52 protein-coding genes and 1 tRNA gene are annotated in these 49,626 nt (G+C 69.3%); 35 read left to right on the top strand and 18 right to left on the bottom strand.

Annotated features, from left to right (window positions below; translation table 11 throughout):
* The first annotated feature begins 255 nt into the window (after positions 1-255).
* Together V5E28_RS45370 and V5E28_RS45365 are read left to right on the top strand one after the other, a co-directional pair.
* A tRNA-Phe gene (locus V5E28_RS45370) sits at positions 256-324 on the top strand.
* Between the two features lie 912 nt (positions 325-1,236).
* Complete coding sequence (locus V5E28_RS45365) at positions 1,237-1,776, top strand: Imm21 family immunity protein (RefSeq protein WP_336216445.1); 540 nt, start codon at positions 1,237-1,239, stop codon at positions 1,774-1,776.
* Positions 1,777-1,825: 49 nt separating this feature from the next.
* On the opposite strand, the gene V5E28_RS45360 is transcribed toward V5E28_RS45365, so the two are convergent.
* The 3 genes from V5E28_RS45360 to V5E28_RS45350 form a co-directional block, all read right to left on the bottom strand.
* Entirely contained in the window at positions 1,826-2,203 is a 378-nt protein-coding gene (locus V5E28_RS45360; protein ID WP_336216444.1) for a hypothetical protein, read from the bottom strand.
* Positions 2,204-2,822: 619 nt separating this feature from the next.
* Positions 2,823-3,233 carry a type II toxin-antitoxin system VapC family toxin gene (locus V5E28_RS45355; RefSeq protein WP_336216443.1) on the bottom strand — a complete coding sequence of 137 codons (411 nt, stop codon included), beginning with the start codon at positions 3,231-3,233 and terminating at the stop codon, positions 2,823-2,825.
* Positions 3,233-3,469, bottom strand: a complete 237-nt coding sequence (locus V5E28_RS45350; RefSeq protein WP_336216441.1) for a hypothetical protein — start codon at positions 3,467-3,469, stop codon at positions 3,233-3,235. The genes V5E28_RS45355 and V5E28_RS45350 overlap by 1 nt, the downstream gene beginning before the upstream one ends.
* 579 nt (positions 3,470-4,048) lie before the next feature.
* On the opposite strand from V5E28_RS45350, the gene V5E28_RS45345 reads away from it, so the two are divergent.
* A complete protein-coding gene (locus V5E28_RS45345) occupies positions 4,049-4,312 on the top strand; it encodes a hypothetical protein (protein WP_336216440.1) in 264 nt (87 codons plus the stop codon).
* Between the two features lie 521 nt (positions 4,313-4,833).
* Here the strand turns inward: V5E28_RS45345 and V5E28_RS45340 are convergent.
* The 3 genes from V5E28_RS45340 to V5E28_RS45330 form a co-directional block, all read right to left on the bottom strand.
* Positions 4,834-5,130 carry a DUF4287 domain-containing protein gene (locus V5E28_RS45340; protein ID WP_336216438.1) on the bottom strand — a complete coding sequence of 99 codons (297 nt, stop codon included), beginning with the start codon at positions 5,128-5,130 and terminating at the stop codon, positions 4,834-4,836.
* 66 nt (positions 5,131-5,196) lie between these two features.
* Entirely contained in the window at positions 5,197-5,667 is a 471-nt protein-coding gene (locus V5E28_RS45335) for a pyridoxamine 5'-phosphate oxidase family protein (protein ID WP_336216437.1), read from the bottom strand.
* Between the two features lie 135 nt (positions 5,668-5,802).
* Positions 5,803-6,684: a LysR family transcriptional regulator gene (locus tag V5E28_RS45330; protein WP_336216436.1), complete on the bottom strand. Its 882-nt coding sequence runs from the start codon at positions 6,682-6,684 to the stop codon at positions 5,803-5,805.
* Positions 6,685-6,904: 220 nt separating this feature from the next.
* Between V5E28_RS45330 and V5E28_RS45325 the strand changes: the two genes are divergently transcribed.
* From V5E28_RS45325 to V5E28_RS45295, 7 genes are read left to right on the top strand one after another with little or no spacing between them, the layout of a single operon-like run.
* The gene (locus tag V5E28_RS45325) at positions 6,905-7,828 is read left to right on the top strand and encodes a threonine ammonia-lyase (RefSeq protein ID WP_336216434.1); all 924 of its coding nucleotides are present in this window, start codon (positions 6,905-6,907) and stop codon (positions 7,826-7,828) included.
* Positions 7,812-8,816 (top strand): ornithine cyclodeaminase family protein, encoded by a 1,005-nt coding sequence (locus tag V5E28_RS45320; RefSeq protein ID WP_336216433.1) that lies wholly within the window; start codon positions 7,812-7,814, stop codon positions 8,814-8,816. The genes V5E28_RS45325 and V5E28_RS45320 overlap by 17 nt, the downstream gene beginning before the upstream one ends.
* Positions 8,813-9,748 (top strand): amino acid ABC transporter permease, encoded by a 936-nt coding sequence (locus V5E28_RS45315; RefSeq protein ID WP_336216432.1) that lies wholly within the window; start codon positions 8,813-8,815, stop codon positions 9,746-9,748. The genes V5E28_RS45320 and V5E28_RS45315 overlap by 4 nt, the downstream gene beginning before the upstream one ends.
* Positions 9,741-10,514, top strand: a complete 774-nt coding sequence (locus tag V5E28_RS45310; RefSeq protein WP_336216431.1) for an amino acid ABC transporter ATP-binding protein — start codon at positions 9,741-9,743, stop codon at positions 10,512-10,514. Before V5E28_RS45315 ends, V5E28_RS45310 begins: the two co-directional genes overlap by 8 nt.
* 31 nt (positions 10,515-10,545) lie before the next feature.
* Complete coding sequence (locus tag V5E28_RS45305) at positions 10,546-11,472, top strand: ABC transporter substrate-binding protein (protein ID WP_336216430.1); 927 nt, start codon at positions 10,546-10,548, stop codon at positions 11,470-11,472.
* On the top strand, positions 11,469-12,458 hold the full coding sequence (locus tag V5E28_RS45300; RefSeq protein WP_336216429.1) for an alpha/beta hydrolase: 990 nt from the start codon (positions 11,469-11,471) through the stop codon (positions 12,456-12,458). Before V5E28_RS45305 ends, V5E28_RS45300 begins: the two co-directional genes overlap by 4 nt.
* A complete protein-coding gene (locus tag V5E28_RS45295) occupies positions 12,455-13,888 on the top strand; it encodes an NAD(P)/FAD-dependent oxidoreductase (RefSeq protein ID WP_336216428.1) in 1,434 nt (477 codons plus the stop codon). Before V5E28_RS45300 ends, V5E28_RS45295 begins: the two co-directional genes overlap by 4 nt.
* Positions 13,889-14,302: 414 nt before the next feature.
* Here the strand turns inward: V5E28_RS45295 and V5E28_RS45290 are convergent, their stop codons facing one another.
* On the bottom strand, positions 14,303-15,295 hold the full coding sequence (locus tag V5E28_RS45290; protein WP_336216427.1) for a DMT family transporter: 993 nt from the start codon (positions 15,293-15,295) through the stop codon (positions 14,303-14,305).
* A gap of 50 nt (positions 15,296-15,345) precedes the next feature.
* Positions 15,346-16,101 (bottom strand): class I SAM-dependent methyltransferase, encoded by a 756-nt coding sequence (locus V5E28_RS45285; RefSeq protein WP_336216426.1) that lies wholly within the window; start codon positions 16,099-16,101, stop codon positions 15,346-15,348.
* A gap of 72 nt (positions 16,102-16,173) precedes the next feature.
* Between V5E28_RS45285 and V5E28_RS45280 the strand changes: the two genes are divergently transcribed.
* Together V5E28_RS45280 and V5E28_RS45275 are read left to right on the top strand one after the other, a co-directional pair.
* On the top strand, positions 16,174-16,740 hold the full coding sequence (locus V5E28_RS45280) for a CGNR zinc finger domain-containing protein (protein ID WP_336216425.1): 567 nt from the start codon (positions 16,174-16,176) through the stop codon (positions 16,738-16,740).
* Positions 16,741-16,874: 134 nt separating this feature from the next.
* Positions 16,875-17,012, top strand: coding sequence for a hypothetical protein (locus tag V5E28_RS45275; RefSeq protein ID WP_336216423.1), 138 nt, complete (start codon positions 16,875-16,877; stop codon positions 17,010-17,012).
* 7 nt (positions 17,013-17,019) lie between these two features.
* Here V5E28_RS45275 and V5E28_RS45270 read toward each other — a convergent pair whose 3' ends face one another.
* Together V5E28_RS45270 and V5E28_RS45265 are read right to left on the bottom strand one after the other, a co-directional pair.
* Positions 17,020-17,964 (bottom strand): D-2-hydroxyacid dehydrogenase family protein, encoded by a 945-nt coding sequence (locus V5E28_RS45270; protein ID WP_336216422.1) that lies wholly within the window; start codon positions 17,962-17,964, stop codon positions 17,020-17,022.
* A 235-nt stretch (positions 17,965-18,199) separates the two neighbouring features.
* Positions 18,200-18,517: a hypothetical protein gene (locus tag V5E28_RS45265; RefSeq protein ID WP_336216420.1), complete on the bottom strand. Its 318-nt coding sequence runs from the start codon at positions 18,515-18,517 to the stop codon at positions 18,200-18,202.
* Between the two features lie 447 nt (positions 18,518-18,964).
* Here V5E28_RS45265 and V5E28_RS45260 point away from each other — a divergent pair, with 447 nt between their 5' ends.
* The 4 genes from V5E28_RS45260 (at position 18,965) to V5E28_RS45245 (ending at position 23,359) form a co-directional block, all read left to right on the top strand.
* The gene (locus tag V5E28_RS45260; RefSeq protein ID WP_336216419.1) at positions 18,965-20,740 is read left to right on the top strand and encodes a glycosyltransferase family 2 protein; all 1,776 of its coding nucleotides are present in this window, start codon (positions 18,965-18,967) and stop codon (positions 20,738-20,740) included.
* Positions 20,741-20,812: 72 nt separating this feature from the next.
* Complete coding sequence (locus tag V5E28_RS45255) at positions 20,813-21,826, top strand: energy-coupling factor ABC transporter permease (protein ID WP_336216417.1); 1,014 nt, start codon at positions 20,813-20,815, stop codon at positions 21,824-21,826.
* 25 nt (positions 21,827-21,851) lie between these two features.
* Complete coding sequence (gene cbiQ, locus V5E28_RS45250) at positions 21,852-22,607, top strand: cobalt ECF transporter T component CbiQ (protein ID WP_336216416.1); 756 nt, start codon at positions 21,852-21,854, stop codon at positions 22,605-22,607.
* A complete protein-coding gene (locus tag V5E28_RS45245; protein ID WP_336216414.1) occupies positions 22,604-23,359 on the top strand; it encodes an energy-coupling factor ABC transporter ATP-binding protein in 756 nt (251 codons plus the stop codon). The genes cbiQ and V5E28_RS45245 overlap by 4 nt, the downstream gene beginning before the upstream one ends.
* Here V5E28_RS45245 and V5E28_RS45240 read toward each other — a convergent pair.
* Positions 23,331-24,353, bottom strand: coding sequence for a potassium channel family protein (locus tag V5E28_RS45240; protein ID WP_336216413.1), 1,023 nt, complete (start codon positions 24,351-24,353; stop codon positions 23,331-23,333). The two genes, V5E28_RS45245 and V5E28_RS45240, sit on opposite strands and share 29 nt — an antisense overlap.
* A gap of 72 nt (positions 24,354-24,425) precedes the next feature.
* Here V5E28_RS45240 and V5E28_RS45235 point away from each other — a divergent pair, with 72 nt between their 5' ends.
* From V5E28_RS45235 to V5E28_RS45215, 5 genes are all read left to right on the top strand, one after another.
* A complete protein-coding gene (locus tag V5E28_RS45235; protein ID WP_336216412.1) occupies positions 24,426-24,764 on the top strand; it encodes an STAS domain-containing protein in 339 nt (112 codons plus the stop codon).
* A gap of 49 nt (positions 24,765-24,813) precedes the next feature.
* Positions 24,814-25,587 (top strand): SDR family NAD(P)-dependent oxidoreductase, encoded by a 774-nt coding sequence (locus V5E28_RS45230; RefSeq protein WP_336216411.1) that lies wholly within the window; start codon positions 24,814-24,816, stop codon positions 25,585-25,587.
* A 21-nt stretch (positions 25,588-25,608) separates the two neighbouring features.
* On the top strand, positions 25,609-26,373 hold the full coding sequence (locus V5E28_RS45225; RefSeq protein WP_336216410.1) for a crotonase/enoyl-CoA hydratase family protein: 765 nt from the start codon (positions 25,609-25,611) through the stop codon (positions 26,371-26,373).
* A 105-nt stretch (positions 26,374-26,478) separates the two neighbouring features.
* Positions 26,479-27,096, top strand: a complete 618-nt coding sequence (locus V5E28_RS45220) for a rhomboid family intramembrane serine protease (protein WP_336216408.1) — start codon at positions 26,479-26,481, stop codon at positions 27,094-27,096.
* A gap of 102 nt (positions 27,097-27,198) precedes the next feature.
* The gene (locus tag V5E28_RS45215) at positions 27,199-27,573 is read left to right on the top strand and encodes a BlaI/MecI/CopY family transcriptional regulator (protein WP_336216407.1); all 375 of its coding nucleotides are present in this window, start codon (positions 27,199-27,201) and stop codon (positions 27,571-27,573) included.
* Here V5E28_RS45215 and serC read toward each other — a convergent pair.
* Complete coding sequence (serC, locus tag V5E28_RS45210; protein ID WP_336216405.1) at positions 27,552-28,661, bottom strand: phosphoserine transaminase; 1,110 nt, start codon at positions 28,659-28,661, stop codon at positions 27,552-27,554. The genes V5E28_RS45215 and serC overlap by 22 nt on opposite strands.
* A 123-nt stretch (positions 28,662-28,784) precedes the next feature.
* On the opposite strand from serC, the gene V5E28_RS45205 reads away from it, so the two are divergent.
* Together V5E28_RS45205 and V5E28_RS45200 are read left to right on the top strand one after the other, a co-directional pair.
* Positions 28,785-31,427 carry an ABC transporter substrate-binding protein gene (locus V5E28_RS45205; protein ID WP_336216403.1) on the top strand — a complete coding sequence of 881 codons (2,643 nt, stop codon included), beginning with the start codon at positions 28,785-28,787 and terminating at the stop codon, positions 31,425-31,427.
* An 85-nt stretch (positions 31,428-31,512) separates the two neighbouring features.
* A complete protein-coding gene (locus V5E28_RS45200) occupies positions 31,513-34,104 on the top strand; it encodes an ABC transporter substrate-binding protein (protein ID WP_336216402.1) in 2,592 nt (863 codons plus the stop codon).
* Between the two features lie 76 nt (positions 34,105-34,180).
* On the opposite strand, the gene V5E28_RS45195 is transcribed toward V5E28_RS45200, so the two are convergent.
* On the bottom strand, positions 34,181-35,287 hold the full coding sequence (locus tag V5E28_RS45195; RefSeq protein WP_336216401.1) for a citrate synthase 2: 1,107 nt from the start codon (positions 35,285-35,287) through the stop codon (positions 34,181-34,183).
* Between the two features lie 176 nt (positions 35,288-35,463).
* On the opposite strand from V5E28_RS45195, the gene pdxH reads away from it, so the two are divergent.
* Together pdxH and V5E28_RS45185 are read left to right on the top strand one after the other, a co-directional pair.
* A complete protein-coding gene (gene pdxH, locus V5E28_RS45190) occupies positions 35,464-36,117 on the top strand; it encodes a pyridoxamine 5'-phosphate oxidase (protein ID WP_336216400.1) in 654 nt (217 codons plus the stop codon).
* Between the two features lie 10 nt (positions 36,118-36,127).
* Positions 36,128-37,363, top strand: coding sequence for an MFS transporter (locus tag V5E28_RS45185; RefSeq protein WP_336216398.1), 1,236 nt, complete (start codon positions 36,128-36,130; stop codon positions 37,361-37,363).
* A gap of 8 nt (positions 37,364-37,371) precedes the next feature.
* On the opposite strand, the gene V5E28_RS45180 is transcribed toward V5E28_RS45185, so the two are convergent.
* A complete protein-coding gene (locus V5E28_RS45180) occupies positions 37,372-37,515 on the bottom strand; it encodes a hypothetical protein (RefSeq protein ID WP_336216397.1) in 144 nt (47 codons plus the stop codon).
* 103 nt (positions 37,516-37,618) lie between these two features.
* Between V5E28_RS45180 and V5E28_RS45175 the strand changes: the two genes are divergently transcribed.
* From V5E28_RS45175 to V5E28_RS45165, 3 genes are all read left to right on the top strand, one after another.
* Complete coding sequence (locus V5E28_RS45175) at positions 37,619-38,323, top strand: metal-dependent transcriptional regulator (RefSeq protein WP_336216396.1); 705 nt, start codon at positions 37,619-37,621, stop codon at positions 38,321-38,323.
* Positions 38,324-38,446: 123 nt separating this feature from the next.
* Positions 38,447-40,666, top strand: coding sequence for a SpoIIE family protein phosphatase (locus V5E28_RS45170; RefSeq protein ID WP_336216395.1), 2,220 nt, complete (start codon positions 38,447-38,449; stop codon positions 40,664-40,666).
* The gene (locus V5E28_RS45165) at positions 40,663-41,460 is read left to right on the top strand and encodes an alpha/beta fold hydrolase (protein ID WP_336216393.1); all 798 of its coding nucleotides are present in this window, start codon (positions 40,663-40,665) and stop codon (positions 41,458-41,460) included. The genes V5E28_RS45170 and V5E28_RS45165 overlap by 4 nt, the downstream gene beginning before the upstream one ends.
* On the opposite strand, the gene V5E28_RS45160 is transcribed toward V5E28_RS45165, so the two are convergent.
* Positions 41,457-41,828, bottom strand: coding sequence for a MarR family winged helix-turn-helix transcriptional regulator (locus V5E28_RS45160; RefSeq protein WP_336216391.1), 372 nt, complete (start codon positions 41,826-41,828; stop codon positions 41,457-41,459). The two genes, V5E28_RS45165 and V5E28_RS45160, sit on opposite strands and share 4 nt — an antisense overlap.
* Before the next feature lie 20 nt (positions 41,829-41,848).
* Here V5E28_RS45160 and V5E28_RS45155 point away from each other — a divergent pair, with 20 nt between their 5' ends.
* The gene (locus V5E28_RS45155; RefSeq protein ID WP_336216389.1) at positions 41,849-42,277 is read left to right on the top strand and encodes a MarR family winged helix-turn-helix transcriptional regulator; all 429 of its coding nucleotides are present in this window, start codon (positions 41,849-41,851) and stop codon (positions 42,275-42,277) included.
* On the opposite strand, the gene V5E28_RS45150 is transcribed toward V5E28_RS45155, so the two are convergent.
* Together V5E28_RS45150 and V5E28_RS45145 are read right to left on the bottom strand one after the other, a co-directional pair.
* Entirely contained in the window at positions 42,274-42,435 is a 162-nt protein-coding gene (locus tag V5E28_RS45150) for a hypothetical protein (RefSeq protein WP_336216388.1), read from the bottom strand. The two genes, V5E28_RS45155 and V5E28_RS45150, sit on opposite strands and share 4 nt — an antisense overlap.
* Positions 42,436-42,477: 42 nt before the next feature.
* On the bottom strand, positions 42,478-43,623 hold the full coding sequence (locus V5E28_RS45145; RefSeq protein ID WP_336216386.1) for an acyl-CoA dehydrogenase family protein: 1,146 nt from the start codon (positions 43,621-43,623) through the stop codon (positions 42,478-42,480).
* A 251-nt stretch (positions 43,624-43,874) separates the two neighbouring features.
* Here V5E28_RS45145 and V5E28_RS45140 point away from each other — a divergent pair, with 251 nt between their 5' ends.
* Together V5E28_RS45140 and V5E28_RS45135 are read left to right on the top strand one after the other, a co-directional pair.
* Positions 43,875-45,155, top strand: a complete 1,281-nt coding sequence (locus V5E28_RS45140) for a hypothetical protein (RefSeq protein WP_336216384.1) — start codon at positions 43,875-43,877, stop codon at positions 45,153-45,155.
* Positions 45,155-45,940 carry a class F sortase gene (locus V5E28_RS45135; protein WP_336216383.1) on the top strand — a complete coding sequence of 262 codons (786 nt, stop codon included), beginning with the start codon at positions 45,155-45,157 and terminating at the stop codon, positions 45,938-45,940. The genes V5E28_RS45140 and V5E28_RS45135 overlap by 1 nt, the downstream gene beginning before the upstream one ends.
* A gap of 294 nt (positions 45,941-46,234) precedes the next feature.
* Here the strand turns inward: V5E28_RS45135 and V5E28_RS45130 are convergent, their stop codons facing one another.
* Positions 46,235-46,735 (bottom strand): hypothetical protein, encoded by a 501-nt coding sequence (locus V5E28_RS45130; protein WP_336216382.1) that lies wholly within the window; start codon positions 46,733-46,735, stop codon positions 46,235-46,237.
* Between V5E28_RS45130 and V5E28_RS45125 the strand changes: the two genes are divergently transcribed.
* From V5E28_RS45125 to V5E28_RS45110, 4 genes are all read left to right on the top strand, one after another.
* Positions 46,725-46,922, top strand: coding sequence for a hypothetical protein (locus V5E28_RS45125; protein WP_336216380.1), 198 nt, complete (start codon positions 46,725-46,727; stop codon positions 46,920-46,922). The genes V5E28_RS45130 and V5E28_RS45125 overlap by 11 nt on opposite strands.
* Before the next feature lie 5 nt (positions 46,923-46,927).
* The gene (locus V5E28_RS45120; RefSeq protein WP_336216378.1) at positions 46,928-47,689 is read left to right on the top strand and encodes a class F sortase; all 762 of its coding nucleotides are present in this window, start codon (positions 46,928-46,930) and stop codon (positions 47,687-47,689) included.
* 24 nt (positions 47,690-47,713) lie between these two features.
* Positions 47,714-48,376 carry a hypothetical protein gene (locus V5E28_RS45115; protein WP_336216377.1) on the top strand — a complete coding sequence of 221 codons (663 nt, stop codon included), beginning with the start codon at positions 47,714-47,716 and terminating at the stop codon, positions 48,374-48,376.
* A 73-nt stretch (positions 48,377-48,449) separates the two neighbouring features.
* On the top strand, positions 48,450-49,595 hold the full coding sequence (locus tag V5E28_RS45110) for an acetyl-CoA C-acetyltransferase (RefSeq protein WP_336216376.1): 1,146 nt from the start codon (positions 48,450-48,452) through the stop codon (positions 49,593-49,595).
* Positions 49,596-49,626: the final 31 nt, after the last annotated feature.

The following is a 49,626-nucleotide window of genomic DNA, read 5'->3' as shown; positions in this document are numbered from 1 at the left end:
GAGCTTGTGACGGCGGTGGATGCTGGCGGACGATCGCGAGCTGGCTACGGATCAGAAGGCGGCACATTGGCTGAGGCCGTGACGATCGCGGACTTCGGTACCCGTCGTACGGCTGGGGCGATCGCCGGCAAGGCCCTCCTCCGTCGGGCCTTGCCACCGGGGCGACCATGGCTGAGGTGACAGCATCGCTGACAACAACGTCCCCACACATCGGCTCATCCCCGCCACCGTCCACACGTCCCTCACCACGGTCTCGGTCAGCCGGGCAGGATGATTGCTTCGCCTGAAAAGCGGAGGTCGGCAGTTCGACTCTGCCCCTGACTACAGCTTGAACAGCCAAGATGCCCCGAAGCGATCACTGCTCCGGGGCGTTTTCGTTGTTCTGACGACAACGCTGACGACAGTTGCGTAGAAGAAGAGGCCGTGGCTGTCTGCAAGATCTTGTGTGAAGACCCGGTTCATGCAAAAGATCAGCTGTCAGGATGTACATGTGGGAGGTCGTGCGCGTCGTCGTAGAGATCGGCGGCCAGGCAACGTACGGCTCCTTGACGTCTTCATGGCAGGGCTGTCGAATGCCATGGCTGCCGCAGCTGGCTTTGATGAGGTTCCTACCCTGTCTCAGGTTGCCTGCATGCTGCTTGCCGCAGCGGGGACGAGCTGGCTGATGTGGCGCGCTGCCCGCGGATATGTGGGCGATAAATCGCCACCGAAGCGTGGTGTTGCCCTAAAAAGAATTAGCTATATATGCTTCGCCGCGCCCAAAAACTTGAGGTTGGTAGCTCCGGTAGCCTAACTCTCTTGGTTTTGACTGAGGCATATGGCCAGGTCGGAGCACTGAAGGGCCCTCTCGTGTCGAGAGGGCCCTTTTGTTTTATCGACTTATTGCTGCAAAGGGTCTCGAGCCGCTTTGGCGCTCTTCTTTTATTTTCTAAAGACGTGTGTGCCTAGATGGTTATGGCAATTTCAATGCACGTGGTGATGAGGCGGCGGGTTGGTCGAAGGTTGTACAGCTCCAGGTTGTCCAGGGGGTTGATGCGGCGTGAGACGCGATGCGAGGAGGCCATAGGTGTAGCCCCTGTCCAATGGCATGATCGGACTGTTTCCGCGAATGAACGGAACCGGTGTCGGAGATCACCCAGATCTACGAGGGCAGGACGGATCCCTACGCGGATGCCTTCCGTGGCAAGGCACCGTGTGACCATGGCTGAGTAGCTATGCCTGGACTCAGGCTTTTCCATGCCTACACGGATGAAAGAGAGGTCATCAGTGCTTCACACCTGGGTTCGCACCGCAGGAGGACCACTGATCGCTGTCCCGAAATCGGAGCTGAACAATTGGGCGGGTGTGGGCGACAACGAAGGCCCCGTAGAGACCTGGGGTGACTACGGTCGGGCCTGTGCCGTTGAGGGCTACATCGGCCTCGTTACCGTCGGTGCACAGCAGGCCCTCGTTCTCGGCGACGAACCCGCCATGACGACCTACCTGACCGGCGAACGCCTCTTCGTGCGCTGGGCTGCCGCATACTCCGAAGCCGATCTGGTCGCGGCGGCCAAGCGAGCCCTCGCAGACCAGCCGGATTGGGATCATGACGAAGACCTGAATTGGGAAGTACAGGAGAGTGTCGTGCTCTTCGACTCTGCGATTCCCGGCGCGGAGTTGGAGCTTGACGACAGGCTCATCATTGATCTCAAACCTGGCCAGTACAGGGTTCGAGCCACCTACGCGGAGGACGAGGACAGCTGGATGATCCTCGTGCAACTTCAGCCGACAATTTAGGCGTTGAGCGCACTCCGCAAGCGCTCTGCCTTTCGTACGGATCAAGCGGTCAGGTGTCGTAAGAGCCGTCCCAGGGTTCGTAGAAGCCGATGTTGTCCGGGTAGAGCTCGGCGTGTTCATCGCCTTCGAAGGTCTCGATGACGAGACCGAACAGCACGTCGTCGAACTCGCGACGGAAAGGGCGGACAGCGATGTCACCGAAGCGACGGCCGGGGAGCGCGTTGAGCCACTGGTTCAGCAGGTCCTGGGCGGTGTCGACGGACGCCCGGCGATCGGCGTCCGTTCCGGTGCGCTCGATGCGGGAGCCGAGGTAGTGGCCGGTAGCGTCGAAGGTGTGCAGGACGGCGTACCAACGTTTGCGCGCCAGCCAGTCGTCGGTGTGGTAGTCGGGTTCGTATCCAATGGGGATGGTCTCGGGTACCGCCATGCCCGGGCGCGTAGCCACCAGGTACGACAAGACCTCGGCACTGAGCTCGATCTTGCTAACAGCAGTGCTAACACCGTCCCTGGACAAGCGTGGACGGCCGTAGAAGACGATCAAGAGGCAGGGGCCTGTAAGCAGGTCTTGTGGATGCCGGTGGACACCAGTGGATCATCTCGAAATGGCTTGTAAACAGAAGGTTTGGGGTTCGATTCCCCACGTCGGCTCTGTGCGTCTGAAGGCCCTTCCGGGAGATCTAGGAGGGGCCTTTTGGCATGCTTGGGCCTCGCTTGTGGGCGCGCTTCGCGCGTTTGGGTGCTCGGGCTGTGACGTTTGGGGGGCGCGGCCCCCCAAACCCCCGCCTACAAGCCGAGGCGTTGAGCGCATTGGAGAACGAGGGCAGGGCGTGGCCGGTCGGGTGGCGTTGCTGGAGCGGTAGGATGCTCCGCCCTGTTGGCATACGGCGGTGATTGTCGGGCTGGTTTCGAGGTTGTACAGCAGCTCCGTACAGCAACGGGCACCGAGCGGGAGCCTCATGGAGATGCCACATGATCGTCCGCATACTCAGCCTGGTGCAGATTCCGAGAGACTCCACCGGCGACTGCGGTTGATCAACATGAGGGAGCTACGGCAACAGAGTGAAAGCGCTGGGGTGCTTGGGCTTCACCGCGTGGAAGTGCCGACGGTCCAGGGTGGCGATCTCATGGGCGTTGAGGCGTTCGGCTACCGCGATCACAGAGGCGTCTGCTGCACCCAGTGGGAAGTCCGCGTAGGTCCGGACAAGGTCGATCATACGGGCGACGTCTTCCGTGGTCAGCGCTTCAAGGATGAGTTCTCCAGTGACGATCGACTGAAGGAACTGAGCCTCGGCTTCTGGGCCGACACGGGATTCGAGAAGCCAGCAGACCTCGGTGAGCACAGGGCCGGGGACGATGAGCGGACCTGGATGGGTCTCCAAGAGGGCCAGACACCGACTGTGTTCTTGATCCTTGCGATTCAGCACGGCGTACAAGGGGCCGGTGTCGCAGATCAGCATCAGCTCTGCCGTGACAGGTCGCGAATGATCTCCTCTGAGCGCCGCGCCGCATCGGGATCGTCCGAGATGAGCCCGGCGAAGGAGAGCGTTCGCCGTCGCTCGGCGTCAGGGACTTCAGGATCAACGTGGTCGTCAACGAGCTCCAGCGCGACCGCACGCAAAGCTCGCACCTGGGTCGAGGTCAAGCGGTCGACCAAGCGGTGAAGGTCTTCGTACTCCTCATGTGCCGCGCTCATGCCGTTGAGTCTACGCCGCCAGGGAAGATCGATATCTGTTCATCGGCTCTGGACGAAGGCTTCTGCCTTCATGGCAAGGATCACTTCTGCCGTGCGGGGGGTAGAGCCGATCTTGCTAACGCATTTGCATCAACGGTTGTGGACGATCATGGGCGGGCGAGGACTGAGCGTGTGGCGCGCTAGGCCGTGAACTGTAGAGGATGTCGGCGATGGACACCCGTGGACGAGTCGAATCGTTCTTGTAAACAGAAGGTTTGGGGTTCGATTCCCCACGTCGGCTCTGTGCGTCTGAAGGCCCTTCCGGGAGATCTAGGAGGGGCCTTTTGGCATGCTTAGGCCTCGCTTGTGGGCGCGCTTCGCGCGTTTGGGTGCTCGGGCTGTGACGTTTGGGGGGCGCGGCCCCCCAAACCTCCGCCTACAAGCCGAGGCGTCCATGTCCTCCTCAGCGATCCAGCAGCGCTCAAGGCGGTTCTGGCCACCACCACGGACAGACGGCCCGCGGGCGTCTACGACGGTGTGCGCACCACCCTTTACCAGGGCACGATCACCTTCGCTCAGCTCCGTAAGGTGAACCCGGCCATGAGCATCGGCTTCCGCAGCAAGCCCACCGGTAAGTACGCCACCTGGAAAGTGTCCTGGCGGTTGTGGCTCGGCCCCGACCAACTCGTCCGCAGGGCGTGGACTTCGTGGCGTCAGCCGAATGACAGCCCCTACCGATCCGCCGCCGATGACCCGTACTACGCGTTCGTTGATGACGTCCGCCTGTCGGACTGGGGGATGAAGGTGCACATCAAGCCGCCGCCCGCCGATGAGACGGTGCCGTCGGAAGTGTGGGACGACTGACCCGAGCGTGCGGGATCCTCGTGCCCGGCTGGTCACGACGACCGTCTCCCCGATCCGTCCGCAGGCCGGCCTCCCTCGACAGTCCGAGGTGCGCGGTGGCGGCGGTGTGCGGGGAGGCGACCGCCTCGTGCTCGACTCCGGCACGGGGCTGCCGGTGCTTCGGGGACTGAACAGGCACAGAGGGCCGGCGATCCCACGATCGCCACGTGAGCGGGACGGTTGCGCGTGGGCCGGCCCGACCTTGAGCATGCGGATTGTCGCTTCCTGTAACTCTTTCCGTGCTCACGGCCATCTCACCTGTGGCCGCGTACCGAATCGCCTACGTCACTGCCCTTCTGAGCGAGTTCCTGATCGCCACCGAGGTCGCCGGGCCTTCCGGAACCCTGCTCCGCCTTCGCCAAGAAGTTCCCCCTCGATGAGGCTCTCTGCGGCGAAGGCGATTCCTGCCTCCTCCTGGTCGGCCCGGAACGCACTGCCCTCGTCAACGTCAGCGGCTGATCGCCGCCGGCGCACGTCGTCTGTCAGCTCGCCTCGGGTCGGTTCTTCTTGCCGTCCAGCCACAGCGTGTCGGACTCGTCGCGGTGGGAGCCGGAGCCGCCGACGTGCTTCGCGTCGATCTTCGGGCCCTTCTTGATGACGTGGACCAGTGCCATCGCGTGCCCACGCCCAAGCTCATAGTCCTGCTTCAGCCAGTCGATGATCGTCCCCGCCTTCGTGGACGGGTCGTCGAAGCCGCGCTCCTCCGCCAATGCGATGAACTCCCGCGGCGTCAGTCCGGTCTTGTCCTCGATGTTGTCCAAGTACGCCTGGAACGACATGGCGCTCTCCGCTCGTCATGGGATGTTAGAGGCACAGTGTCCCATTGGTGAGGGTTCGCGGGTCGCTCACCGTCCGTCTTCCACATCCGCCAGGTACGTAAGCGCCCATGCCCGCCTGAGATCGTCCTCGTCGGCGTCGCCGAAGGTGTAGGCCGGAGACAGGATCGGCAGCGCCCGCTCCACGTGCACCAGGATCACGTGATTGGCGGGGTAGCCGGGACCGTTCAGGTTGAGCAGCCAGGCGTGCAGCCACTCGTACACGGGATCGCCCGGCTCGCGGAACTCCGCGGTGCCCTTGAAGCGGTAGCCCCGCCTGCGGAAGAAGTCGATCGAGTTGATCTCGATACGCGGATCGCGTACGAGGTTGGCCACCGTGTTGGGGGACGCGATGTCCATGAAGGCGATGTGCTCGTCGTCGTATACCCGCATCGAGCCCTTGGGCGACAGGTTGGGCGAGCCGTCGGGGCACACGGTGGCCACGAAGGACAGCCGCGCGCTGTCCACGATCAGGCGCATGTCGTCGTCGATCGTCTTCATCGTCTCTCTCCTTCGCTGGGGCCGGCTTCGGCCTTGGGAGGAGGTGGAGGTCTCCGCAGCCACGTACTCACAAGTGTGCACAGACCGGCGTCCGGATCCGCGACGCCGTGCCGAGGTCGCTCTGAACAGGGGTGATCAGGGGAGTGCCGAGAGGGCGCTCTGGCGCAGTAGCGTCACCATGGCGCGGACGGCGGGGTTGGCGTCGGAGGCGCGGGAGGTCACGAAGATCTCCCGCACGAGCTCACGAGGTTCCTCGATGGGCAGGAAGCGGATCACGTCCTCGCGCTGGACGGCGAGTTGCGGCACCAGGGCGACGCCGAACCCGCTCGCGACGAGCCCCAGGACGGTGCGGTAGCTGACGGCCTTGTACGGGACCCTGGGCTCGAAGCCGCCGGCGCGGCAGGCCAGCTCGGTGAGGGGGTAGTACCCCTCCGGGACCATGTCGCCCACCCATTCGGCGTCGGCGTAGTCGGCCAGGCGGACGCTCGAGGGCGTGGCGAGCGAGTCGTTGCGCTGGACGGCGAGGAGCATCGGCTCCCTGCCCAGCAGGATCTGCTTGAACCCGTGCCCCTCCGGGTGCGGTGAGTGGGAGTACTGGTACGTGATCGCGAGATCGATGTCTCCCAGGAGGACGGCCTCGTGGGCCAGCTCCGTCTCCATCTCGGTGAGGGTCATGGAGATGTGCGGGTACTTGTACCGGAAGAGCCGCATGGCGGAGGGCACGAGCTCGTTCGCCGCCGTCGCGAACGTGGCCATGCGCAGGAGCCCGGCGCGGAGGTTCTCGACGTCGCGCACGGCGTGCTCGGCCGTCTCGAGTTCTTCCAGCACCCGGTTCGCGTGTTCGGCGAGCACGCGCCCGGCGAGCGTGAGCTGGACCCTGCGGGCGTGGCGTTCGAGCAGGGCCACGCCGACCTCGCGTTCCAGCTGGGAGAGCTGCTGGGAGACGGCGGAGGGGGTGTAGCGGAGCTCCTCGGCGACGCGGGCGATGGTGCCGCGCTTGGCGAGTTCGGCGAGCATCCGGAGACGTTTGACATCGAGCATGGCGCGGCGGACCCGTCTTCTCCCGGCCCGCTCAGCCAGGGCCGTACGGCGAGCGCTTGCCGGCCGCGCACGTGCTGAGCATTAGCTGAGCTTAACCTCATCGGCGATTTTCGGTGATTGACCACAATCTATGGCCTTCTCAATACTTTGCTGCATGCCCCCCAAAGCACGCAATTCAGTCAAATCACCTGATTTGGTGGATCTTGCGGCAGCGCGCTCCGTTGTGGCCGAAGCTCTCGTGCCCACGCCGCTGTGGCCGGTTACCGCGCTGGCCCCGGGAGCGTCGCTGAAGCTGGAGAACCACCAGCCGACCGGCTCCTTCAAGGTGCGGGGGGCGCTCGCCGCGGTGGCCGCCGCGCCTCCGACCGGCCCGATCATCACCGCGTCGGCGGGGAACCACGGTATCGCCATCGCCTGGGCGGCCAGACGGCTGGGGCGCCGGGCCACCGTCGTCATCCCGAAGACGGCCTCCCGGGCCAAGGTCGACGCGCTGCGCTCGATGGACTGCGAACTCGAGTACGCCGACGGCGGCTACGACGAGGCGGAAGCCCACGCGATCGCGCGGGCGGAGTCCGGATTCACCTACATCTCCGCCTACAACGACACGCACGTCATCGCCGGCCAGAGCACGATCGGCGCCGAACTCGAGGAGATCGGCGAGCCCGTCACGCTCTTCGTCCCTGTCGGCGGCGGCGGGCTGATCTCCGGCATCTGCCTCTGGGCGATGCGCCGGCCAGAGGTGCGGATCGTCGGCGTCGAGACCGCGGCCTCGCCCGGGATGAGCACCGCGATCAGGGCGGGCCGGGTGGAACGCGTCGACGTGGGACCGACGCTGGCGGACGGTCTCGCGGGGAACCTCGAGGAGGGATCCGTCACCGTGGAGATCACCGCGAGCAGGGTGGACGAGATGGTGGCGGTTACGGAGGAGGAGATCCGCGCGGCCATGAGGTTCCTCGCCGCCCAGCACGGACAGGTCGTCGAGGGCTCGGGCGCCGCCGGGGTCGCCGCGCTCCTCGCCTCGCGAGCCGCCCGCCGCGGCAGGCCCGTCGCCCTGGTCACGGGCAGGAACGTCGCCCTTTCCACGTTCTCGGAGGTAATGGCAGATGCTCCTGCTGAGTGAGACCGAGATCCACACGCTCCTGACCCCCGCCGACGCCCTGGAGGCGATGCGGGCGGGGTTCGCGGCCCACCACGCCGGCCGTGTGGAGAAACCCGACATCATCGCGCTGGCCTTCCCCGGCGAGGACGGGGAGGTGCACGCGAAGGCCTCCTACATCCACGGCACGCCCGACTGGGCCGTGAAGGTCGCGTCCCTGTTCCCCGGGAACATCGAGGCGGGCCTGGCCACCCACGGCGGCCTCAGCCTGGTCTTCAGCGCCACCACCGGCTACCTGGAGGCCATGCTGCTCGACAACGGCTATCTCACCGAGCTCAGGACGGGAGCCGCGGGAGCGCTGGCCGCCGACCTGATGGCGCGCCCCGACGCGTCATCGGTGGCGGTGATCGGAGCCGGGAGCCAGGCGCTGTTCCAGCTCGAAGCCCTGCTCAACGTGCGCAGGGTCACCTCTGTCAGGGTGTTCGCCAGGCGTGCGGCGCACGTCGAGCGGTTCGCGCTCGACATCCGGACCCGCTTCGGCGTGACGGCAGAGGTATGCCGGTCCGCCCGGGACGCCGTGACGGACGCGGACATCGTGGTCACCGCGACCTCCTCGTGCGAGCCGGTGGTCCATGGAGAGTGGCTCGCCCCAGGCACCCATGTGACGGCCGTCGGAGCGGACACGCCGGGCAAGCGAGAGCTGGACAGGGACTGCTTGGCGCGGGCCGCGACGATCGCCGTGGACGATCTCGGCCAGGCCAGGACGGTCGGCGAGCTGCAGTACGCGGCAGTGGAGGCGACCTGGGATCCGGCGAAGGTGGTCACGCTCGGGGCCGTCCAGTCAGCCGAAAGGTCCGGCCGCGCCCGCGACAGCGACATCACGGTCGCCGACCTCACCGGAGTCGGCTTCCAGGACGCGGCGATCGCCTCGCTCGCGTACGCCAGAGCCCGCGGCAAGAAGCTCGGCAAGGAGATCCGCGTGGCAGGGCTGCCCGACGAGGTGATGACATGACGGCGGATCGGGGCCCCGGCACCGGGATGCCCCCGCCGCTACGCGTCCTTCCGCGCAGGGGAGCGCGCCGGTGGAGGACGGCCGGCGCCGTCGTGGTGGCGGTGCTCGTCGCGGCGATCCTCCACTCCCTCTGGGTCAACCCCCGCCTCGACAAGCAGGTGGTGCTGAACTACCTGTTCCGGGACCTCACGCTGAGCGGTCTCGCCGTGACCCTCTATCTGACCGTGCTCGCCATGCTCTTCGGCATCGTCGGCGGAACCCTGCTGGCCGTGATGCGGATCTCGAAGAACAGGGTGCTCTCGACGTGCGCGAACCTCTACCTGTGGGTCTTCAGGGGGACGCCGGTCCTCATCCAGATCATCTTCTGGGGATACCTCGGCGCTCTCTATCCTCGGTTCGACCTCGGCATCCCGTTCACCGACGTGGTGTTCGCCTCCGTCAGCACCGACATCCTGATGACGCCGATGGTGGCCGCGCTCCTCGCGCTGGGCCTCAACGAGGCGGCGTACGCATCGGAGATCGTCCGGGCCGGAATCCTCGGCGTCGATCGCGGCCAGATCGAGGCGGCCTCCTCGCTGGGGATGAACACCGGCCAGACCCTGCGGCGGGTCATCCTGCCCCAGGCGATGCGCAGCATCATCCCTCCCATGGGGAACGAGGCGATCACCATGCTGAAGACGACCGCGCTGGTCTCGGTGATCGCGGGCAAGGACCTGCTGACCAACCTCCAGCAGGTCTACTCGCAGAACTTCCAGGTCATCCCGCTGCTCATCGTGGCGAGCATCTGGTACATGGCCGTCACTTCGGTGCTCACGCTGTTCCAGGCGTTCCTCGAACGGCGGTACGGGCGCGGGACGGCCGACGTGGGATCGCGTGGAACGGCCGGACGGCTGTTCGGCATCGCCCGATGGAAGGGCCTCAAGAATGCCTGACACCACGCCCGCCATGCGGGCAGAAGGCGTGCACAAGTCGTACGGCGATCTGCATGTGCTGCGGGGCGTGGACATGGACGTCCACGCCGGCCAGGTGGTGTGCCTGATCGGACCCAGCGGCTCGGGCAAGAGCACGTTTCTCCGCTGCGTCAACCATCTGGAGACCGTGGACGCCGGACGGCTGCTCGTCTTCGGCGAGCCCGTCGGCTACCGGGAGGAGCGCGGCGTGCTGCGCGAGCTGCCGAACCGCGAGATCTGCCGCAGGCGCAGCGAGATCGGCATGGTCTTCCAGCGCTTCAACCTGTTCAGCCACATGACGGCCATCGAGAACCTCGTCGAGGCTCCCATCAGGGTGCTCAAACGCGATAAGGAGCAGGCGTTCGAGGAGGCGAGGGAGCTCCTGGACCGGGTGGGGCTCTCCGGCAAGGAGCACTGCTACCCGTCGGCCCTGTCCGGAGGCCAGCAGCAGCGCGTGGCCATCGCCAGGTCCCTCGCCATGCGGCCGAAGCTCATGCTGTTCGACGAGCCCACCTCGGCGCTCGACCCTGAGCTGGTCGGTGAGGTGCTGGCGGTGATGCGGGACCTCGCGGAGTCGGGGATGACCATGATCGTCGTCACCCACGAGATCGGCTTCGCCCGTGAGGTCGCCGACGTCGTGTCGTTCATGGACCACGGTCTGATCGTCGAATCGGGCCCGGGGGAGCAGGTACTCGGAAATCCCGAACACGCCAGAACGCGGGAGTTCATCTCGAAGGTTCTGGCCTGACCCCATCCTTCCAGCGCGATCTAGGAAGCACATGATGAAAGTGAAGATGGCGGCCGTTGCCGCATGCCTGGCCCTCGGCAGCGTAGCCGCCTGCGGGAACGGTGCCACTACCGAGCCCGGCGCCCCGAAGACCATCGCCGGCGTCACGATCAAGGCCGACCCGGACCTGAGCAAGAAGGTGCCGGAAAGCCTCGGCGGCGTCCTGAAGATCGCCACCGCGGCGCCGTACCCGCCGTTCGAGTACTTCGACGACGACCAGAAGCTCATCGGGCTGGACATCGACCTCGGCGACGCCGTCGCGGCGAAGCTGGGCCTGCGCAGCGAATGGACCAACGTCAGCTTCGACGGCGTGATCCCCGGCATCAAGGCGAACAAGTTCGACCTCATCATCTCGGACATGGGAGACAACGCCGAGCGCGAGAAGGAGATCGACTTCGTCGACTACGCCGTCGCCGGGATCGGCATGGTGATCCCCAAGGGCAATCCCCAGGGCGTCAAGACCCTGTCCGACTTCTGCGGCAAGACCGTCTCGATGGAGCAGGGCGCGATCCAGGTCACCTTCATCAAGGAGTTCAACGCCTCGACCTGCGCCGCGTCCGGCAAGCCCATCACGATCGAGCAGTTCCCCAAGAGCTCCGACGCCCTCCTGTCCCTGCGGACCGGCAAGTCCGCGGGCTTCTTCGTGGACCTGGCGAGCGGCGTTCACATCGCCCGCAACAGCGACGGCGGCAACGCGTTCGAGGTGCTGGACGACCCCAGCGCGCCGCCGAACGGCTACAACCCCATCAAGATCGGCATCGGGATCGGCAAGGAGGACCAGGCCCTGCGCGACGCGATCAAGTCCGCGCTGGACGGCTTCGTCCAGGACGGCACGTACGCGGCGATCTTCAAGAAGTACGGCCTGGAGAAGTCGGCCATCAAGGCCATCGAGATCAACGGAGCGAAGTCCCCTCTATGACCACCAACCGTACGCCGGAAATCGACCCCTGCACGGAGTCCTACCTGCGAGCCCAAGCCGCCGCCGACCTCACCAGCGAGCAGGAGATGGGCGCTGCCGAGGCGCGGGAGCTCAACCGGACCGTGCTGTCGGCCGAGTTCGGCCCGGTCCCCGCCGTCGGCGAGGTGCGTGACCACCTCGCCGGCGAGGTGCCGGTCCGCGTCTTCCGCCCCAGCAGGCCCGCCCAGGCGGGCCCCGCGGTCCTGTACGTGCACGGAGGCGGCTGGACCGTCGGGGACCTGGACACGCACGCCGGGGTGAGCCGGGCCCTGTGCGCGATGGCGGGCGTGACCGTGGTCGCCGTGGACTACCGGCTCGCCCCCGATCACCGCTATCCGGCGGCGCTCGACGACTGCGAGACCGCTCTTGCCTGGCTCGTCTCCCACGCGGCCGAGCTGGACGTCGACCCGGACCGCATCGGGATCGTCGGGGACAGTGCGGGCGGGAACCTCGTCGCCGCGATGACGCTCCGCGCGCGGGACGGAGGGCCGGGAGCACGCTGCCAGGTGCTGGTCTACCCTCCGGTCGACAGCACCTGCGGGAGCGAGTCGTACGTCACCGTCGGGACGGGCTACGGCCTCGACGCCGAGGGCATGCGCTGGTACTGGGCCAACTACCTCGGCGAGAACCCCGACCAGGAGGACACCGGGCACTCCCCGGCGAGGGCGCGGGATCTCGGCGGCCTGCCTCCCACGTTCGTCATCACCGCGGAGCTCGATCCGCTGAGAGACGAAGGCGAGAGCTACGGCCGCAAGCTCGCCGAGGCGGGGAACCTCGTCACGATGAAGCGCTTCAAGGGAACGATCCACGGCTTCTTCCGCATGCCGGGCACCATCCGGCTCGGGCAGGTCGCTCTGACGGACGCGGCCGCGTACCTGCACGCTTGCCTGCGGCCCGAAGGACCGCTGCGCGACTGGAGCGAACTCACCTTCGAGGAGACCCGGTGAAGCGGTCGATGGACGAACTCGTCGCCACGGCCGCCAACCCCTGGTGGATCGAAGACGCGCTCCGCTGGGAGGGCGGCGTGCCCGGCAGCCCGCCGCTCGCCGGCGATCTCGACGTGGACGTGGTCATCATCGGCGGCGGCTACACCGGGATGTGGACCGCGTGGCATTTGAAGAGGGAGTCGCCCGGCCTGCGCGTCGCGCTGCTGGAGCGTGACCGGTGCGGGCTGGGGCCCAGCGGCCGCAACGGCGGGTTCGTCCACGGCTACTGGGGGCAGCTCGGCCAGTTGCGGGATCTCTTCGGCGCTGACGGCGCTCTGGAGGTCGCCCGTGCCGCGGACGAGGCTCAGCGGGGAATCCTCGCGTTCTGCGACCAGGCGGAGCCGGACCTGTGGCTGAACCAGGCGGGCATCGCCATGGTGTCGGCGACGCCCGAGCAGGATCTCGCGGTCGAGCAGTCGGTCGCCGTGGCCAGGGAACTGGGCGTCTCCGAAGAGGTCACGGCCGTCGACGGCGCGGACGCCCGCGGCCTGTGCGCCTCGCGGCGCTTCAGGAAGGGCGTCTTCTACCGGCACGGAGCCACCGTGCAGCCCGCCCGCCTCGGCCGCATGCTGCGACGCCGCGTCATCGACGCCGGTGTGGACGTGCACGAGGAGTCGGCGGTCGACGCGATCCGCGAACTGGACGGCCGGGTCGAGGTCCAGACGGCCCGGGGCAGGGTGACGGCCGGGCGCGCGATCGTCACGACCGGAGCCTCCCACCTCCAACGGAGCGGGGCGGAAAGCCGGACCGTCAACTTCAGCAGCCACATGATCATCACCGAGCCGGTGCCGGACGTGCTGGACGAGCTCGGCTGGCGCGACGGCCCCGGCATCTTTGACGCCCGCATGTTCGTCCACTACCTGCGGACGACGCCGGACGGCCGCATCGCGATCGGCAGCGGGTCGGGCCACATCGCGTACGGCGGCCGCCTGCCGGCCCGCCTCTACGCCGACAGGGAGGCCATCGACCGGGCCAGGCGCGGCCTCGAGTTCCTGATCCCCGAGCTCAAGGGCGTCCGGGTCGAGGGAGCCTGGGGCGGCCCCATCGATGTCAGCGGCGACGGCCTGCCGTTCTTCCGCCGCAGCAAGGCCGGCCGGATCCTGCGCGCCGGAGGATTCTCCGGGCACGGCGTCAACCCGTCGTACCTGATCGGGCGCATCCTGACGTCGTTGACGGCGGAGCGGGACGACGAGTGGGCGCGGCTGCCCCTGGTCACGCGTAAGGTGCCGAGGTTTCCTCCCGAGCCCTTCCGCTGGGCCGGCGGCAACGCGATCCGCGCGTCCATCGCCCGCGTGGAGGACAGCCACCAGGGGGACGTGTCGGTGAACGTGGCGCAGCGGTTCGTCGCAGGGCTGCCGAAGCTCCTCAACATGAAGATCGGCACGCGCTGACCCGCGGCGCGACCTGGGCCGCCGACCACGCCGGCCGCCTTCGCTGAGGCAGCTGAGACAGAAGAGCGGTCGGCGCCGCACCTCGCAGTGTCGGAAATCACGGATGTCCAGTGCCTCGGTGTCGGATTCCCGCGATTCGGGGGCGGCCGGCTGGATTCGGGCGTTGGACTTGGCGCAAAGTAGCGCGTCTGCCATCGACCGCGCCGCGCCGCGCGACAAGGGGGATTTCCTTGAACGTTTCGAGTTCGGGGACGGAGGCCGCCCGCACGAGGAGAGCCACTGTCGCGCTGGCCTGCGCGGGAGTGTTCGTCGCCTATCTGCCGGTGACCACCGTCGTGGTGAGCCTGCCGGCGATCCAGCGGGCGTTGGGGGCGTCCACCGCGCAGCTCGCGTGGGCATCCGATGGGGCCGTCTCTAGAGGAGGGCCGCCCGGCGCAGCCGTCCGCCGGTTGTCCGGCTCTCCATGGCGGGAAGCCGCACCACCTGGAGCACCCCGATGAGGATCAGCGCGAACCCGGCGACCTGCCCCAGCGGCGGCCACTCGCCGCGCGCCACGTAGATGTACGTGAAACCGGCCACCGTCTCGACGTTGATCAGCATCCCGGCGGCCGTGGGCGAGAGCCGGGCCGAGGCGACGTTCCACAGGCCGGTGGCGGCCCACGACACGACGATGCCCAGCACGAGCGCGGCCACCGCGAACGCGGCCAGGCTCGGGGTCCGCTCCGAGGGGCTGGGGGTCAGCTGCCCGGTGAGCGCGGCCACGGGCAGGCCGACGAGGGTGATCGCGCCGGTGCCGAGCCCGATCACGGTGGACCAGCCCGCGCCCGGCACGTCGGGGTGGCGGGTCAGGAAGCGCGCGTTGGCCAGGCCGTACCAGGTCCACAGGATGACGGCGCCGAAGACGGCCAGCAGGCCGAGCAGCTTCAGCCCGGGCGGCCGGTCCTCGGTGGCCGCGGCGCCGCTGAGCTCCAGGACGTTGACCAGGGCCAGGCCGGCGGCGACCAGCGTCACCGGGAGGATGAGGGAGCGCCATCGGTAGGCGCCGTACAGCGCGTTGCCGGCCAGCGCCACGGTGACGGGGATGCACCCGATGACGATGTCGGTGACGGGGGCGCCGACCAGCTGGATGCCGAGGACGAGCAACAGGTAGTAGAGGACGTTGCCGGCCATGGCGAAGGCCAGGGCGACCTGCCAGTGCCGGCGCAGCAGCCGCCAGAGCGCGCGGCCGCCGAAGGCGAACAGCACCACGGAGACCGCGCCGTAGGCCAGGTAGCGGCCGACCGTCACGGCGACCGGGCTCCACCCCGGCAGCAGCACCGGCAGCAGGAAGGCCAGCCCCCAGATCAGCCCCGCCGCCGTGCCGGCCCCCGCGCCGATGAGGTGTCCGCGCCGGCCGGAGTCTTCCATGAGTGTTGGCTACCCAGGACGGGCGGCGGCATGGCCTCCTCGAAGGGCGCTCAGTGGCGGACGGCGCAGAGCAGGCGGTTGTTGCCGCGCTGCCAGAGGGTGCCGATCTCGGCGAAGCCCGCCTTCCTCAGGGCGTCGGCGTGCTGGGACAGCAGGAGGGATTCCGAGCCGTGGTGGGAGGCGCCCGCGGTGGTGCGGGCGCCGTTGAGCGCGGCCATGGCGGGGTCGGCCTCGACGGCGTCCCACCAGGTGCGCCAGTCCTCCGGCTGGTCGCCGGCGAACGTGCGCTCGGTCTGCTTGTCGTGGATGGCGCGTTCGATGCGGGCGAGCGCGGGGGTGGTGTCGTCGGAGTCGAAGTGGTCGCCGTTGAGGAGGAGGCCGCCGGGGCGCAGGACGGTGGCGAGCTCGGTGTACAAGCTCTCCAGGTCGGACGGGGAGATCCAGTGCAGTGCGGTGGTGCTGACGGCGGCGTCGGCGGCGCGGTCGAGGCCGAGTGCGGCCGTCCAGCCGGGTGTGCGCAGGTCGGTGGCGACGAAGGTGAGGTGCGGGTAGGCGGCCCGGCCGAGGCCGAGCAGCAGCGGGTCGGCGTCCACGGAGATCACCCTGGCCTTGGGCAGGCGATCGAGGAGGCGGGCGGACAGGGAACCGGGGCCGCAGCCGAGGTCGATGACCAGGGGGTCGGGACGGTCCAGGGCCTCGACGGCGTCGATGAGGGCGGTGAAGCGCTCCTCGCGGTCGGGCAGGTAGCCCTCCTGCTGGCGGTCCCAGCGCGCGATCCAGCCGAGTGCGGCATCGTGGGTGAGCACAGGCATCTCCTTGTGACCGTCGTTTAGACTTTCAACAGTCACAAACCTAGAGCAAAAGGTGTAACTGGTCAATTGAACTTCAACAGTCACACGGACGGGGTGGTCAGGGTGGCCGTAGGGCTGGTCAACAGCCTGACCCCCGGAGAGCGGCGAGGCCGGCCTGCCCCGCCGCCCGCCGACGTCGCCGCGGCCGCCACCGAGGGGCTGCGGGTCGGATACCCCGGCCATCGGCCGGCCACCGAGGCCGAGGCCGCCGAGCTGGTCGGGGTCGCGCTGCGGCTGCGCGCCATCTTCGAGGCGGTCGCGCAGGACGTCGACACCGCCGCGATGCGCGTCAACGCCCTGCTGGAAGAGGCCGACGCCAGGCCGATGCTCCAGCGGCACGACGGGGAGCCGTGGCACCTGCACTTCCACGGGCCGGGCGGCACCATGGCGGGGGACTGGGCCGCGAGCTGCGCCACCGGGCTCGCGCTGGTGCTGGGAAGCGAGTTCCACGACCGGCTCGGGGTGTGCACGGCCCCGCACTGCGACCGGGTGTACGTGGACGTCTCGCGCAACGGGACCCGCCGGTTCTGTTCGACTCCTTGCCAGAACCGGGTCAAGACCGCGGCGTTCCGAGCGCGGAGCAAGTCACCATAAGTCGGCTAATGTCGCCCTGGCCTGCGGAAACTCTCGGAGCGCCAGGACGCGAACAACACTCGCGGAGGCAGCTGACGTGCGAGAATGACACCACTGTGACCCCCTCCCCACCATTCCCCGTTGACCTTGTCGGCATGGCGAACGGCGACCTGCTGATGTTGCCGGCCGTCTGGCCCGTGCGGCTCACCCCGGAGCAGCAGCGGCAGCTCGTGGAGCGCCTGCTCCAGACCTGCCCGAGCCTCGACCAGGCGCAGCCCTGTCACGCCGACTGAGGCAGCCTCACGACAGCAGGCGGATGGGGGCTCCCGCGAGGAAGGCCTCGATGTCCTCCACGGCCTGGCGGAAGTAGGTCCGATAGTTGCCGCGCGTCACGTAGCCGAGATGTGGAGTGGCCAGCACGTTGGGCAGGGTGCGCAGGTCGTGGCCGGGCGGCAGCGGCTCGGTCTCGAAGACGTCCAGGCCGGCCCCCGCGATCCGGCCGGCCTTCAGGGCCTCGGCCAGGGCGTGCTGGTCGACGATGGCCGCCCGGGAGGTGTTGATCAGGTAGGCCGTGGGGCGCATCAGCGCCAGCTCCCGCGAGCCGATCAGGCCGCGCGTGCGGTCGCTCAGCACCACGTGGACGGACAGGAAGTCCGACTCGGCGAGCAGGGAGTCCATGCCGGTCGCGAGCCGCACGCCGAGCTCGTCCGTCCGGCCCTTCGTCAGGTTCCGGCTCCAGGAGAGCACGTCCATGCCGAACGCCTGCCCGATCGCCGCCATCTGGGAGCCGATCCTGCCAAGGCCGAGCAGGCCGAGAGTGCTGCCCTTGAGGTCCGTGCCGAGGGTGCTCTGCCAGGGGCCGTCCTGACGCATGAGGGTGGACTCCGCGACCACCTGGCGGGCCAGGCCGAGGATCAGCGCCCAGGACAGCTCGGCCGGCGGGGCGAAGTCGCTTTCCGTGCCGCACACGGTGACGCCGTGCGCCCTGGCGGCGTCCAGGTCGATCGAGGCGTTGCGCATGCCGGTGGTGACCAGCAGGCGCAGGTGAGGCAGCCGGGCGAACAGCTCCGCCGTGAACGGGGTGCGCTCACGCATGATCACGACGATCTCGGAGTCGTGGATCGCGGCCACCAGGTCGTCGGCGGAGGTGAAGTGCTCGTGGAAGCTGGTCGCCCGCACGGATGACCAGTCGGCCAGGTGGAGAGCGACACTCTGGTAGTCGTCGAGCAAGGCGCAGCGCAGCATGAGATCCAATGCTATCGAGCCCCCTGCTCCAGCTCCCCGGTATCCCGGGGAGCTGGAGCCCGTTCATTCGGCGGCCAGCCGTTCGGCCTCTTCGTGCAGCGCCACGATCACCAGCAGTTCCAGCTGGAACTCGTCGAGATCGGTCGCCGCCAGACCGTCAAGGACGCGCATGCGGGCCTCCCTTAACTAAGGACGCCCCAGAAGTCACACAGGTTCACACATCACTGCGGATATGTCAGGCCACTCCGGACAGGCCCGCGTGCCGGTCGCGTTCCATTTGGGCCTGGAGGATTTCCTGGCGTTCCTCGTTTATCTTGCGGCAGATGATGACGTACGCGTTGAGCACTTTGGAGTAGGACCGCCGGGCCTGCTCGAGCTGCTCGGTCAGGCTCAGGACCCGATCGGCGTCGCCCTGCCGCTCGGCCTCGGCGAGCAGCGCGCGTGCCTCGTCGACGATCTCCTCCGACCGCAGCCTCGTCCGGCGCAGGAGTGCGGAGCACTCGTAGAGCTCTCCCAGTCGAGCTGAGGAGACGATGAATTCAGCAGTGTGCACAGCCGACCCTTTTCCTGCCATCCGCCTGCGGAGACCCGTTCGCATAGCCGCCACCTCCACCGTCAAGGTTGCCTAACTGTAGACGCGCCGACCCCAGCTATGGATCACGCGTGGAGGGCGGGGGGTACGGCACTGTTCCCCCGGGGAGGTTCTCTCCTCCCGAGGGGGATAACAACGTCCCTGAAGCCGATTCGGTGCGGGTTGAATGCGGTAATTGGCGGGCTGCCTGCGGCTTTTCGAAGTTTGCGATGAATGGCCTTCCTGAGCAAAACCGGAGTACGAAGACCTCCGATCGCCCCACGCCACCCGCGGCCGTCGTCACATACTGATACGAGGCGCAAGCACGCTGTTACGCCGAGGGGCGGGTTAGTGGTGGCGATGGTGACAACGGGCGGCGACGGCCCGGTTGACGTATGCGTCGACGTGAACGTCGACCGGGGCGTTGACGTGAGCATCGTCATCCCCGCCCGTAACTGCCGGCCGTACCTGGACAGATGCCTCACGGCCGCGCTCGTGCAGCGGGTACGCAAGGAGATCGTCGTAGTCGACGACGGGTCCACCGACGGCACGGCCGAGTTGCTCGATCTCTACGCCGCCTACCACCGCGGCATCGTCAGGGTCGTCCGCGTCGAAGGCGGCACCGGTGCGGGCCGGCCGCGCAACGTCGGCCTCGACCATGCCGCCGGCCGCTACGTGTTCTTCTGCGACGCCGACGACTACCTCGGTCCCGAGGCGCTGGAGCGCATGGTCGCGTCGGCCGACAGGAACGGCTCCGACATCGTGCTGGGCAAGATCGTCGGACATGGGCGGCGGGCCCCGGTCTCGATGTTCCACCGCAGCGCCGACCGGGTGGAGCTCGGCGACAGCGCCGTCTACAACAGCCTGAGCTGCTTCAAGCTGTTCCGCAGGCAGATGCTGGAAAGGCACCGCATCAGGTTCCGCGAGGGGCTGCTGGTCGGCGAGGACATCTACTTCACCGTGCACGCCTACTGCCACGCCGAGGCGATCTCCGTGGTCGCCGACCACGACTGCTACCACCTGGTCGACAGGGCCGACGGCAGCAGCATCATGCAGCGGCCGGACAGCCGTGACCCGGTCTCCTGGCTGGCCATGATCAGAGGGCCGATCCAGCTCATGGCCGAGCACATCCCGCCGGGGAAGCTGCGCGACCACCTCCTGCTGCGGCATTTCAGGCTGGACGCCTTCGCGCAGCTCGGCACGCCGTTCCTGGAGGCCGGAGACGTGCAGCGCAAGAACATCGCGCAGGCGGTGGCGGGCATCTGCGACCAGTGGCTCACCTCCGGCGTCTACCAGCGGCTGAGCGGCACCGACAGGCAGCGGCTGGCCGCCCTCGGCGATGTCGACCGCCTCGTCCGCCTGGCCGACATCGAGAGCGCCATGGTGCGGCGCAGCCTGACCGGGCTGCGCTGGGACGGCGACCGGCTGGTGGTGACGGGGACCGCCGCGCTGGAGGGGGTCGGCGCGCACGAGGCCGTCGCCCTGGTGCTGCGGCCGCGGCAGGAGCCCGGCCGCGAGCTGGTCGTGGCCGCCGAGCAGGAGGGCGACGGGTTCACCGCCGGGATCGACGTGGCCGCCCTCGGCGCCGGGGTGTGGGACCTGCGGGTGACCGTCGAGCTGGAGGGGGTCGTCAGGGCCGGCAGGCTCGGCGCGGACCGGGAGGGCGGAGTCGCCCGGCCGGCGCCCCGGCTGATCGGCGGCGTGGTCGCGCTGCCGTACTTCACCAGGGACAACGGCAACCTCAGCATCGACGTCGGCGGGTACGTGGTCGGGGTGCCGGGGAACGCGCGCATCACCAGGACGAGCTGGTCGTTCGGGCGGCTGGTCGTCGACGGCGAGATCACCGTCGCCGGGACCGTCCCGCCCGCGTCCGCGGTGCGGCGGCTGGTCTGGCGCGAGCGGGGCAGCGGCCGGGAGCGGGCCGATCGGGTGGTCGCGCTGTCCGGTGGCGGGTTCGTCGCCCGGCCTGCCGTCGGCCGGCTCTCGCCCGGCACCTGGGACGCCTACCTGGAGCTGGAGCTGGGCGGGCCGCCTGCCAGATTCAGGATCGAGACGGACGCCGCGACGGTCGCCGCGCCGCGACGGTGGCTGGGCGGCATCGTGCTGAGGAGCGTGCGCCCGTACGCGACGGCGGGCAAGGGGCGGCTCAGCACGGTCGTGCGGCGGCTCACCGCGCGGATGGTGTTCAGAAGAATCATGCGCTAATGCCATCCATATGCAGGTGCAATACGATGTCCTAAAGTAGGGACGTTTGTTCTCTGCTGACGGAGGCTGGTCGTGCACGTACCCGATGGCTTTTTCAACGCCGCCGTATCCATCTCGGCAGCAGCGGTCTCCGCCGCCGGGGTGGCGGTCTGTCTGCGTGGCGCCAAGCGCGAGCTCGACGACAGGACCGCGCCCATGGCCGGGCTCGTCGCCGCGTTCATCTTCGCCGTCCAGATGCTGAACTTCCCTGTCGCCGGCGGGACCAGCGGTCACCTGCTGGGCGGAGCGCTGGCGGCCATCCTCGTCGGACCCTATACAGGCGTGCTCTGCATGACCGTGGTCCTGCTCGTACAGGGACTGTTCTTCGCCGACGGCGGGCTCACGGCGCTGGGCGTCAACATCTTCCTCATGGGCATCGTGACGGTGCTGGTCGGCTGGGGGGTCTTCAAGCTGATCACCCGGTTCGCCACCGGCCGGGCCGGTGTGAGCGCCGCGGCCTTCGTCGCCTCGCTGGTCTCCGTGCCCGCCTCGGCGCTGGTGTTCACGGTGCTGTTCTGGATCGGCGGCACCGCGCCGATCGAGATCGGCGCGGTCGCGGCCGCGATGGGCGGCGTGCACGTGCTGATCGGCATCGGCGAAGGGCTGATCACCGCGCTGACCGTGGGCGCGGTGCTGGCCGTCCGCCCCGACCTGGTGTACGGCGCGCGCGGGCTGGCCCGGCCGCTGGAGCTGCGGGGAGCCGACGGGACGAGCACGGTCACGCCGCAGCGGGCGCCGGGTGAGCCCGCGCCCCCGGTGCGGAGCAAGCCGTTCGTGCTGGGCGCGCTCGGGCTGACGCTGCTGCTCGCGGGCGTGGTGTCGTTCTTCGCCTCGTCCGACCCGGACGGGCTGGAGTCCGTGGCCGAGGAGAAGGGTTTTCTGGAGCAGGCGGGCGACCACCTGTTCGGCTCATGGGCGCTGGCCGACTACGGTGACGTGGGCGGCATTCCCGTGGGTGTCGCGGGGATCATCGGAGTCGGGCTGACGCTGCTGGTGGCCGGGGTGCTGGCCTACGCCGCACGCGGCCGGGACAAGTCGCGGGTCTGAGCGAGCGGGAGGCGGTGAGCGGCAGATGGGAGTGGGGCACAGGCATCAGCTCTACCTGCCGGGCGATTCGGCCGTGCACCGGCTGCCGCCGCAGTGCAAGCTGCTCGCCGTCCTCTGCTTCGCCGTCGTGGTCGTGGCCACCCCGCGCGAGCACTTCTGGGCATTCGGGGCGTACGCGCTCATGCTCGTCGCCGTCGCGGCCACGGCCCGCATCCCGCCGGCCTACATCCCGCGGCGGATGGTGATCGAGTTGCCGTTCGTGCTGTTCGCCTTCCTCATCCCGGTCATCGGGCTGGGGGAGAGGGTCACGGTGCTCGGGCTGTCGTTGAGCGTCCCCGGTCTCTGGGCGGCCTGGAACATCCTGGCCAAGGCGACGCTCGGCGTGGTCGCCTCGATCCTGCTCGCGGCGACCACCGAGCCGCGTGCGGTGCTGCTCGGTGCGCAGCGGCTGCGGGTGCCCGGCCTGCTGGTGCAGATCGCGATGTTCATGCTCCGCTATCTGGACGTGATCCTGGACGAGATGCGGCGGATGCGGATCGCGCGGGAGTCCCGAGGGTTCGAAGCGCGAAATCTCCGCCACATTCCGGTGATCGCCCGGTCTGCCGGGGCGCTGTTCATCCGCTCGTACGAGCGCGGCGAGCGGGTGCACCTGGCGATGCTCAGCCGAGGCTACTCCGGCCAGATGCCGATAATTCAGGAAATATCGGCATCTGCTGGACAATGGGGTGCCGCGCTCGCCCTGCCCATCGCGGCCCTGGCAGTGTTGGGACTCTCGCTGTGACAGATCAGAACTCCCTTGAGGTCAGCCGCCTCGCCTACGCCTACCCCGACGGGACGCAGGCGCTGTTCGGCGTGGACCTCACGATCCGGCGCGGCGAGCGGGTCGCCCTGCTCGGCCCGAACGGCGCCGGCAAGACCACGCTCGTCATGCACCTCAACGGCATCCTGACGGCCGGGCACGGCACCGTGACGGTGGCGGGCACGCCGGTGCGCCGCGACACGCTCAAGGAGATCAGGCAGCGGGTCGGCCTGGTCTTCCAGGACCCCGACGACCAGCTCTTCATGCCCACGGTCCGGGACGACGTGGCGTTCGGCCCCGCCAACTCGGGCCTGCGGGGCGAGCGGCTCGAAGCCGTGGTCAGCGCCGCGCTCGAGCGCGTCGGCATGCTGGAGGCCATCGACCGGCCGCCGCACCACCTGTCGTTCGGCCAGCGCCGCAGGGTCGCGGTGGCGACCGTGCTGGCGATGCGGCCCGAGATCCTGGTGCTCGACGAGCCGTCGTCCAACCTGGACCCGGCCGCCCGCAGGGAGCTGGCCGAGATCCTGCGCTCGCTCGACGTGACCGTGCTCATGGTCACCCACGATTTGCCGTACGCCCTGGAGCTGTGCGAGCGCTCGCTCATCCTCTCCGACGGGGTGATCGCCGCCGACGGCCCGACGCGGGAGCTGCTCGCCGACGCGGACCTGCTCGCCCGCCACCGCCTGGAGCTGCCCTACGGGTTCGCTATTCCGGCGGCGGCGGAACGTGGATGACCACCAGCCGGTCGCCCGCGCGCAGCTCCGCGACCCTCGGGTCGGCGTACGTCATGAGCTTGCCGTCGCGGACCACGGCCACCGCGAGCTCGTCGCCCATGGTCGGCGGCTTGCCGATCTCCGCCGGCAGGACGGGCCGCTCGTAGAGGTCCACGCCCTTGCCGTAGGCGAGCATGTCCTCGATCACCGCGCTCACGGCCGGGCTCTGCGTGGCCACGCCCAGCATGCGGCCTGCGGCCTCCGACGAGGTGATCACCACGTCGGCGCCGCTCTGCCGCACCAGGGGGTCGTTCTCGGCCTCGCGCACCGCCGCCACGATCGTGGCCCTGCTGTTGAGGCTGCGGGCGGTGAGCGTGACCAGGGCCGTGGTGTCGTCACGCCGGGTGGCGATGATGACCTCGCGGGCCTCCCTTATCCTGGCGCGGTTGAGGACGTGGCTGCGGCTGCCGTCGCCGACCATGCCGACGAAGCCGTGGGCCGCCGCCTCCTCGATGACGGCGGGGTCCGGGTCCACCACCACGATGGACTCCTTGGCCCGGTCGTTCTCCATCAGCGTGCGGCTCGCGGCGCGTCCCTTGGTGCCGTAACCGATGATCACCGTGTGGTCGCGCAATCTGCCCCTCCAGCGTTCGATCATTATGGCGTCCCTGGTGCGCTTGGTGAGGACCTCCAGTGTGGTGCCCACGAGCACGACCAGGAAGGCGATGCGCAGCGGCGTGACGGCCACGATGTTGACGATCCTGGCCCCCGTGGTGACGGGGGTGATGTCGCCGTAGCCGGTGGTGGAGATCGACACCGTCACGTAGTACAGGGCGTCGAGCAGCGAGACGCGGCCGTCGGCGTTGTCGTGGTAGCCGTCGAGATCCACCGCCACCAGCGCGAACATCGCCAGCAGCATCGCCAGTGCGATCGCCATTCGGCGCAGCACGGCCCGTAGCGGGCTGAGGCGGGTGGACGGCATGCGGATCCCCAGTACCGTCCCGTCCTCTTGCATACGACTGATCGTAGTTGCGCATGCCCGGTATCGGGGCAAGTCGAAGTACAGTGGCTCATCGAGGAGGGGCCAATGAAGCTGCGGCTTGCGCGACACGCCCTCGGTGACGCCGTGGTGGTGGCCGTTTCGGGAGAGCTCGACCTGTTCACCGCCCCGTTCCTCCGTGACGAGGTGCGCGACGCGATCAAGCAGGACAGCGCCAGGCTCGTGCTCGATCTCCAGCAGTTGTCCTTCATGGACTCCAGCGGCCTGTCGGTGCTGATCGAGGCCTGGCGGCTGGCGACCGGCGAGGGCGGTGGCGTTTCGCTGGCCGCGCCGCAGGCGCCGGTGGCGCGGATCCTGCGCACGACCGGGCTCGACCGCCGCATCAAGGTCTACTCCGATGTGGACAGTGCCGTGGGAGGAATTTGACCCACCCCCGAGTAGAACTTCATTCGGTTGGCGGGTTAGGGTCCGTGCTATGGACGTGAACGGATCTGCAGCAATCATCTCCGGCGGTGCCAGCGGCCTCGGTGAGGCCACGGCCCGCGAGCTGGCGCGCCTGGGCGCCACCGTGGTCATCGCCGACCTCAACGAGGAGCGCGGCAAGGCCGTCGCCGACGAGCTCGGCGGCGTGTTCGCCAAGACCGACGTGTCGGACGACCAGCAGGTGCAGGCGGCCGTGGACGCAGCCGTGGCCACCGGCAAGCCGCTGCGCGTGGTGGTCAACAGCGCGGGCATCGGCTGGGCGGAGCGCACGGTCAACCGCGAGGGTGCGCCGCACAACCCGGCCTCCTACCGCAAGGTCATCGAGGTCAACCTGATCGGCACGTTCAACCTCATGCGCATCGGCGCGGCGGCCATCGCCAAGTCCGAGCCGGTCGACGCCGACGGGCAGCGCGGCGTGGTGATCAACACCGCGTCCGTGGCGGCGCTGGAGGGGCAGACCGGTCAGCTCGCCTACAGCGCCTCCAAGGGCGGCATCGTGGGCATGACCGTGCCCGCCGCCCGCGACCTGGCCGCCATCGGGGTGCGGGTCAACACGATCTGCCCCGGCATCATCGACACCCCCATCTACGGCTTCTCGCCGAACTCCGACGAGTTCAAGGCCAAGCTGGTGGCGCCGGTGGTCTTCCCCAAGCGCATGGGCCGTGCCGACGAGTTCGCCCACCTGGTGCGCTCGCTCGTCGAGAACGACTACATGAACGCCGAGGTCGTCCGCTTCGACGGCGGCATCCGCTTCCAGCCCAAGTAAGTCCCGAGTGAGTGAGGTCTCGTGTCTGACGAAGTTCTCGTCGAGGAGTCCGACGGCGTAGCCGTGATCACCATCAACCGCCCCAAGGCGCGTAACGCGGTCAACGGGGCGGTCGCGCGGGGCGTCGTGGCGGCGCTGGACGCGCTCGACGCACGTCCCGATATTTCGGCGTACGTCCTGACCGGAGCAGGTGGCACGTTCTCCGCGGGGATGGACCTGAAGGGATTCCTGACCGGCGACTTTCCGGTGGTGGAGGGCCGCGGCTTCGGCGGCCTGACCGAGGCGCCGCCCAAGAAGCCCATCGTCGCCGCCGTCGAGGGGTACGCACTGGCGGGCGGCTTCGAACTGGCCATGTCCTGCGACCTCATCGTGGCCTCTTCGGAGTCGAAGTTCGGCCTGCCCGAGCCCAAGCGCGGGCTGGTGGCGGGCGCGGGCGGCATCATGCGCCTGCCGCGCAGGATCCCCTACCACGTGGCCATGGAGATCGCCCTGACCGGCGATCACTACCCGGCCTCCCGCCTGTACGAGCTGGGCCTGGTCAACCGGATCACCGAGCCGGGGGCCGCTCTGGAGGGGGCGCTGGAGCTGGCACGCAAGATCGCCGCGAACGCGCCGCTGGCTCTCGCCGCGACCAAGAAGGTGATCATCGAGTCGCAGGACTGGTCGCTGGAGGAGATGTTCAAGCGGCAGGGCGCGATCATCAACCCGGTGTTCGGCTCCAAGGACGCCATGGAGGGCGCGGCGGCCTTCGCCGAGAAGCGCGCCCCCCAGTGGAAGGGCGAGTAGCCCGGTATGGCGGTAGCCCCCTCTCGTGATCGGGAGGGGGTTTCTTTACGCGCCCGTACGGCTTCGTACGTACGGTAGAGAAGACCGACCACCTGGGAGATGCGGATGAGCGACTATTCGAGGTCCCCGTTCGAGTCCGCCAAGCGCGGAGCCGGGACGCTGCTGTCGGGCGCCCTGAGCGCGTTGCTCCTGATGGTCGCCCTGCTGGGCGTCATGTGGGGGGTCGAGGTGGTCGACTACGTCCTCGGCGGCAGCCTCGACCAGGAGTTCGGCATCGTCGGGTGGGAGCCTTCAGGGCTGGTCGGCATCTTCTTCGCGCCGTTCCTCCACATCGGCTTCGGCCACCTGATGGCCAACTCGCTGCCGCTGCTGGTCCTCGGGTTCCTCGCGGGGCTGCGCGGGGTCGGCAGGTTCTTCGCGGCCAGCCTGCTGATCATCGTCATCGGCGGCATCGGCACCTGGTTCACCAGTCCCGACGTCATCACGGTGGGCGCCAGCGGGCTCGTGTTCGGCTACTTCGGTTACGTCGTGGCCCGCGGCCTGTTCGACCGGCGGATCCTGGACATCGTTCTCGGCATCGGGGTGGCGATCGCCTACTGGTCGATCTTGGCCGGCCTGCTGCCCAACCAGCCGGGCATCTCCTGGCAGGGGCACCTGTTCGGGCTCATCGGCGGCGTGGTCGCCGCCTGGGTCCTGCGCCGCCCGTCGCAGGCGGCCATCTAGCTCCCAGGACGCCCATGCCGGCGTAGAGGTGGACAGGACGCGATCAATCGGGGAGATTCGGGAAAGAACGTTTCTTTTTGAACATTCTGGAGGATCGGTCTGTTGGCGAGCCTGGGATCCCTGGAAAGCGCGATCATGGACGTGCTGTGGGATGCCGGGAAGCCCATGCGGGTCAGAGAGCTCCTGGCCAAGCTGAACGAGGACCGTGAGCTCGCCTACACCACCGTGCAGACCGTCGCCGAGCGGCTGGTGAAGAAGGGCATGCTGATCCGCACGCCCCATCGCAACGCCTTCAGATATGCCGCCGCCCGCTCACAGGCCGAGCACGTCACCCGGCTCATGCTCGACGCGCTGGCCGCCAGCACCGACAGGCCGCCGGTGCTGGCGAGGTTCGCGCAGAGCGTCGAGGAGGAGGACGCGCTGACCCTCCTCGACGAGTTGTCCCGAAGGACGGGTCAGAGGCGCTCGACCACGTAGTCGACGCACGCCGTCAGCGCCTCGACGTCAGACGGCTCGATGGCCGGGAACATGGCGACGCGCAGCTGGTTGCGGCCCAGCTTGCGGTAGGGCTCGGTGTCGACGATGCCGTTGGCGCGCAGCACCTTGGCCACCGCCGCCGCGTCCACGCTGTCGGCGAAGTCGATGGTGCCGACCACCTGCGAGCGGAACTCCGGAGCGGCGAACGGGGTGGCGAAGGACGACTTGTCCGCCCAGGTGTAGAGCCGCTGGGCGGAGTCGGCCGTGCGGGACGTGGTCCAGGCCAGGCCGCCGTTGCCGTTCATCCAGTCGAGCTGGTCGGCCAGCAGGAACAGCGTCGCCACCGCCGGGGTGTTGTAGGTCTGGTCCTTGGCGGAGTTGTCGATGGCCACCGGCAGGGAGAAGAACTCCGGCACGTAGCGGCCGGACGCCGCGATCTCCTCGACCCTGGCCAGGGCGCGCGGCGACATGAGCGCGATCCACAGGCCGCCGTCGGAGGCGAAGCTCTTCTGCGGGGCGAAGTAGTAGACGTCGGTCTCCGACACGTCCACGGGCAGGCCGCCGGCGCCGGACGTGGCGTCCACGAGCACGAGCGCGTCGTCGCCGCCCACCCGCCTGATCGGCATGGCCACGCCGGTGGAGGTCTCGTTGTGGGTGAGCGCGTAGACGTCCACGCCGTCCTCGTCCACGGCCTGCGGGTGGGTGCCGACCTCGGAGGCGATGACCGAGGGCTCGCCCAGCCACGGCGCCTTCTTGGCGACGGTGGCGAACTTCGAGGAGAACTCGCCGAAGGACAGGTGCTGCGACCTGTCGCGGATGAGCCCGAAGGAGGCGATGTCCCAGAAGGCGGTGGTGCCTCCGTTGCCGAGGACGACCTGATAGCCGTCGGGCAGCGAGAACAGGTCGGCGAGGCCGGACCGCACTCGGCCGACCAGGTTCTTGACCGGCTTCTGGCGGTGAGAGGTGCCCATCACGCTCGCGCCGGAGGCGGCGAGGGCGGCCAGTTGCTCGGTGCGAACCTTCGAGGGCCCGCAGCCGAAGCGGCCGTCGGCGGGCTTGATGTCAGCGGGAATCACGATGTCAGCCACGTGACCAGGTTATCCATCCGGAGCGATTGCCTGACGCCGGGTCCGGATGATGAGAAGGTCGAACCTTTTCCAGCGATTGTTCGTTGGACAGTAGAGTTGATCACCGGCTGAGGGAGTGCCCGGGTGGCCGATTTACGGGGTGTCATCGAGGGACTCGTACGCCGGCCGGCCTTCTGGCGCGCCGACCCTCCGCTGCCCACGGTGCTGGTCATGGGGCCGGAGGCGTTCCAGGCGATCGAGATGCTCGCCAAGCCGTTCCAGGACTGCGTGCCCTACGCCGACGTCCGCGATGGCGCGCACGGCTCGGTGCTGGAGCTGGTCAAGGCGCTGGCGGGGGAGCACGGCCAGCTCGGCAAGCCTGTGGGCGGCTCGCTGCTGCCGCCGCCGCGCTTCCCGCTCGCCCAGTTCGTGGTGTGGGCGAGGGAGCAGCGCGACCTGCCACCGGAGGGCGGCGGGACGTGGCCGCCCGATCCGCAGACGCACACCGGCTATCGGGAGTTCAAGAAGCGCTTCAAGGAGTGGCGCAAGAGCAGGTTCGCCGGCTACCGCAACCTCAAGGTGTCGATCGACCTCGTGGGCCGGGCACTCGTGACGTGGTTGCCGATCGGCGCGCTGGCGGTCTACTTCCTGGGCGGCGTCACCGACTTCGTGGGCGCCGTCCCCCTGGTGGGCGGCGGTCTGCTGGCGCTGGTCGGCGCCGGCTGGCAGGGGTGGCGGTCGATCCGGGGCTCGCTCACCTTCAGATGGTTCGGCGAGCAGCCTTATCTGACGCGCAAGCGGTTCGAGCGCAAGCCGCAGTACGCCCTCCGCCTGGCGGGCGCGAGCGAGGCCGACATCGAGCGGCTGCTGGTCCACGCCCTGGCCAGGGACCTGCGTGAGGCCTACAAGAAGTGGATCACCCCGTGGCCGAGCTGGGGCCGGGGACTGTATGCCCTGTTGCTGCTCCAGGCCGGCACGCCTGACGGGGTCAACGCGCGCTTCCTCCGGCTGATGGAGGAGACCACGAGGGAGACCGGGCTGCTCGTGCCGATGGTGGTGCTGGCGGCGGTGGCCGACGTCGAGGCCAGGCCGCAGGCCGGTCCCGCGGAGCTCGACGAGCTCGCCGAGGCGGTCCGCCGGTGGCGGGCCGGTGCCCGGCAGCGCGTCCCGGACCTTCGGCTCGGCGTCCGGGCCGAGGCCGTTCCCGCCGCCGCCCCGGGGGACCGGCCGCTGTCGCCGTTGCGCGGGCGGGCCGTGGGTTACTGGCTCGTGGTCGCCGCGCTGGTGGTGCTGCCGATGAGCTGGGTCGCCTGGAACCAGTGGGACAGGGCCGCGCACTGCGGTGGGCTCCGCTGGGCCGAACGGATCGGGGCCGAGTGCGTCGGCGTCGTCAACGCGACCCGCGAGGCCCCGGAAGACCTGTTCGGCGAGGAGGTGCGCCGGCTTGTCCAGAAGATCGACGCGAACAACGCCTACGCCATCGACTCCGGGAGATACGTCAGCGTCGTGGTGTTCGGAGAGTTCTCCATCAGGAAGACCGCGGCGGACGACACCCGGCTCGCGGCGGCGCTGTCCGAGCTCGCGGCGGTGGAGCAGTATCAGCGGGACGTCTCCAGCACGCCCCGGCTCCGCGTGCTCCTCGCGAACGCGGGGAACAACTTCGCCCATGGCCGCCGCACGGCCCGGCTCATCACCGAGATGGCCGAGCAGGACCCGCACGTGATGGGCGTGGTCGGCCTGGCGCGCAGCGTGACAGGGGTCAGCGAAGCGGTCGGGGAGCTGCACCTGGCCAAGATCCCGATGGTGTCGAGCACCGCGACGGCCGACGGGCTCGGCTACATCCACGACCCCGCCAAGCCCGATGACCCGGGCGACCCGTCTCCCTACTACTTCCACGTGGGGCCGACCAACTTCCGGGAGGCAGCGCTGGGCTCGCGGTTCGTCGAGCAGCGCCTTCTCGCGAACGTGAGCAAGCCGAGCGCGGTCATCGTGCAGGACGGGTCGCCCAGCGACCAGTACACCAACAACCTGGCCGACGACTTCCAGGCGGTGCTGGCCGATCGGGGGATCCGGGTCGAGGACCGGGTCTACTACACCGTCGAGGCGGGCGGCATCTCCTCCGCTGCGGTGAAGTCCTGCAGGCTCAAGCCCGACGTCATCGTCTACGCGGGCCGAGCCTCGGAATTCCGCGACTTCCTCATGGCCCTGGAGGGCAACGCCTGCGGCGAGGTGAAGGTGATCGCCGGCGACGACGTGGTCAAGGTGGTGTCCGACCACGGCGGCGAGATCGCCGCGATGAAGCAGGTCGAGGTCTACTATCTGGCACTGGCGCATCGGACGCTCTGGCGCGAGAGCTCCGCGGAGCCGACCAGGTTCGTCAGCGGCCTGCTGAAGGGCGCCCACAAGACGGCCTCCGACGACAGCCTCATCCTCACCTACGACGCGATCAACGTGATCTACCAGGCGGCCAACACCGCCTACCGGGCCGTCGGCGCGGGGGAGGCCGGCGCGCTGCCCAGCCGGGGCGACATCCTCTACCGGCTCGCCCGCACGGCGGGGGACGCCGCCTGGGAGGGATCCGGCGGGGTGATCGACTTCAGCGCCTCCGAGCGGCACACGCCCACCGACAAGGCAATCGCGATCATGAAGGTGGACGAGGCGGCGTGGGGCCACGCCAAGCCCGTCGTCCGCTGCGGTCTCCTGGACACCGGCGAGGCTCCCGGCAAGGACGCCCTGTGCGCGAAGCTGCCCGACGCCGCCTCGCCGGAGCCACGCCGAGTTCGCTGAATCGCCGGTCGCCACGGGGAACGGCGATGTCGCGAATGGCCCAGTATGGGAGCACGACTCGGGGTCGGCGTGTCAGGGAGCGCTCATGGGGGACAGAGACGACCGCGGCTTACTGCGTGGCCTGTTCGACAGATTGATGCGACGGCCCGCTCCCTGGCGTGGTGACCGGCCGATGCCGCAGTTGTCCATCTTCCTGACCGGCAAGGGCGACGCCGATCTCGAGGAGATCATCGCGCCCGACACATCGGACATGCCGCTGTTCTCGCTGGACGCCCGCGAGGTCACCGACGTGCGGACGGTCGTCGACGGGGCTGCGGTCAAGCTGGGGCAGCGGACCGGGCCCAGGGGACTGCCGCCGATCAGGTTCCAGCTCACCGCGTTCGTCCTGCTCGTCATGGAGCGCAAGAGCGCCGGCAAGGCCGAGATCCCCGACATGGAGAGGGCGCTGGCCGCGAATCGTCCGGGCCGGCGCGGGAAGAGCGAGGAGCATCCGCGGGGGAAGGACGAGGACCGGCCGGTCGTGGTCTGGCTGGACTACCTGAGCAGGCTGCTCACCGGCTGGGTCCCGGCGGCCTCGCTGGTCGCCGCCCTGGCCGGTCAGGTGATCACGATCGTGGGCTGGGCGCTGAGCGTGGCGGGCGCCGTCGTGGTGGCCGCCGGCCACGCCGTCCTGCTCGCCCGCACCCATGTCAGGAGCTCGTGGTTCCGGCGGCAGCTCTTCCATCCGCGGGACTCCCTGGAACGGCTGTCCGGCTACGCGCACCGGCTGGCCAAGCTGCCGACGGAGGAGCTGGAGCTGCTGCTGGTCAACGCCTTCCTGGAGGACCTCAGGCAGGCCTACCGGCGGCGCCGGCTGTTCCTCTGGCCGGCGTGGGCCCGCGCCTACTACTGCACCCTGTACCTGCGCGACGTCAGCGGCGCCGAGCGGCCGCCCTTCCTCAGCCGCCTGCACACCGTGCGCCGGCGGGTGGCGCGGTGGGATCCCCTGCTGGTGGTCACCTCCGGGCCGGAGCGGGCCGACCTGCTGCCCAGCGTCCGAATGGTCCGGCTGAGCGCCGACACGCAGCCCGGGGAAGAGCCGTACCGGGACTGGCTGCACCAGGCGCGGCACCGGCACGGCCCCTCCTACCTGGTGGTCGACGGGGTCGACGCGGACGTCACCCAGGCCCCCGCGCTGCCGCCGCCCCGGCTGGGCCACAAGCGGGTCAGGGCCTACTGGACGGTCATGGCGGCCCTGCTGATCGTGCCGCTGCTGGCGTCCGGCGCCTACATCTGGACCACCGACAGGACCTACTGCCAGACCCCTGACGTGCTGCTCGACCAGGGAGAATGCATCGGAATCTCCGATGGCGGCCACGTCTTCCACCAGCGGCTGGCCAGGCCGATCGGCATCATCGAGGCGGAGAACGCCAAGGCCGTGGCGAGCGGCCGCCACGTCGAGATCGCCTACATCGGTCCGCTGACCGGCTCCCCGCAGGCGCTGCTGGCGGGCTCGCACGGCGAGCTGTTCGGCGTCGCCGCCTACCAGCAGGCCTACAACGCCTCCACCAGCTCGCGACCCAAGCTGCGCATCCTGCTGGCCAACCCGGGACGGGCGTTCAGGCGGGCCGTTGCGGTGGCCCGCCAGGTGGTCGAGCGGCTGGAGGGCGGCGCGCCGATCGTCGGGGTGATCGGGATGGCCCAGAGCAGGGTGGGCAACCAGGAGGCCATCGCGGTGCTGAACGCCGCCGGCCTCCCGGTGGTGGTGACCGTCGGCACGGCCGACGACCTGGCCGTCCACCGCAGGGTGCCGGCGCCGTACTTCTTCAGGATGGCCGCCGACAACGAGCGGCAGGCCAAGGCGTCGGCGGCGTGGATCAGGGCGGGCAGCGGCGACCTGCCGCAGGCCAGGACGGTGGCGCTGATGGAGGACGTCAGCGAGGGCGACCTCTACAGCACCGGCCTGGCCGCGGACTTCGCCGCCGCCTTCGGCGACGTCACGCGGCTCCAGTACACCGGAGGGGAGCAGCTCAGGACCCAGGTGAAGCGGGCCTGCGATCACGAGCTGATCTACTACACGGGCCGGGGCGACGACTTCGCCACCTTCGTCGAGGGGCTCAACGAGGGTTGCAGCCAGGCCCGCACCCATCACGTGCTGGCCTCCGACGACGTGACGAAGTACGTACAGGACAACCAGCAGCAGCTCGGCGAGCACCCCAACATGCGCCTGCACTACGTCACGCTCGCCTGGGACCGCGCCTGGGAGTCGCCCTGGGCGGGTGAGGGCCGGGGCGGCACGGCGCAGCTCGCCAAGATCCTGGCGCTGATCGGCTCCGACAGGCAGCCGTCGACGCTGCACGCGATGCTGGCCCACGACGCCGCGCTCGCCCTGGGACTCGCGGTCGGCTCCGCCTACGGCGGCACGGACGCCCTGCCGGACAAGGGCACGGTCCTGTACGGCCTGGGCACGCTCGGCACGCAGTACGGGACCACCGGGGTGATCGAGTTCACCCGCGGCAGAGAGCCGCACGAGTCGACGGACAAGCCCGTCATGCTGGTCCAGGTCCCGAAACGGGCTGTGGGTGAGCCGGGGGAGCAGGTCCTGGTGGGGCTGTGCGGCAGGCTCACCGAGTTGACGCCGCCCCGGTCCGCCTGCCCCGACGCCGGCCTGCGGGAGGGGGAGGAGACACCGGCGTGAAAGTTTCACGCACTCGACCGGTGGCAAGCAAGGAACGGCCCGCCGGTGACCGGCGGACCGTTCGCGGGGCTCGAGGTCAGATGGTGCCGACGACCTCGGAGGCGCCGGGCACGTCGCTGAGCGGGCGCGACGCCGGGCCGATGTAGTTGGCGCTCGGGCGCACCAGCCTGCCCGTGAGCTTCTGCTCAAGGATGTGCGCGGCCCAACCGGCCGTGCGGGCGCAGGTGAACATCGAGGTGAACATGTGCGAGGGCACCTCGGCGAAGTCCAGGACCACCGCGGCCCAGTATTCGACGTTGGTGGCCAGCACGCGGTCGGGCTTGCGGGCGTGGAGCTCCTCCAGCGCCGCCTGCTCCAGCGCCGCCGCGACCTCGTAACGCGGCGCGTCGAGCTCCTTGGCGGTGCGGCGGAGCACGCGGGCCCGCGGGTCCTCGGCACGGTAGACGCGGTGGCCGAAGCCCATCAGCCGCTGGCCCTTGTCGAGCTCGCCCTGCACGTACTTCTTGGCGTCGCCGAGCTTCTCGACACCCTCGATCATGTGCAGGACGCGGGCCGGGGCGCCGCCGTGGAGCGGGCCCGACATGGCGCCGACCGCGCCGGACAGCGCGGCCGCCACGTCCGCGCCGGTGGAGGCGATGACCCTGGCGGTGAAGGTGGAGGCGTTCATGCCGTGCTCGGCCGCCGAGGTCCAGTAGGCGTCGATGGCCCTGACGTGCTTGGGATCGGGCTCACCGCGCCAGCGGATCATGAAGCGTTCGACGATGGTCTTGGCCTCGTCGACGCGGCTCTGGGGCACCATCGGCAGGCCGAGGCCGCGCGCCGACTGCGCCACGAAGGACAGGGCCATCACGGAGGCGCGGGCGAGCTGGTCGCGGGCCTCCTCGTCGCTGATGTCGAGCAGGGCCTTGAAACCGTAGGCCGGAGCCAGCATGGCCAGCGCGCTCTGTACGTCAACGCGGATGTCACCGGAATGGACAGGGATGGGGTACGGCTCCGCCGGGGGAAGGCCCGGCTGGAACTTGTTGTCGACCAGCAGGCCCCAGACGTGCCCGAAGGGGACACGGCCGACCAGCTCCTCGATGTCGACGCCCCGGTATCGAAGGGCGCCCCCTTCTTTGTCCGGTTCCGCGATCTCGGTCTCGAAAGCTACAACGCCCTCGAGGCCGGGTTTGAAGTCGGACATTCTCGGCCGCCTCCCTTTCTTGCCATGTTCCGGCAATGCCTTGATGTCGAGATACCGGCGGGTCAATTTAACCCCCTCCCGGCTCGTGCTCGGCCTCCGGACCCGCCGAAAGGCCAAAACACCTGATAGGAGGCGGTGTGTGGGATCTGCCACCGAGCGCGCAAGAATACCGTCTCGTGGATGCCACCTCGCGCCCGCCCTCGCTGGCAGGGCTCCGCCGCACGTACGAGGGCGAACCGCTGCTCGAAGCCGCCGTCGCGGCCGATCCCATAGCGCAATTCACCGTCTGGTTCGAGGACGCGCTCGACGCGGGCCTGCCCGAACCCAACGCCATGGTGCTGGCGACCGCCTCCGCAGGCGGTCGCCCCAGCGCCAGAACCGTCCTGTTGAAGGCCTACGACGAGCACGGGTTCGTCTTCTTCACCAACTACGAGTCCCGCAAGGGCCGCGACCTGACCGAGAACCCGCGGGCCTCGCTGCTGTTCCCGTGGCATCCGATACGCCGCCAGGTGCGCGTCGAGGGCTCGGTGTCGCGGCTGTCGCACGAGGAGTCGGCCGCCTACTTCAGCTCCAGGCCGTACGGCTCGCGCATCGGGGCCTGGGCGTCGCGCCAGTCCGCGGTCGTGCGGTCCCGGGAGGAGCTGGACGAGCGCTACGAGGAGCTGGCGGCGCGCTGGCCCGAGGACCCGCCGGTGCCGGAGTTCTGGGGCGGCTTCCGGGTGGCCCCGGTGGAGGTGGAGTTCTGGCAGGGGCAGCTCGACCGGATGCATGACAGGCTCCGCTACCGGCGAACCAGACCCGGGTGGGTTCTGGAGAGGCTTGCCCCTTAGTGTCCTTCAAGTGGCATTCGGGGAGTTCGTCAAACGTCATCTGGTAGACACCCGGCCACTGGCGGTGCCCGCCTACCGGCGGCTCTGGCTGGGCCAGGCCGTCTCGCACGTCGGCCTGGCGGTCACCGTCGTCGCCGTCAGCCAGCAGGTCTACGAGCTGACCGGCTCGTCGTTCTGGGTCGGCATGCTGGGCCTGGCGAACCTCGTCCCGCTGGTGGTGTTCGGGCTGTGGGGCGGGGCCGTCGCCGACGCCGTGGACCGGCGCAAGCTGCTCGTCGCCGGTTCGCTGGTCGCCTGGGTGAGCACCGTGCTCATCCTGCTGCAGGCGCTGCTCGGGACGCCCAACGTGTACGCGCTGCTCGGCACGGTCGCGTTGGGCGCCGCGGGCTTCGCCATCAGCTCCTCCACCAGGGGCGCGATCATCCCCAGGCTGCTGCCTCCCGAGCTGGTCCCGTCGGCCAACGCGCTGAACTCGCTCGTCTACAGCCTGGCCGCGGTCGGCGGCCCGATGGTCGGCGGCGTCGTGCTCGCCTGGGGCGGCTTCGCCGCGGCCTACGCGGTGGACGCCGTGCTCTTCTCCGCCAGCCTCTACGCGGCCCTGCGCCTGCCCGCGCTCGCGCCCATGGGGGCGGTCTCCAGGCCCGGCTGGCGGTCCGTGGCCGAAGGGCTGAGGTTCATCCTCACCACGCCGGTGCTGGTGATGTCCTTCGTCGTCGACATCATCGCGATGGTCTTCGCCCTGCCCAGGGCGCTCTTCCCCGAGCTGGTCGATCTCCGCTTCGGCGGGTCGCTGTACGCGCTGAGCTGGCTGGTCGCCTCGATGGCCGTCGGCTCGGTGATCGGCGGGCTGTTCTCCGGCTGGGTCACCCGCGTCAGCCGGCAGGGGCTGGCGCTGACCTTCGTGATCGCCGTCTGGGGGCTCGCGGTCGCCGCGGCGGGGCTCGCGCAGGAGCTGTGGCTGGTGCTGCTGTTCATGGCCGTCGGGGGAGCGGCGGACGTGGTCTCCTCGGTGTGGCGGCAGTCCATCCTGCAGCTGTACGCGCCCGACGAGATGCGCGGGCGGCTGCAGGGCGTCTTCATGGTCGTGGTCGCCGGCGGCCCCCGGCTGGGCGACGTGCGGGCCGGGGCCACCGCCTCGGTGTTCGGGCTGACGACCGCCTGGGTGGGAGGCGGCCTGGCGTGCGCGATCGCCGTCCTGGTGGTCGGGCTGTCGGTCGCCGGCTTCAGGAACTACCGCGCGCGCTGAACGTACCCCTACGCCAAGATCAGGCGGCCTGGAGGTCGGTGAGGATCGCCCGGCTGCTCGCCGCAGCAGGCCGAGGCGCTCCGCGGCGAGGCGAGGTCCAGGTGACCGGGAAGGAACTCGGCCGCCGAGTTGTTGCCGTCCTTTGTCGTCATCGTCGGTCGTTCTCCCCATAGGCTTTGGCCCTGACTTCCTGTGCCCGCAGCGGACGGGCTCAGTCCCCGCCACGACCGGCGTAGCATTCAGTTGGGAGGAGCCTTGACCGCACACGGCCTGATCGACACTACGGAGATGTATCTCCGTACGATTTACGAGCTCGAGGAGGAGGGCATCGTCCCCCTTCGCGCGCGCATTGCCGAGCGCTTGCAACAGAGCGGCCCCACCGTGAGCCAGACCGTCGCCCGCATGGAGCGGGACGGCCTCGTTCGCGTGGAGGGTGACCGCCACCTGTCCATGACCGACCTGGGACGCACGCTCGCGACGCGCGTCATGCGTAAACACCGCCTGGCGGAGTGCCTGCTGATCGACGTCATCGGGCTGCCCTGGGAAGAGGTGCACATCGAGGCGTGCCGCTGGGAGCACGTGATGTCCGAGTCCGTCGAGACGCGCCTGGTCAAGCTGCTCGACAACCCCACGTCCTGCCCGCACGGCAACCCCATCCCGGGGCTCGGCGAGCTGGGCGCGACGGAGGCGGCAGAGCAGGCCGGGGGCGTGCTCGTCGCCATGACGGAGCTGGCCGGAGCCCAGGGCGTGCCCGTCGTGGTCCGGCGAATTAGCGAACAAGTGCAAAGTGATCCCGCTCTGATGCTTAAACTCAAGCAAGTTGGGATACAACCCGGACGCGAGGTGACGCTCGCGGCGAGCGACGATGGTGTGCGGGTGACAGGTGACGGTGACGCGAACGACTCTCTCGCGGAGATTCCGCGTGACGTTGCCGCGCACGTTTTCGTCTCCAGGCGCTGACGCGCACGCGGCTGCTTGGTTGAATCCCATCTGGGAGACCCTCCACTCCCCCCCGGCCAAGACTGTTGCAGGAGCGCCCGTGGTTCGCTTTTCGCGCATGCCTCCCCGAGGAGTGGTCTCCGGATGAAGCGATGGGGGGATCTGTCCCAGGACGCGGCCGACCAGCTCAGCGCCGCGTCCGTCCTGGACCACGCCGACATGGCCGTGGTCGTCACGGACCGCTTCAGCAACCTCCTTTACTGGAACCCGTTTGCCGAAAAGCTGTTCGGCAGGCCGGCCAAGTCGGCCCGCGACTCGTCGGTCCTGTCCCTCGGGATCATGGAGAAGGACCACCCGCAGGCGATCGAGCTGGCCAAGCACGTGCTCAAGGGCGGCGTGTGGGAGGGCACGTTCGACGTCAGGCGCGGCGACGGCACGATCGTCTACGTCCGGGCCCAGGCCGTGCCGCTGCGCCACCCGTCCGGCTCGGTGACGGGGATCGTCATCACCGCCCGCGAGGCGCTGCGCAGCAACGAGCGCGAGAAGGACCGCTTCGGGCTGCTGGAGCGCATCGGCGAGCGGCTGGCGGGCTCCCTCTACGTCGAGGAGACGCTCAAGCGGGTCGCCGAGATGCTGGTGCCGCAGTTCGCCGACCACTGCTTCATCGAGCTGATGGAGGGCGACCGGCTGATTCGCAGGGTCTCCCAGCACGTGCAGGGCTGGGCGCCGCCCCCCGGCACCTGGAAGCCGGTGGGGGCGGAGATCCGCTATCCGTCGGGCCACTACGCCGACGCGGCGCTGCGCCGCCAGGAGACCATCCTCGTCGACGACTTCGCCAGCAACAGCTTCCCGGCCCCCACCGAGGGCAGCGCGAGGCTGTGCGGCGAGGTCGGCATGAACTCCGCGATCGTCGCCCCGCTCAGCGTGCGCGGCGAGACGCTCGGCCTGATGTACCTCGGGCTGTCCAACCTCACCGAGCGCCGCAGCCCTCACTACGACGCCTTCGACCGCGACTTCGTGGGCGCCATCGCGACCCGGGTCGCGCTCGCGATCGACAACGCGCTGCTGTTCGAGGAGGAGCGCCACACCGCCGAGTCGTTCCAGAAGCACCTGCTGCCCAGGGCGCTGCCGCAGCTCGACGGCCTGCAGATCGCGGTCCGCTACTATCCCGCCGCGCCGCTCGCCTCCCACGGCCAGGGCATCCAGACCCAGGTGGGCGGCGACTGGTACGACGTGATCCCGCTGTCGGCCGGCCGGGTCGGCATCGTGATCGGCGACGTGGAGGGCAGGGGGGCCAAGGCGGCGGCCATCATGGGCCAGCTCCGCGCCGCGCTGCGGGCCTTCGCCCAGGACGACAAGTCGCCCGCCGACATCCTGGCCAGGCTGGACGAGTGGACGCGCATCATCGCGACGCCCGAGCGTGACGACAGCGGCACCGAGGTCAGCGTCCCACCCATCGTGACCTGCCAGTATCTCGTCTACGACGCCTGGTCGCGGCAGCTGTCCTTCGCCAACGCCGGCCACGCCCCGCCGCTGCTGCTGGCCGACGGCCAGTGCGTGGAGCTCGACATCGAGGAGGTCGGCCAGCCCCTGGGCGTGCGCGCCAAGGGCATGCACGCCGACCTCGTCTACAAGGAGGAGACCCGCACGCTGCCGCCAGGCGCCGCGCTGCTCCTCTACACCGACGGCCTGGTCGACCGCCGCCCCACCCGTCACGGGAAGATGCCCACCGACGCCGAGACGCTCGGAGTGCTCTGCGAGAAGCTCGCCAAGATGACCGACGCCGAGGTCGAGCGGATCGCCGACGTCGCGACGGTCGCGGTGCCCGGCGAGATCGACGACGACATGGCGATCCTGGTCGTCCGCTCCAGCGACAACGAGCTGGACGTCGAGGAGCGCACCTTCCCGGCCCAGCCGATCATGGTGGGGGAGGCACGGCGGATGGCCTCGGAGGCGTTCGCCGACTGGAATGTGCCAGAGGAGCGCGCCGAGCTGGCCTGCCTGCTGGTCTCCGAGGTGGTCACCAACGTGGTGCTGCACGCCTCCACCGCGACCGTGCCGCGCAGGGATCTGGTGGTCGAGGGGCCGCCACTGCCGTTCGAGGACTCCTGGGACGTGCCCGGCTTCGAGGACGAGGCGGTCGGCGACAAGGAGTTCACGCTGCGGCTGCGCCGGGGCGGGGAATCGGTGTGGGTCGAGGTGTTCGACCAGGACCTGCGGCTGCCGCGGATCCGCAGCGCGGGCGAGAACGACGAGGGCGGCCGTGGCCTCTACCTCGTCGACCAGCTCGCCAAGCGGTGGGGATCGCGACCGACGAGGGAAGGCAAAGCGGTCTGGTTCGAGATTCCCACCCGTGGCCGTTGAGTGATTCACTCATGGCCATGGAGCTGGCCTTCGAACGTCGCGGCAGCGGCGAGCCGCTGATTCTCATCCATGGCATCGGCCATCACTGGCAGGCCTGGTTGCCGGTGCTGGACCGGCTGGCCGCCGAACGGACGGTGATCGCCGTCGACCTGCCCGGGTTCGGCCGGTCGCCCGGGCTGCCTGACGGCACCCCCTACACCGCCGAGTCGCTCGCGGACGCGGTCGAGTCGTTCTGCGCGCTGCTCGGCGTACGCGATCCGCACGTGGCGGGCAATTCCCTGGGCGGCTACCTCGCCCTGGAGCTGGCCTCGCGCGGCACGGTCCGGACGGCCACCGCGCTGTCTCCGGCCGGTTTCTGGTCGCGTCCCGAGCTGCTCTACTGCCAGTGGGTGCTGCGGGCCATGCGTGCCTCGGCCCGGTCGATGCCGCCGGAGCAGGCGGCCAAGGCGGCCGAGAACCCGGTGGGCCGCGCCCTGTCGGCGGGCCTGCTGGTCGCGCATCCCGCCAGGCTGACGCCGACCGCCCTGGTCGCCGCCACCCAGGCGCTGGGCGAGGCCTCCGGTTTCGACGAGACGCTGGAGTCGTTCTCCAACGTGATGCCGCCCGCGCCGCCCAAGTCACCCATCACGATCGCCTGGGGCGAGCACGACCGGCTCCTGCTGCGCCGCCAGGCGGTGCGCGCCGCGAGATGGTCGGGGCAGCGGGTGAAGCTGCTCAAGGGGTGCGGGCATGTCCCGATGAGCGACGATCCGGAGCTGGTGGCCAGAGTGCTGCTGGAGGGCAGCGGGGGTTAGGCGGTCTCCAGGTTGGCGGCCATCCGGCGCAGCACGTCGACCGTCGCCTGATACTCGTGCGGGCTCACTCCCTCGACCGCTCGCCTCCTGACGTGGCCGACCCGCTCGGCGATCGTCGCGTGCGCCCGCTTGCCGTCGGCGGTGAGCCGGCCGTCCTGGGCCCAGCCCTTGGCGGTCAGCGCCTCGACCGCGTCGCCGACGCCGGGGAACGGCTCCAGGATGTCGTGCGGGTCCTGTCCGGGTATCGCCAGGACGTTGAGCGCCTGCCACTCGCGCCGGGTCACGGCGTGCTCCGCCAGCGCCCGGGCCATGGACTCCTCCAGGAGCGCGTCGAGGTGCCTAAGCCAGTATCCGATCGGCTTGTTCATGTATGTACACTAACAACTATATGTACGAAGACAACGATATCGCCGAGATCGAGCGGGCGATGGTGGCCATCAGGCGCAGGCAGAGCAGGCGTGCCCTCGCGCGGCTGAGTGAGAGGGCGGCGCCCGAGCTGGATGTGCTCGACGTGATCGAGTCGGCCGGCGGCCCGGTCACCGTGTCGGACGTCGCGCGGGCGCTCGCGGTCGACCAGCCGAGGGCCAGCAGACTCGTCGCGGTCGCCGTGGAGGCGGGCCTGGCAAGGCGCGAGGCCGACCAGGCCGACGGGCGCAGGGCGCTGCTGGTCATGACGGACGCGGGCCGGGCGGCGGTGGCGGAGATGCACCGGGGCAGGCAGGCGTCGTTCGCCGCGGCCACGGCGGGCTGGTCCGCCGAGGAGCGCGCGGAGTTCGCCCGCCTGCTCACCCGCTTCGTCGGCGCTCTGCCCGGCTAGCGGAAGGTCTGGCCCCACAGCAGCAGCATGACGATGACGAACACGATCATCACCCCTGCGTAGCCGATCGGGCCGAGCCGGATCGCCCGGCGCACCCGGTTGAGGCCCCAGGCGAACAGCAGTGCCAGGAAAACCAGGAGGATCAGGCCGCCGTCCATGCTGACCAGTATGCGCCGCCCGGCGGTTCGGCGCGCGGCGCTCTAGAAGCCGAACGACCGGCCGATGATCTCCTTCATGATCTCGGTGGTGCCGCCGTAGATAGTCTGCACGCGGCTGTCGAGCCAGGCCTTGGCGACCGGATACTCCATCATGTAGCCGTAGCCGCCGTGGAGCTGGAGGCAGCGGTCGATGACCCTGGTCTGCAGTTCGGTGGTCCACCACTTGGCCTTGGCCGCGTCGACGACGGTGAGCTCCTTGGCGTTGAGCGCCACGATGCACTTGTCGACGTAGTGGCGGGCGATCTCCGTCTCGGTGGCCAGCTCCGCCAGCACGAACCGGGTGTTCTGGAAGGAGCCGATGTTCCGCCCGAAAGCCTGACGGCCCTTGCAGTACTCGATCGTCTGCTCCAGCACGGTCTCGGCCGCGGCCACGGCCGCCACCGCGATCGACAACCGCTCCTGCGGCAGGTTGTTCATCAGCTGGATGAAGCCCTCGCCGTCGTTAGGGCCGAGCCGGTTGGCGACGGGCACCCGGACGTTCTCGAAGAACAACTCGGCCGTGTCCTGCGCCTTCATGCCGACCTTGTCCAGGTTGCGGCCGTGGCCGAACCCGTCCATGCCGCGCTCGACCACCAGCAGCGTGGTCCCTCTCGCCCCGGCCGCCGGATCGGTCTTCGCGACCACCACGACGAGATCGGCGTTGATGCCGTTGGTGATGAACGTCTTCTGCCCGTTGACCACGTAGTGATCACCCTCGCGGACCGCCGTGGTCCTGATCCCCTGCAGGTCGCTGCCGGCGCCCGGCTCGGTCATCGCGATCGCGGTGATCAGCTCCCCGCCGGCGAAGCCGGGCAGCCACCGGCGCTTCTGCTCCTCGTCGGTCAGCTCCACCATGTACGGCGCCATGACGTCGTTGTGCAGCGAGAATCCCAGCCCGGACGCCCCCTGCCGGATGATCTCCTCGACGATGACCGCGTTGTAGCGGAAGTCCGTGATGCCCGCCCCGCCGAACTCCTCGGGCACCGAGAACCCGAACATCCCGACCTCTCCGGCCTTCTTCCAGACCTCGCGGGGCACGATGCCGTCCTTCTCCCACTGGTCGTGGTGGGGTGCGACCTCGCGGGCCATGAACTCGCGCACGGTGTCGCGGAAGAGCAGGTGTTCCTCGTCGAAGAGGTCTCGCCGCATGTCGCCTCCAAGCAGGGTGTGGTGCTCGCCAGAATACGATTCTGTTACCGGTGGGCACACCTGCTTCGGACGGACGTTTTCCGGTGCGGACACGGGTTCATCACAAGTGGTAGGAGATGTACGTGTTGCACTGCTGCCGACTCTAAGATCTACCTTCGGTTTACTGTGTGATCGGAGTTGCCGTGAGTCGGTGGCGCAATGCGTGGATCGCCGCATCGGTCGGCTTGGCGGCATCAGCCGCATTCGTGGCGATGCCCGCTCAGGCGGACACCTTCAGCCTGGTGGTCGACTACAGCTGCACGGGCGGGATCGCCGGCTCTGACGAGGTGAAACTCAAGGCCAGGGTGCAGATCCCGACCACCGTGCAGCAGAACGGCATGCTCAAGCTCGGCTGGACCATCGAGCATGTCAACACGCCCAGGTTCAAGTCACCGGACTACTACGCCGAGGGCGCCAAGGTCTCCCTGATCGGCAACGTCAAGCTCGACGGCGCCTGGAACGGCACGCTTGAGGCGCACGGCAGTAAGGACCAGCCGGCACTCAAGCCCGGTCAGCCGATGTCCGCGCCGGAAGGCCTGTCCTCCGAGGCGCACATGACCGACACGGGCGTCATCAAGCTCACCCCTCAGGGGATGACGGTGGACTTCGTCCCGCCGGCCGGAGAGGTGGTCGTGAACAACGACGACCCGCGGGTGAGCTACGACGCGGGGTGGGCACTGCATCCGGGCACGCCCGTCGAGTACGGCGACTGGCTGCGGGACGTCCACACGACCAGCACCCGCACGGACGAGGCCGTCATCAAGTTCCGGGGTACCGGGTTCGAGTACATCGGCCGCGAGCAGCCGGGCCTGGGCAGGGTCCGGGTGAGCATCGACGACGACCACTCTGCGGTCGTGGACCCGACCAAGGACTCCAGCGGCAACCCCACCGCCACGATCAAGGGCAACGTCTCCCTCTGGGAGCGCAAGGACCTCGCCTACGCGCAGCACACCGTCCGCGTCAGAAGCATCGACCTGGGCAAGCCCATCCACCTGGACGCCTTCAAGCTGCACACCCGCGAGATGATCAATCCGCCCACGGAGCACAGGTCCACCTGCACGATCACCAACAACCCGGGCACGGTGGAGATCACCGTGGGCGGCGGGAGCCCGTCGACGCCGCCCACCACCCCTCCTCCCACGGACGATCCGACCGACGACCCCACGTCGACGGCCAGCCCGTCCGGCAACCCCAGCGTCACGCCTCCGCAGCACAACCCGTGGCCGACCGGGTCCCACGTGAGCGTGGTGGTGCCCCGCGGATCCACATCGGCCTCCGCCAGCACCTCTGCCTCCGCCGGCCCCACCGCCACGAACTACAGGGCGCAGGTGGCCAGCACCCCCTCGGGAGGGGTGGACACCGGTGAGGCGCCCGAGCAGGAAACGGGCTCGTACGGGCTGATCGCGGGCGGATCCTTGTTGCTGATGGGCAGCGCCACCGGGGGCCTGCTGCTTCGTCGGCGGCGCGCGGGACACGCCGGAGGGATGAACTGATGACCGAACAGAAGTCGCTGCTGACCAGGGCCACCCCGGCGTTGCTGATCGCCGGCTCGCTGGGTGGCGTGGGCGCCATCATGGTGGGGCTGCTCTCGCTCGCCCCCGCGGTCGACGACGGTTCGGCGCCGGCCCCCATGGCGCTGGACCAGCCGGGCACCACTCTGGAGTATCAGAACGCCGGCGCGTTCGTGCTGCCCCCGAGCGTCGGCCCCGGCGGCAAGGACGTGCCGCTCACCCCGGCCCGCCTCGACGCGCCCCCGCCGCTGGCCGCCGCGCCGATCGTGGCCGCGATCCCGCCGGCCAAGACAGCGGCCGCCAAGGCCAAGTCCAAGCCGCTGCGCATCCGGATCCCCAAGATCAGGGTCAACGCCCCGGTCGGCTCGGTCACGGTGTCCAAAAAGGGAATTCTGGGCACCCCGCCGCTGAGCAAGCCCAACCTCACCGGCTGGTACCGCCGCAGCCCGCTCCCCGGCGAGCTCGGCCCTTCGGTGATCAACGGCCACGTCAGCACCAAGAAGGGCGCGGCGGTCTTCAAGCGCCTCAACGAGCTGGCCAAGGGTGACCAGATCTACGTGTACCGCTCGGACGGCAAGGTCACGCGCTTCACGGTGAGCGGCATCGAGCAGGTGGGCAAGAAGACGTTCCCGACGGCCCGGGTCTACGGCAACACGACGAATGCCCAGCTCAGGCTCATCACGTGCGGCGGCATCTACAACAAGACTGCGCACAGCTACACGGACAACATCATCGTGTACGCCACCCTGTCCAAGAAGAAGGGCTGACAGGGTGGTTTTGGTCTTTTACAGACGATTGACAGGATTAGTCCGTATGATCGCTACCCAACCGTGACCCACGGCTGGGATCGTGGGGACGCCCTGTTGTGAACTGTGCCGAATTGGAGAAGGACAAGTGCTGACGTCCCAGGCGCGGCGCCGCCTCGCCCTCAAGACATCCGCCTTTGCCCTCCTCGGTGCAGGCATCTTCGGGGTCATACCCGCTGTGGCCGCCTTCGCGGTGCCGGTGGAGGTCGTCTATTCATGCACCCCTGCAGGGGGAACTCCGACGAACATCCCATTTCAGATGGAGCTGAAGACTCCGGTCGCGGCACCGGTTGCCAGCGCGACGGTCACGGTGAACTGGGACATCCGGCCTACTGGCACAGCCACGCTGGAGGCTACGGCCGTAATCTCGGCCAACAGCACAGTTGTCGCGGTAGGTACTGCCACCCCCAGCGGAAGCCCAGTGCCCAGCACTCCGGTGACGGCGAGCGCGACCGTGACTCCGCAGACAGCCGTGAGCGACGGTTCTCCCATGCCGATTCCGACCATGGGCATCGTGATCAGGCCCACTGCCACGGGCACCGTCGCCGTCAGGGCCGGCGGCTTCGCGCTCAAGGTGAACGGCACCGATTGGTACAGCTGCGAGCCGGGTACATCGGGCGGCCCCTCACTGAACATGGTCGTCGGCACCGGTTCCCCCACAGGGACCGGGTCGCCCACCAACAGCAACACCCCGACGAACACGACCACCGGCACCAGCACCCCGACGCCCACCAGGACCACCACCGTGATCGTCACGGAGACCCCCACGACCAGGACCACCACCCCGAGGTCGTCGAAGACGCCCAAGGAAGGGGCCGACACGGGCTCCGGGGGCGACGCTGGTCCTGACGGGCGGATGTTCCTGCTCGCCGGTTCCGTGCTGATCATGGCTGCCGGTGCCGGCGGCCTGCTGCTGCGCCGCCGTACCGTCTCCAAGGGCTGATCGAGGTGGCGAACCACTACCCGTACGGCGGCCCGCCCGCTCCGCCGCCGCAGGACCAGGGCGGCAAGGGCCTGCGGATCACGCTGCTGCTGGCCGCGGTCGCCGGGGTGGTGACCGTGGTGGCGGGGATGCTGATCGTGCTGGGATCGCCGGAGGAGTACGGCCTGGCCGCCGGCAGGGACGCGCTGCCGCTGTCGGCGCAGCCTGACGGCAAGGCCACGGGGCAGCCGGAGCAGGCGATGTTCCAGGCGGCTCCGAACGTGCCGCCGCCGCTGCCGCAGGTGGTTCCGGCGCCGGCGATGCTGCCCTCGACGCCGGTGCGGATCGCGGTCAGGCGGCTGGGGATCAACGCGCCGATCAGGTCCGTGGGGCTGGCCAAGGACGGGACGATCCAGGTGCCGCCGTCGAACAACCCGAACCTGGTCGGCTGGTACCGGAACATGTCCACGCCGGGTGAGGCCGGCCCCGCCGTGCTGCTCGGGCACAAGGACACCAGGACGCGCAGCGCCGTCTTCAGCCGCCTGCCGGAGATCCGCAACGGCGACACCATCGAGGTGAAGCGGCAGGACGGCGTCACGGCGGTGTTCACGGTGGGCGGCATCGAGCAGGCGGACAAGAAGACGTTCCCGACCCAGCGCGTCTACGGCCCGCAGGCCAACGCCCAGCTCCACCTGATCACCTGCGGCGGCGTCTACAACCGCAGCACCGGCCACTACACCGACAACGTCATCGTCTACGCGACGATGACGAGCTCCTATCGAAGCTGATCGCGGAGGCGCGTTATGGGCTGGATGGCGAAGCGGAGACTACGTACTGGCCCCACGGCGGCACTGCCCGCCAAGCCGGACCGGGCGGAGTTGCTGCGGCTGGTACGGCTGGCCGATCCGGATGCGCGCGAGGACGGCGACGACATCGTGGCGGCGGACGTCCGGGTGCACGCGCCGGTCGAGGCGGAGCCGGACCTGGTCGGCGGCGAGCTGGAGAAGGTGTGGGCGTGCCGCGTGACGGCGGAGGGTCCGCTGCCGTTCGACTACTTCGACCGCTATCTGGCCGAGGGGCTGGCTTTCCGGCTGGGCGGGCTGGCGGTGTGCCGGGGCGAGGTGGACGATCCCACCGATGACGGCCACAAGAGCGGCCCCGCGGTGATCCTTCCGGCCAGGCCGGCGGCCGAGGAGCTCCTGGAGCTGCTGGAGGGGGAGGTCGAGCAGGAGGAGGAGTTCGTCTTCAACGTGGGCGGCATCCGGATCCTGGTGGTGCCGGAGAAGGGCCGGCCGCCGGCCGTGCAGGAGCTGCTGCCCTTCGCGACCGAGCTGACGGCGCTGGAGCTGCGGGGCGACGACCAGGCGAAGCTGGGCGAACTCGCGCTGTCGCTGTCGGAGTCGCTGAACGGCCTGGTGGTGGACCGGTGGCGGTTCCGGGTCGACCGTACGGAGGACCTTATACCGCCTGCGTGAGAGGCGGCCGAGCATCATTCTGTTGTACGCTCTGCCCTAGGAACCGAATATTGCTCGGTTTACAGGAGGCACTGTGGCAGAGGCGTACATCGTCGGGGCGGTCCGCACCCCCGTCGGCAAGAAGAAGGGCGGCCTGTCCACCGTCCACCCCACTGACCTGGCCGCGCACACCCTGAAGGCGCTGATCGACCGCACGGGCGTCGACCCCTCGGCGGTCGAGGACGTCATCATGGGATGCGTCATGCAGTTCGGCCCCCAGAGCATGGACATCGCGCGCAACGCATGGCTGTCGGCCGGGCTGCCGGAGACCACCGCCGGGGTCACGATCGACCGTCAGTGCGGATCCTCCCAGCAGTCGATCCACTTCGCGGCCCAGGGCGTGCTGTCCGGCACCCAGGACCTGGTCGTGGCGGCCGGTGTGGAGTCGATGAGCATCGTGCCCATGGGCTCGTCGATCACCGCCGCGCTGGAGAAGGGCATGCCGTTCCCGTTCGGCGACAAGTGGGTCGAGCGCTACGGCAAGCAGGAGATCTCGCAGTTCCGCGGCGCGGAGCTGATGTGCGAGAAGTGGGGACTCAAGCGGGACGAGCTCGAGCGGTTCGCCTACGAGTCCCACCAGCGTGCCGCCAAGGCGATCGCCAACGGCTACTTCAAGGACCAGATCGCGCCCATCAACGGCGTCGAGGACGACGAGGGCCCGCGCCCCGACTCCACGCTGGAGAAGCTGGCCTCGTTGAAGACGCTGAAGGAGGGCGGCCAGATCACCGCCGCCACCTCCTCGCAGATCTCCGACGGCTCGGGCGCGGTGCTGATCGCCTCCGAGCAGGCGGTCAAGGACCACGGGCTGACCCCCCGTGCCCGCATCCACCAGCTCGCGCTGATGGGCGACGACCCGGTCTACATGCTCACCGCGCCGATCCCGGCGACGCAGAAGGCGCTGAAGAAGGCCGGCATGTCGATCGACCAGATCGACGTGACGGAGATCAACGAGGCGTTCGCACCGGTTCCGCTGGCGTGGATGCGGGAGCTCGGCGCCGACCCCGCCCGGGTGAACCCCAACGGCGGCGCCATCGCCCTGGGCCACCCGCTGGGCGGCACGGGCGCGATCCTGATGACCAAGCTGCTGCACGAGCTGGAGCGCACCGGCGGCAGGTACGGCCTGCAGACGATGTGCGAGGGCGGCGGCCAGGCCAACGTCACCATCATCGAGCGTCTCTGACATGACAGTGCGATGCCCCGGTCCCTCAGGT

Source organism: Nonomuraea sp. LPB2021202275-12-8 (assembly GCF_037044575.1).
Taxonomy (GTDB): domain Bacteria; phylum Actinomycetota; class Actinomycetes; order Streptosporangiales; family Streptosporangiaceae; genus Nonomuraea.
Note: the sequence above shows the minus strand (reverse complement) of the source record. Positions and strands in the feature narration are given on the sequence as shown.

Coding starts and splice junctions, on each gene's coding strand:
- V5E28_RS45365 (WP_336216445.1), top strand. CDS start 1,237: ATGCCTACACGGATGAAAGAGAGGTCATCAGTGCTTCACACCTGGGTT.
- V5E28_RS45360 (WP_336216444.1), bottom strand. CDS start 2,203: ATGGCGGTACCCGAGACCATCCCCATTGGATACGAACCCGACTACCAC.
- V5E28_RS45355 (WP_336216443.1), bottom strand. CDS start 3,233: ATGCTGATCTGCGACACCGGCCCCTTGTACGCCGTGCTGAATCGCAAG.
- V5E28_RS45350 (WP_336216441.1), bottom strand. CDS start 3,469: ATGAGCGCGGCACATGAGGAGTACGAAGACCTTCACCGCTTGGTCGAC.
- V5E28_RS45345 (WP_336216440.1), top strand. CDS start 4,049: ATGAGCATCGGCTTCCGCAGCAAGCCCACCGGTAAGTACGCCACCTGG.
- V5E28_RS45340 (WP_336216438.1), bottom strand. CDS start 5,130: ATGTCGTTCCAGGCGTACTTGGACAACATCGAGGACAAGACCGGACTG.
- V5E28_RS45335 (WP_336216437.1), bottom strand. CDS start 5,667: ATGAAGACGATCGACGACGACATGCGCCTGATCGTGGACAGCGCGCGG.
- V5E28_RS45330 (WP_336216436.1), bottom strand. CDS start 6,684: ATGCTCGCCGAACTCGCCAAGCGCGGCACCATCGCCCGCGTCGCCGAG.
- V5E28_RS45320 (WP_336216433.1), top strand. CDS start 7,812: ATGCTCCTGCTGAGTGAGACCGAGATCCACACGCTCCTGACCCCCGCC.
- V5E28_RS45315 (WP_336216432.1), top strand. CDS start 8,813: ATGACGGCGGATCGGGGCCCCGGCACCGGGATGCCCCCGCCGCTACGC.
- V5E28_RS45310 (WP_336216431.1), top strand. CDS start 9,741: ATGCCTGACACCACGCCCGCCATGCGGGCAGAAGGCGTGCACAAGTCG.
- V5E28_RS45305 (WP_336216430.1), top strand. CDS start 10,546: ATGATGAAAGTGAAGATGGCGGCCGTTGCCGCATGCCTGGCCCTCGGC.
- V5E28_RS45300 (WP_336216429.1), top strand. CDS start 11,469: ATGACCACCAACCGTACGCCGGAAATCGACCCCTGCACGGAGTCCTAC.
- V5E28_RS45290 (WP_336216427.1), bottom strand. CDS start 15,295: ATGGAAGACTCCGGCCGGCGCGGACACCTCATCGGCGCGGGGGCCGGC.
- V5E28_RS45275 (WP_336216423.1), top strand. CDS start 16,875: ATGGCGAACGGCGACCTGCTGATGTTGCCGGCCGTCTGGCCCGTGCGG.
- V5E28_RS45270 (WP_336216422.1), bottom strand. CDS start 17,964: ATGCTGCGCTGCGCCTTGCTCGACGACTACCAGAGTGTCGCTCTCCAC.
- cbiQ (WP_336216416.1), top strand. CDS start 21,852: ATGGGAGTGGGGCACAGGCATCAGCTCTACCTGCCGGGCGATTCGGCC.
- V5E28_RS45240 (WP_336216413.1), bottom strand. CDS start 24,353: ATGCAAGAGGACGGGACGGTACTGGGGATCCGCATGCCGTCCACCCGC.
- V5E28_RS45235 (WP_336216412.1), top strand. CDS start 24,426: ATGAAGCTGCGGCTTGCGCGACACGCCCTCGGTGACGCCGTGGTGGTG.
- V5E28_RS45230 (WP_336216411.1), top strand. CDS start 24,814: ATGGACGTGAACGGATCTGCAGCAATCATCTCCGGCGGTGCCAGCGGC.
- V5E28_RS45220 (WP_336216408.1), top strand. CDS start 26,479: ATGAGCGACTATTCGAGGTCCCCGTTCGAGTCCGCCAAGCGCGGAGCC.
- V5E28_RS45200 (WP_336216402.1), top strand. CDS start 31,513: ATGGGGGACAGAGACGACCGCGGCTTACTGCGTGGCCTGTTCGACAGA.
- V5E28_RS45195 (WP_336216401.1), bottom strand. CDS start 35,287: ATGTCCGACTTCAAACCCGGCCTCGAGGGCGTTGTAGCTTTCGAGACC.
- V5E28_RS45180 (WP_336216397.1), bottom strand. CDS start 37,515: ATGACGACAAAGGACGGCAACAACTCGGCGGCCGAGTTCCTTCCCGGT.
- V5E28_RS45170 (WP_336216395.1), top strand. CDS start 38,447: ATGAAGCGATGGGGGGATCTGTCCCAGGACGCGGCCGACCAGCTCAGC.
- V5E28_RS45160 (WP_336216391.1), bottom strand. CDS start 41,828: ATGAACAAGCCGATCGGATACTGGCTTAGGCACCTCGACGCGCTCCTG.
- V5E28_RS45155 (WP_336216389.1), top strand. CDS start 41,849: ATGTACGAAGACAACGATATCGCCGAGATCGAGCGGGCGATGGTGGCC.
- V5E28_RS45150 (WP_336216388.1), bottom strand. CDS start 42,435: ATGGACGGCGGCCTGATCCTCCTGGTTTTCCTGGCACTGCTGTTCGCC.
- V5E28_RS45145 (WP_336216386.1), bottom strand. CDS start 43,623: ATGCGGCGAGACCTCTTCGACGAGGAACACCTGCTCTTCCGCGACACC.
- V5E28_RS45140 (WP_336216384.1), top strand. CDS start 43,875: ATGCCCGCTCAGGCGGACACCTTCAGCCTGGTGGTCGACTACAGCTGC.
- V5E28_RS45135 (WP_336216383.1), top strand. CDS start 45,155: ATGACCGAACAGAAGTCGCTGCTGACCAGGGCCACCCCGGCGTTGCTG.
- V5E28_RS45115 (WP_336216377.1), top strand. CDS start 47,714: ATGGCGAAGCGGAGACTACGTACTGGCCCCACGGCGGCACTGCCCGCC.